Here is a 57,671-nt window from a genome sequence, read left to right on the forward strand (position 1 = left end):
AAAATTAAATGCTGACCATATACTGGCGTCCGTTGGAGAACAAATGGCTCGTACATAGAAAACATAGCCTGTTCCTGGGGTTAACCCATTTATATTATAGGGTATACTTGTAACTGGAATTCCTGGGCCTGTCGGAACTGGTGAACCCGCTGGCAATACTAAAACTTCCCATGCAGTTGCTGTTGATCCGTTAGGGTTTGGCGGTTGTACCCAATTGAGTACCGCCGATGTTTGTGTGACTGGAGCAGCGGTAATAGTAAGTGGTCTCGCACAAGTTGGTGCTGGTGAACAGGTAACATTAGCAACCCATCCCGGATTTTGTACTACTCCATCACTTCTAAAAACAAAGGTCAAACAACCATTAGCGGTTGTAGAAGTAAATGGCCCTGGAATCGTATTGCCCCACCAACCACCAGCTAAACCTCCTGGAACGTTGGCGGCTGGATTAGCACTAGGAATTAAAGCACCCGGTGTAACTGTGTTTCCATCATATACATATAATGCATCAAAATTTGCTTCAGTATTAAATGCTGTAAATGTTACAGTAACTATCTCTCCTGGATTGGTTGGACAAATAATAGTTGTTACATTAGAGTTGGCGGCATAATTTGCTGCTGTTCCTCCCTCATCTACAAAGTTACCACCACAAACAGGCGGTGCAACAAGAGTTGTGATATTTGCAGCGCTTGCCCAAGTACTGCTGTCTGAAACACTACATATCGCTCTTATATATATAGTATAACATGTTGCAGGTGTTAAACCTGTAAGTGTAAATGGATTTGATGTAACATTATTAAAAATTACTCCTGTAGTTGGATTTCCAACTGGAGCTGGTGAACCACAGGGTAAAGCTACAACTTGCCATGCAGAAGCAACACTACTATCTGGATTTGTTGGTTGTGTCCAGTTCAATATAACTGAATTCGATGTAAGGGTGTTTGTTGTTATTGTTGTAGGGATTCTACAAGTAGGTGGCGGAGCACAGGTTATGTTGGCTACCCAACCTGCATTTTGAACTGATCCATCGCTTCTAAAAACAAAGGTTAAACAACCATCCGCTGCAGTTGAGGTAAATGGTCCAGGAATTGCAATTCCCCAATAAGAACCAGCAATACCTCCTGGCACAGCTCCGGCTGGATTAGCACTCGCAATAATGTTTGCTGGCACTACTGCATTACCGTTATAAACATAAAGACCATCGAAATTTGGTTCCGTGTTAAATGAAGTAAAAGTAACCGTTACTACATCTCCCGGTGTAGTAGGACAAATAATAGTTGTTACATTAGAATTAGCAGGATACGCTGCAGTTGTTCCTCCGGCATCTACAAAGTTACCCCCACATTCAGGTGGAGCTGCTAAAGTTGTGATATTTGCAGCGCTTGCCCAAGTACTGCTGTCTGTAACACTACATATCGCTCTTATATATATAGTATAACATGTTGCAGGTGTTAAACCAGTAAGTGTAAATGGATTTGATGTTACGTTATTAAAAATTACTCCTGTAGTTGGATTTCCAACTGGAGCAGGTGAACCACAGGGTAGAGCTACAACTTGCCATGCAGAAGCAACAGTACTATCTGGGTTTGTTGGTTGTGTCCAGTTTAAAACAACTGAATTCGATGTAAGGGTGTTTGTTGTTATTGTTGTAGGTCTTACACAAGTTGGTGGCGGTGCACAAGTTACATTCGCAACCCAACCTGCATTTTGAACTAATCCATCACTTCTAAAAACAAAGGTTAAACAACCATTGGCTGCAGAAGAGGTAAATGGCCCAGGAATTGCATTTCCCCAATAAGAACCAGCAATACCTCCTGGTACGTTTGCAGCGGGATTAGCACTCGCAACAATGTTTGCTGGCACTACTGCATTACCGTTATAAACATAAAGTCCATCCCATGTAGCTTCCGTGTCAAATGAGGTAAAGGTAACTGTTACTAAATCTCCTGGGGTAGTAGGACAAATAATGGTTGTTACATTAGAGTTAGCAGGATACGCTGCAGTTGTTCCTCCGGCATCTACAAAGTTACCACCACATAATGGTGGAGCAACCGGAGTATTTACTCTAACTGGTACTACTGACCACAAAGAAGTAGTAGCTCCGCAAATTGCTCTTACGTAAATATCGAAACATGAGTTAGGAGCTAATGGTGTAAGTAAAAAATTAGTATTCGTTGTTGTAGTTACTGCACCTGTGACGACAGCTCCCGGTGCAGCAGAATTACAAGGCAATGCTAAAACTTCCCATGAAGTAGCTACACTAGTATCAGGGTTTGCCGGTTGTACCCAACTTAATGTAGCTGAATTAAAGGTAAAAGATGGAGCTGATAAAGTTGTTGGTGTAGCGCATGAAGGTGGCGGTGCACAAGTCACATTGGCTATCCAACCAGCTGCGGTTGTTGCCGCATTCGAGGTAAACACACAGGTTAAATTTCCTGATGGATGCGAAGAAGTAAAAGCTGGTGGTATTGTCGTTCCTGACAAAGTTGCCAATAATGGGAAGCTTGCATTTGGACCATCATAAATATTTAAAAGATCTGATCCAGCTTGCGTATTGAATGCTGTAAAAGTCAACGTTACTGCATCTCCCAGTGTAACAGGTGCTATCACTGTTGTTTCGTTAGCATTATTATTATAATTTGCCCCAGTTCCTCCTGCATCCACAAAAGTACCACCACAAACCGGCGGAGCAACCAAAGTACAGACATTTACTGGAACTGTACTCCATGCACTGTTGGTTGCACACACTGCTCTAATGTATACATCATAACACGTAGCAGGTGTTAAACCAGTAAGAAGGTATGATGGGCCAGCTCCAGCAGTAATATCATTTGCTGTTGGAACAGTTGCAGCATTTGGAGCTGGTGAACCTACTGGCAATGCAACAATATCCCAAACTGAAGCAACACTCAAATCAGGATTTGCTGGTTGTGTCCAGTTTAATGAAACAGAGTTTGTGGTAACGGATGCAATGCTATATCCAACCGCTGTTGGAATTCTACAAGGAGGGGCTGCTGCACAAGTTATATTTGCCGCATAACCTGCAGCTACCGTAGTTGCGTTTGAGGTAAATACAAATGTTAAAGCTCCTGAAACTGCCGAAGAGGTATAGGATGGAGGTAAAGTTGTCCCTGACAATGTGGCCAATAAAGGAAATGTCGCGTCTGGGCCATCATAAATTCTTAGGATGTCTGAACCAGCTTGTGTGTTAAAAGCTGTAAAAGTAACCGTCACTAAATCTCCGGGAGTTATCGGATTTACTGTCGTAGTAACATTTTCATTATTTAAATAATCTCCTCCAATTCCTCCTGAATCAACTAAATTTCCACCACAAACAGGTGGCGCAATTAGTGTTGTAAAATTGGTCGAAGCTACAGACCACGGACTAGAAAAGCCTGTAGAACAAATAGCCCTAACATAATATTTATAGGCTGTGTTTGGCAACAAGCCTGTTGCTATAAAAGGTAAAGCTCCACTGTAAGCTGGATAGGTTGGAATTCCTGTTGGAGTTCCAGCAGCAGGAACAATTTCTACTTCCCATGTAGTTGCGCCACTTGGGTTTGTCCATGTTAAACTTGCTGTGGTTGATGTTATTGCTGTTGCAGCAGCAGGCACTGGTGTTGTACATTGTGTGTTTACAGAAACCTTGTCGATTAACCAACGATCGCCATCTTGAGCTCCTGTTGGTTGCGTATATACTCTTACAAAAGCAATATACACATCAAACCCTGCATAGGCAGATACATCCACAACTTTTTCTGTCCAAACATTAAAATTTGAAGTTGGTACAATTAAATCTAACTCAGACCATTGTTGTAAGTCAGTATAAGAATCAGGATCTGTTTGAGGTGCAACTGTAGGAGCTATCATTACTTTAAATATAGTCCCTTGATTACCACTGGTGAAATTTCTAGTCCAAAACCTTAATTCAGTTGTGCCAAGAGGTATACTAATGACAGAAGTTGCCAAGAAATCTTCTGAAGTATTTCCGGCTTGAATTTGCTCTCTACTTACAGAGGCACAATTCGTTCCTTGATACTGAAGACCAGTTGCAAAAGGATTAATTCCCCAGCTTTCATCTGTTCCTTCAGCCGGATTAGAATTTCTTTCAAAAACGGCCCAGTCACCAGTTCCTAATGTCCAAGTTGCTGGAAGTGGCCCAGTAATACCTGTAGTGTTTTCAAAACCTTCTGTATTTCCAAACAGCTGAGAGTACCCGCTAATAGAAATGAAAAGGAAAAATAGTAGTAATGTAAATTTTTTCATGAAATGAAAATTTTGAGTTATTGTATATAAGTTTTAAAGAATTTTGACGTCCAAATTTAGTAAAATTTATGAAAAAATTAGAAAAAATAAATTTTTTAGCAAAAATCCATACATTTTATATGGTAATCATTCCAAATTAATGTGATGTTTTAAAATTCAAATAACTAATTTTGCTTTAGAATATAAGCAAATGTTAGAAAAAGAAGTAATAAATTTTGAACGTACGGTAATTGTTGGAATAATTACACAAAATCAAAATGAGGAAAAATTAACGGAATATCTTGACGAATTAGCGTTTTTAACTTTTACAGCAGGCGGAGAAGTAATTAAAAGATTTTCTCAAAAGTTGGAACGACCAAACCCTAAAACTTTTTTAGGAACTGGTAAAATGGAGGAAATCAGTTCCTTTATCAAAGAAAAAAATATTTCTACAATAATATTTGATGATGAGTTATCGCCTTCTCAACAAAAAAATATTTCTAAAATACTTGACTGCAAAGTTCTCGATAGAACCAATTTAATTCTTGACATTTTTGCTCAAAGAGCGGAAACTTCTTACGCAAAAACTCAAGTTGAATTGGCTCAATGTCAATACTTACTCCCAAGACTTTCCGGAATGTGGACGCATTTAGAACGTCAAAAAGGAGGTATTGGTCTCCGTGGCCCGGGGGAAACCGAAATTGAAACGGATAGAAGAATTGTGCGTGACCGAATTGCTTTACTAAAAGATAAAATTAAAACCATCGATAAACAGATGTCTGTTCAAAGAGGAAATCGAGGTGCTATGGTGCGTGTTGCTTTGGTCGGATATACAAATGTTGGCAAGTCAACATTAATGAATGTCATAAGCAAAAGTGACGTTTTTGTAGAAAATAAGTTATTTGCAACGCTCGACACTACAGTTCGAAAAGTGGTTATTAAGAATTTGCCTTTTTTATTGTCAGATACGGTTGGGTTTATTAGAAAATTACCTACTCAATTAATCGAATCTTTTAAAAGTACGCTTGATGAAGTTCGCGAAGCCGATTTATTATTACATGTTGTTGATATATCTCATACTGATTTTGAAGAACACATTAGTTCTGTCAATCAAATTTTACAAGACATAAAAAGCCAAAATAAACCAACAATAATGGTTTTCAATAAAATTGATGCTTATAAAAATCAAGTTATTGATGAGGATGATTTAATTACCGAGAAAACAACTAAGCACTATACTTTGGAAGAATGGAAATCAACTTGGATGAATAATGTTGGAGAAAAAAATACGTTATTTATTTCTGCAACCAACAAAGAAAACTTTGAAGAATTTCGCGAAAAAGTATATGAAGCAGTACGACAAATTCACATCACAAGATTCCCCTATAATAAATTCTTATACCCTGATTACAAAGACGCTGTTGAAAAAGAATAATAGTGACTGTTAATTAAGATAATAGATATAACCAAAATTAAACCAAACATTCCAATCGTTTGCTTTGTTTTCTGGGTATATTGTTGGATCTGGATTCAAACCATCAACCCAATTTGAAAAGTAATATTGCAATCTCATATCAACCATCAAATCTGATAGTTCAGTCAGTTTGTATCTACAACCAACACTTGAAACAATAGACCATACTGTTCCTCCTTGACTTGTTGTTGCGTTATAATATTTTATAGGTGTTGATATTGGTGTATTTAGTGGACCTAATTCTGACCATGCTCTTGGATCATAAAAACTAAATTGTCCACCTAAACTGACAAATGGCGCCAATGAACCTATAGTAGCTGTAAACTCTCTAATACTTAACGGAAAAAATTCTAATTGCATTCCAACATTAGTTACAGAAGTACTCCCTCTCATGGCTTTTAATTGCTGTGCTCCTGTTGAGTTCCCTTCAATCCATTTACCAAAATGCTGTAACTCTGTTTTGTTATAGGATAACTCACTTCTTAATTTGAAGTGGTCATTAAAATAAGTTTCAGGAGTGTAACAGTTACATTCTGCTCTGTAGGAAAAGTTTAAGTAATGAATAAGGCCTATACCATATCCAGTGTTTCCTGTATTGGTAGATAAATCTCCACGCTCTCCATAATCCGATTGAAAAGCAACAGGTCCTAGGATTGCTCCTATTTCATGAGAAAAACCAAACTGAGCGTTAACGCTATTTGACAAGGCAAATAGCATTAAAAGGGATACTATAATTTTTTTGGGCGTTTGCATACAAAATAGTTCAAATCTCGACAAATATATAAAAACATCAATCAGTTAAAAAATAAAATAAAAAATAGTTGATTTAAATTCAAAATAAATTATTAGAAAGTTTTATCTACTGAATTTAAACCCATACCTACTTGTTTTCTTAACATAAACTCAAAACCCAATGAAATTGAAAAAAATACATGCCTTTATTTGAATAAAATGTATATTTGTGCGATTTTACGAAATCGATTTCTTAAAAACAATAATAGTATAATTTTATGTCACAAAGTATTCACTCATTTATGGAATTGGTTGCAAAAAGAAATGGTCACGAACCAGAATTTATGCAAGCAGTTATGGAAGTTGCTGAAACAGTAATTCCGTTTATTGAACAAAATAAAAAATACCAAAACAAAATGCTTTTGGAAAGAATGGTGGAACCAGAAAGAGTAATCATGTTCCGAGTAACTTGGATAGACGATACGGGTAATACTCAAGTAAATCGTGGTTATAGAATTCAGATGAACTCTGCCATCGGACCCTATAAAGGAGGAATCCGTTTTCATCCTTCCGTTAACTTAAGCATTTTGAAGTTTTTAGCTTTCGAGCAAACTTTTAAAAACAGTTTAACAACATTACCTATGGGTGGCGGAAAAGGAGGAGCTGATTTTGATCCAAAAGGAAAATCTGATATCGAAATCATGAAATTCTGTCAAGCTTTTATGACGGAATTATCAAAACATATTGGCGCTGATACTGATGTTCCGGCCGGAGACATTGGAGTTGGAGGTAGAGAAGTAGGTTATATGTTTGGTCAATACAAAAGAATACGAAATGAATTTACAGGGGTGTTAACTGGGAAAGGAATTACTTTCGGAGGCTCTTTAATTCGACCAGAAGCTACAGGTTATGGAGATGTATATTTTGCTCAAAACATGTTGGCTACAAAAGGTCAAAGCTTTGAAGGAAAAACGGTAGTGGTTTCAGGTTCAGGAAATGTAGCACAATATGCTATTGAAAAAGCAACTCAATTAGGAGGTAAAGTAGTTACTGCTTCAGACTCTTCTGGATATATTTATGATGCTGATGGCATCACGCCTGAGAAATTAGCCTACATCATGGAAATCAAAAACGTAAACTATGGAAGAATTGGCGATTATGTTGCCAAATATCCTTCTGCACAATTCGTTTCTGGAAAACGTCCATGGGAAGTTAAATGTGATATTGCATTGCCATGTGCAACTCAAAATGAATTAAATGGCGACGAAGCAAAAGCGCTTATTGCTAACGGATGTACTTGTGTTGCCGAAGGGGCAAACATGCCTTCAACCCCAGAGGCAGTTACCGAATTCTTAAAAGCCAAAATACTTTTCGCTCCAGGTAAAGCATCAAATGCAGGCGGTGTTGCTACATCAGGACTTGAAATGTCACAAAACTCTTTACGTTTAAGCTGGACATCGGAAGAAGTAGATCAACGATTGAAAAACATCATGGCTAACATTCATGAAGCCTGTGTAAAATATGGTACCGATGCAAACGGATATACTGATTACGTTAAAGGTGCAAATATCGCAGGTTTCGTAAAAGTTGCCGATGCTATGCTGGCTCAAGGAATTGTATAAAAAATTAAACCAACCAACCAAAAGCGCTGCCGACCTATATAGAACGCCACGACTAGAGCGAATGCGACAGCCGAAGGAAATAAAGCCCTTAAAATGCCATCAGAAATGACGGCATTTTTTGTTTTCAGTATAACAAATTGATACTTTTTGCGTTTATACTATATTTGTATGCTAATTCTTCTATGATGAAACAGTGTTTTTTGTGCTATTTTATTCTTCTGCCACTACTAGTTTTTTCTCAACCAAATAGAAATTGGAAAGGGTATTTCTCCTATAACACTATAAAAGATGTGTCCGAATCGAGTACCCGCCTTTTTGCAGCTGCTGAAAATACTTTATTCACCAAAAATTTGAATACCAATGAACTTAAAACCATAAATAGTATTGATGGGCTATCTGGACAAACAATTTCTGCTATGTATCATAGCGAGACTTTTAATAAAACAATAGTAGGTTATGAAAATGGGTTGTTAATTGTAATTAATGATGTGGATGGAAGCATGTTAAATGTGGTAGACATTATCAATAAAAACATCCCAGCAAATATTAAAAAAATAAATCATTTTATGGAATATAATAGTGTACTATATATTTCATGTGATTTTGGAATTGTTCAATACAAATTAGCAACCTTAGAATTTGGCGACACCTATTTTATTGGCCCAGCCGGACAAGAAGTAAAGGTATATCAAACCACAATTTTTAATAATGATATTTATGCAGTTACACAATTTTTTGGCATCCGAAAAGCTGCTATTGCCAACCCAAATCTAAATGATTTTGCCCAATGGCAAGTTTTTGATTCTGGTTTTTGGAATGGTATTGTTACATTCAACAACCAATTGATAGGAATGAACACTAATAATATAATTTATCGTTACAACGGTTCCTTTTTTTCTCAGTTGGCAGTCCTTGGGCAACCTGGTCAAGACATCAGAGTTTCCTCGAATTACTTAATAGCTGCGTGCTCAAACAAAGTTTTAATTTTTAATCAAACATTAAATCCAATTGTAACCATACTAAATTCTCAAATTACATCTACACCCGCAACATTTAGTTGTGCCACAGTTATTGATTCTAGCATATATATAGGAACGAATGAAAACGGAATAGTTTCCTCAACAATTAGTAGCCCAACAAATTTTGAATTCATCATGCCTAGTGGCCCTAAAATGAACAATATGTTTTCTATTAATAGCACTTCTTCCAACTTATGGGCGGTATATGGTGGCTATGATATTACCTATAATCCTTACACTTATATTGGTTTTAGTCTAAGTGAATTTGGAATTAGCAAATACAACGAAACAGACGGCTGGCTCAACATTCCGTACAATGATGTATTAAACGCAAAAGCTTTGGTTAGAATTGCTGTAAATCCTAATGATGAAAATCAAGTATGTGTTGCCTCTTATAATGGTGGATTGTTAAAACTAGAAAGTGACATACCAACTACCTTATATGACGATTCGAATAGTACTTTGCAAGGAATAGTTCCCGGTTCAGATTTTAGAATTAATAGTACAACATTCGATAAATCGGGGAATTTATGGATGACAAATAGCAGGGTTAAAAACGGGCTTCAAGTATTAAAAACGGGAGGCCAATGGCAATCTTATAATATGGAAACTATTTTAGCTAATTATACCAACAATGATTTTTGCAAGATTGCTATCGATAAAAGCGGGACAAAATGGATAGCTTCCTATAAAAACGGTGTTATTGCCTTTAATGAAAATGCTAATGTTTTTAAAAAGTTATCCGAAGGTCTTGATACTGGAAACTTGCCTTCTATTGATGTTCGGGCTATAGCCGTTGACAATCGCAGTCAGGTATGGATTGGAACGAACAAAGGGTTACGAGTGTTGTCTAGCTCCGGAAGCTATAATAGCGAAGACCAAATGAAAGCAAATCCAATTATCTTTTTAGAAGAAGGTGTTGCAAAAGAACTTTTGCGAGAACAATTTATTACTGATATTGCGGTTAACGGTTCCAATCAAAAGTGGATTAGTACTGCCGATTCTGGAGTATTTCTTTTTTCTCCTAATGGTCAAGAAACTATATACCACTTTACCACTGAAAATTCCCCTTTACCAAGTAATGTGGTTAATGACATCGAGATTAATGCAACAACCGGAGAAGTGTTTTTTGCAACAAACAAAGGATTGGTTTCGTATCTAGGAACCTCAACCAAACCTACCGACAATTTAAATGCTGTTTATGTATATCCAAATCCAGTTCGCCCCGAATTTGTGGGAACCGTCAAAGTTGCAGGATTAATTTCGAAAGCCAATATTAAAATTACCGATATCGAAGGAAATTTAGTTTACGAAACCACATCTGAAGGCGGAACAATTGAATGGGACACTACGGCATTTGGCAAATACAAAGTAGCTTCAGGGGTTTATATGATTTTTATTGCTGCCGATGACGCTACTGAAACCGCTGTTAAAAAAGTGATGATTATCCGATAAAATTCCAATTTGAAAATCCCAAATCCCAATGTTGGTAAAAACCAAAGCGATTGTTCTTTCCTCCTTAAGATACCAAGAAAAAAGCTTGATTGTAAAATGCTTTACCCTTTCGGATGGGCTAAATAGTTATTTCGTTCCGAGTGCCTATTCTGGAAAAAAATCCAATCAAAAAATCGCTTATTTTCAGCCACTAACTATTCTAGAAATTGAAGCCAATCATAAGAATAAAGTAACATTAGAACATTTTAAAGAAATAAAGTTAGCCCATGCCTTTCAAACAATTTCAACGGATATTGTCAAAAGCACTATCGCAATGTTTCTCTCCGAAATCATTCATCAAAGTATACACGAAGAAGAGAAAAACGAAAACCTGTTCAACTTTCTTGAATCGGCTTTGCTTTGGCTTGATGCGCATGACCAAATGGCTAACTTTCATTTAATACTAATGCTCGAAATGACCAAATTCCTGGGCTTTTATCCTGATACTTCTGAAATGGAATTTAAATTTTTCGATACCAAAGAAGGAGTGTTTTCCCCTATTCAGGGAACAACTTGCCTGTCGGAACACGAAACCTTTTTGTTTAAAAAACTAATTGATTTAAAATTCGACAGCGGCCAAAAAGTCTTTGCGGGCGTCGAGCGTCAAATCCTGTTAAAAATTCTCCTCGACTATTATACCATTCATCTCGATGGTTTCAAAAAACCAAAATCACTCGATGTTTTAAAAGAAGTTTTTGCTTAAAATTACTTTGGGCGTGCCCTTTCAGGTCGTGCTATACGCTTCAATCTTTTATTCCGTAAACTTCATAAAAGGATTTTCACTTCTATCACTCACGCAAAAACTTATCACTCATAACTCATAACTCATAACTATTTATTACTTTCGCAAACTGATTTAAGAAAACGACAAAAATGAGTACTAAGTTTACTGAATACAAAGGACTTGACTTGCCCACTGTGGCATCAGAAGTGCTGGAGTTCTGGAAAGAAAATAATGTCTTTGAGCAAAGCGTAACTTCTCGAGAAGGCGCAACACCTTATGTGTTTTTTGAAGGGCCGCCATCTGCAAATGGTTTGCCTGGAATTCACCACGTAATGGCGCGTGCTATTAAAGATATTTTTTGTCGTTATAAAACTCAAAAAGGGTTTCAAGTGAAGCGAAAAGCGGGCTGGGACACGCACGGTCTGCCAGTTGAATTAGGAACCGAGGCAGCATTAGGCATCACCAAAGAAGATATCGGAAAAACCATTTCCATCGAAGAATACAACGAAGCGTGCAAACGAACGGTGATGCGCTATACTGATGTATGGAATGACTTAACCGAAAAAATGGGTTATTGGGTTGATATGGAAGATCCGTATGTTACCTACAAATCCAAATACATGGAGTCAGTTTGGTGGTTATTGAAACAAATCTATGATAAAGGTTTGTTATACAAAGGATATACTATCCAACCATATTCTCCAAAAGCTGGAACGGGATTATCTTCGCACGAAGTAAACCAACCAGGAAGTTATAGAGATGTAACGGATACAACCGTTGTGGCACAATTTAAAACGTTGTCAGAAACGTTGCCAAGCTTTTTGCAAGGTTTTGGAGAAGTTCACATTTTGGCTTGGACGACAACACCTTGGACGTTGCCAAGTAACACAGCATTAACGGTTGGACCAAAAATCGATTATGTTTTGGTCGAAACGTTTAATCAATATACTTTCCTTCCAGTAAAAGTTATTTTGGCTAAAAACTTAGTCGGAAAACAGTTCGGGAAAGGGTTTTTTGTAAGTGAAGAACGTTCTGATTTTGAAAACTTCAAAGCTGGAGATAACCTGCATGCCGGCAAGGCAGGAAATATTCCATTTAAAGTTTTAACAGAATTCAAAGGGGCAGCTTTAGTCGGAATTCGTTATGAACAACTAATGCCATTGACTTTACCATATCAATATCCAGAAAATGCCTTTAGAGTTATTTCAGGTGATTTTGTTACCACAGAAGATGGAACCGGAATTGTACATACGGCACCAACATTTGGAGCTGATGATGCCAAAGTTGCCAAAGAAGCTAAACCAGAAGTGCCGCCAATGTTGGTTTTAGATGCTAGTGGAAATCCAGTGCCTTTGGTTGACCTGCAGGGCAGGTTTATTCAAGGTTTAGGAAATTTATCTGGAAAATATGTAAAGAACGAATATTATGATGCCAATAAAGTTCCTGAACGTTCTGCAGATGTTGAAATCGCAATTCAGCTAAAAGAAGAAAACAAAGCGTTCAAAGTTGAAAAATACGTTCACAGTTACCCTCACAGTTGGAGAACCGATGAGCCTTTATTGTATTATCCGTTAGATTCTTGGTTCATCAAAGTAACCGAAGTTAAAGACAGAATGTTCGACTTAAACGAAACCATCAACTGGAAGCCAAAAGCAACAGGTGAAGGACGTTTTGGAAATTGGTTAAAAAATGCTAACGATTGGAACTTATCCCGTTCCCGTTATTGGGGAATTCCATTGCCAATCTGGAGAACTGAAGACGGAACAGAAGAAGTTTTGATTGGTTCTGTTGAAGAATTATACAATGCCATCGAAAAATCAATTGCTGTTGGTTTTCAAGCCGAAAATCCTTTTAAAGGTTTTGAAATCGGAAACATGAGTGAAGCCAATTATGATTTAGTCGACTTACATAAAAATGTTGTCGATGGCATTACGTTAGTTTCAGCTTCTGGTAAACCTATGAAACGCGAAAGCGATTTGATTGACGTTTGGTTTGATAGTGGCGCGATGCCCTATGCGCAATGGCATTACCCATTCGAAAACAAAGATAAAATCGATCAAAATAAAGATTTTCCAGCCGATTTTATAGCCGAAGGTGTAGATCAAACGCGTGGTTGGTTTTATACTTTACACGCTATCGGAACGTTGGTTTTTGACAAGATTGCCTATAAAAATGTAGTTTCAAACGGTTTGGTGCTTGATAAAAACGGACAAAAAATGTCCAAACGTCTTGGAAATGCCGTTGACCCTTTTACGACATTAACAGAATACGGTCCCGATGCGACACGTTGGTATATGATATCCAATGCGAATCCTTGGGATAACCTAAAATTTGATATCGAAGGTGTTGCTGAAGTAAGACGTAAATTCTTCGGAACATTATACAACACCTATTCGTTTTTCTCGTTATACGCCAACATTGACGGTTTTAAATATGCCGAAGCAGAAATTCCGCTAAATGAAAGACCGGAAATTGACCGTTGGATTTTATCTGAATTGCATACCTTAATAAAGGTGGTTGATGAAGCATACGCTGATTATGAACCCACAAAAGCAGCTCGAGCTATTTCTGATTTCGTTCAGGAGAATTTGAGTAACTGGTATGTGCGTCTGTGCCGAAGAAGATTTTGGAAAGGGGAATACGAAAAAGATAAAATTGCAGCTTATCAAACTTTATACACGTGTTTGATAAACATAGCCAAACTATCGGCCCCTATAGCTCCATTCTTTATGGATAAACTTTACAGAGACTTAACACAAGCAACACATATAGAGGAATTTGAGTCAGTACATTTGGCGAAATTTCCAAATTCGGTTGAAAACTTTGTTGATAAATCACTCGAAAGTAAAATGATGAAAGCACAAACCGTTTCATCTCTCGTTTTATCGCTTCGAAAAAAAGAAATGATAAAGGTACGTCAACCGTTGCAAAAGGTTATGATTCCTGTACTTGACAACAATCAGCGTGCTGAAATTAAGGCAGTTTCCGACCTCATAAAAGCCGAAGTAAACGTTAAAGAAATTGAACTTTTGGATGATGCATCAGGAGTTTTGGTAAAGCAAATTAAACCTAATTTTAAAGCACTCGGTCCTCGTTTTGGCAAGGACATGGGATTGATAGCCAAAGAGATACAAAGTTTTTCTGCAGAACAAATCAACGAATTAGACACAAAAGGCGAGTTGTCACTTGTTATATCAGGAAAAAGTATAATTTTATCATCCGATGATGTTGAGATTTCTTCACAAGATATCCCAGGTTGGTTAGTTGCTAATGCAAATGGAATAACGGTTGCTTTAGACATCACTTTAACCGAAGAATTAATAGACGAAGGAATCGCAAGAGAATTGGTTAACCGAATTCAAAACATTAGAAAAGACAGTGGTTTTGAAGTAACTGATAAAATTAAAGTTCATTTACAGCAAAATGACGCGTTAGAAAAAGCAGTTAACGCCAATAAAAAGTATATCAAATCGGAAACATTAACAGAAACATTAGATTTTGTAACTGATTTAAACAACGGAATAGAAATAGAATTTGACAGTATAAAAACAAAAATATTAATCTCAAAATAGCAAAAAGATGGTAGAAGAAAAAATGAGATACTCAGATGCAGATTTAGCAGAGTTCAAAGAAATAATAATAAATAAAATGGATAAGGCAAAAGCCGACTTAGAGTTGATAAAGAGTGCCTATATGAATGACTTAAACAACGGAACAGATGATACATCCCCAACGTTTAAAGCGTTTGAAGAAGGCAGTGAAACCATGTCTAAAGAAGCCAACTCACAATTAGCCATTCGTCAAGAAAAGTTTATTCGTGATTTAAAGAATGCACTGTTCCGTGTAGAAAATAAAACATATGGAGTTTGTAAAGTTACAGGCAAGCTTATAGGCAAAGAAAGATTAAAAATCGTTCCTCACGCTACAATGAGTATTGAAGCTAAAAATTTACAGCGATAATAACACTACTTTTATAAAGTAACGCTCCTAAACGGAGCGTTACTTTTTTAGAAAAAAAACACTATTTTTGCGCCATAAAAATCCAAAAAATGTCATTACGGAATTCTATTTTAATCATTGCTATAGTTTTATTAGTTGACCAATTTGTCAAAATTTATATCAAAACAAATTTTGTTTATGGTGAAGCGGGTCAAATTGATGTTGCCAATTGGTTTAAAATATTGCTGATTGAAAACGAAGGAATGGCATGGGGAACAAAGATTCCTGGTATTCACGGCAAATTAATTTTGACTTTTTTTAGAATCTTAGCTGTTTTTGGTATTGGGTATTGGTTATATGATGCCAGTACAAAACACAGCTCTAATTACTTAATGGTTGCCATTGCGTTAATTTTTGCTGGTGCTGTTGGAAATATTATTGATTCTGTTTTTTATGGCGTTATTTTCGATGATAGTTATGGTCATTTAGCCACCTTGTTTTCGGACAACCCTTCTGGAACTTGGTTTCACGGAAGAGTGGTTGACATGTTGTACTTTCCTATTTACGAAGGAACTTTTCCACAATGGCTTCCCCTTTACGGTGGTCAACCGTTCAAATTTTTTAATGCTATTTTCAACATTGCCGATATGGCCATTTCTACTGGAGTTGGAATCTTAATTGTATTTAATAAAAAAGCTTTTGCTAAAAAAACGACTATTGAAATGTATAAACCTTAGAAGGTGTAACACAATAATCTAATCGAATATCCGTTTCAAAAACATCATCAATAATTTCTTCGGGTTCAAAGAATGATAAGCCAACTTTGATAATCTCTTTATTGCATTTGGATAAAAAGTTGTCATAAAATCCTTTTCCATATCCTACTCTATTTCCTAATTTATCATACGCTAAAAGCGGAACAAAAACCACATCAATTTTAGTATCCGGAACCTCAATTCCGTTAATAGGCTCATAAATATTGTATTCGTTTTTTTGAAATTTAGTATTATCGGTCAGGAGATAATTAGTAATTCCAAAGCTCTCAAAATCACATTTGGCAACCACAATTTCCTTGTCTTTTCCGGCTAAAATCTGAAGAACGAATTCTGTTTCAACTTCTTTTTGTTCCTCAATAGACAGAAACAAATGAAAATACGTTTTCTCCCAGATGTCGAGTTGCAGCATTTTATTAGCAATAGCCAGACTTTTGTCTTCAATTTCGTCAAGCGATAATTGCTGACGTAACTGCTTGTATTTAGCTCTGAGTTCTTTTTTGTTCATCCTTCAAAAGTACTTTAATTTTTATAACTTTGAAATCAATGAATCCTAAATCCTCATTCCTAAATCCCAAATGAATATTCCTTCAATCGAACTTCAGATACAAACATTGCCCGACAATCCAGGCGTGTACCAGTATTATGATAAAGAAGGCAAAATTCTCTATGTTGGCAAAGCCAAAAATCTTAAAAAAAGAGTTGCTTCCTACTTCAATAAACTTCATGAAAATGCCAAAACTAATGTGTTGGTCAGGAAGATTGTCACCATAAAGCACATAGTAGTTGCGTCGGAACAAGATGCCCTTTTGTTGGAAAATAATCTAATAAAAAAACTACAGCCACGCTATAATGTTTTGCTGCGCGATGATAAAACCTATCCGTGGATTTGCATCAAAAAAGAACCATTTTCCCGAATATTCCCCACGCGGAGAATGATCAAAGACGGCTCGGAATATTTTGGTCCGTATACCAATTTCAAAACTGTAAATACTATTTTAGGTTTAATCAAAGAACTGTATACGTTGCGAACTTGCAACTACGATTTGAGTGAAAGCAATATCAAATCAAGTAAATACAAAGTGTGTTTAGAATATCATATCGGTAATTGCAAAGGCCCATGTGAAGGTTTTGAAAAACTGGAAAATTATCAAAAACAAGTGGATGCCATTCGTGAAATTCTGAAAGGAAATTTCAAAGATAGTTTACGCGATTTCAAAAAAATGATGCAAGATTTGGCATCTGAAATGAAATTTGAAGCGGCGCAAAAAATAAAAGAAAAAATTGAAGTCTTAGAAAATTATCAATCTAGATCAACAATCTTAAACCCAAAAATATCCAATATAGATGTGTTTTCTATAGTTTCAGATGAAACTATGGCGTATGTCAACTTTTTGCAAATATCATACGGTGCTATTATTCGATCTTTTACGTTAGAACTTAAAAAGAAATTGGATGAAACCGATGAAGAACTTTTAGAACTCGCTGTTGTTGAACTTCGTGATCGTTTTCATTTGACATCTAAAGAAATTATTTTGCCTTTTGAACTGGATTTTGGTTCAACATTAAAAGTAACCGTCCCACAAGTTGGCGATAAAAAACAAATTTTAGAATTGTCTCAACGCAATGCCAAATACCAACGCCTAGAACAACTGAAACAAATTCAAATCGTAGACCCAGAAAGACATACCAACCGTATTATGGCGCAAATGCAAAAGGATTTACGTCTTTCAAGCGAGCCCCGCCATATTGAATGTTTTGACAATTCGAACATTCAAGGAACCAATCCTGTTTCGGCCTGTGTTGTTTTTAAAGATGGAAAACCAAGTAAAAAAGACTATCGTCATTTTAATATCACAACGGTTGAAGGGCCAAATGACTTTGCCTCTATGGAAGAAGTTGTGTATCGAAGATACAAAAGGCTTTTGGATGAAAGTCAACCGTTACCACAACTAATAATTATTGATGGGGGAAAAGGGCAATTATCTTCTGCTTTGAAAAGTATTGATGATTTAGGTTTACGAGGGAAAATTGCAATTATTGGAATTGCCAAACGCCTTGAAGAATTGTTTTATCCAGGCGATTCAGTACCATTATATTTGGACAAAAAATCAGAAACGCTTAAAATTATTCAACAATTGCGAAACGAAGCGCATCGTTTTGGAATAACACATCATCGAGATAAACGAAGTAAATCGGCTTTGAATTCGACCATAGAACTAATTCCGGGCATCGGTGAAAAAACAATGTTAACGCTTTTAAAACATTTCAAAAGTGTTAAAAGATTGAAATTAGCCACAGAAAAAGAAATTTCTGAGGTTGTTGGAGTATCAAAAGCAAAAAAAATTTCCGACTTTTACCAAAAAGATATCTAAATGCGTAGCAAACCACTAGCCTTTAGCAATAAACCTTTAGCCAAAATTAGTTTTGTTGCTAAAGCGCTTTCTACTATTTCCTTTTACTTATTACCCCTTGCCTTTCTATTGCTTCCTATTACTTCTTTTTCTCAAGAAACAACAAAACGCCCCAAAGTAGGCCTAGTTCTAAGCGGAGGTGGTGCCAAAGGATTTGCTCATATCGGTGTATTAAAAGTGCTAGAAAAAGCAGGGGTGAAAATTGATTATATAGCCGGAACAAGTATGGGAGCTGTTGTAGGCGGATTATATGCTTCGGGTTATAGCGCAACTCAAATTGATTCTATTTTTTACAACACGGATTTCGACGAATTATTGCAAGATTATATTCCTCGCTCTTCTAAAAGTTTTTACGAAAAGCGAAATGATCAAATGTATGCACTGACATTGCCTTTTGACAAACTAAAAATAGGGATCCCAATTGCACTTTCTAAAGGAATGTATAACTATAATCTTTTATCAAAACTTACGCATAAAGTGAGATATGTTAGAGATTTTAATAAACTTCCAATTCCTTTTTTGTGTATTGCTACTGATATTGAAAAAGGAGAACAAGTGATTTTAAACAATGGCTATTTAGCACAAGCTATGTTGGCAAGCTCTGCATTTCCTTCTTTGTTTTCCCCTGTAGAAATAGACGGTAAACTATTGATTGACGGAGGCGTAGTAAATAATTATCCTGTTGAAGAAATTCGAAAAATGGGCGCTGATATTGTTATCGGAGTTGATGTTCAAGACGACTTAAAAGACCGAAAAGCGTTGAAAGACGCAACTAGAATCTTAGTTCAAATTACGAATCTTGATATGATTAGGGTAATGAAAGACAAACAAAAGTTAACCGATATTTATATCAAACCTGATGTAAAAGACTTTGGAGTAATTTCTTTTGACGAAGGGCCAAATATTATTAAAAAAGGAGAAGAAGCATCAATTGAAGTCTATGACCAAATTAAAAAACTTGTAGATTCTATTAAAATTTATAAAACAACTCTTTTAAACATAAGCAAAGACACTCTAAATATTAAAAACATTTCAATTAATAAATTAGAAAATTATACTAGAGCTTATATATTGGGGAAACTTCAATTTAAAAATGGCAAAAAAATAACCTATGAAGATTTAAAAACAGGTATTAACAACATCAATGCTACTCAAAATTTTAGCAGAATTAGTTACACTCTTGAAGGTAAGGAACAGGAAGATGAATTAAAATTAAGCTTGACTGAAAACCCAACCAAAACTTTTTTGAAGTTCGGACTTCATTATGATGGATTATATAAAAGTGCTGTTTTGGCGAACATTACCCAAAAAAAATCGTTTTTTAAAAATGATGTGATATCCCTTGATCTTGGACTTGGAGACAACATTAGATATAATTTAGATTACTATATTGACAATGGTTTTTATTGGAGTTTTGGAATAAAATCCCGATTTAATACATTTAATAAAAATGTAACTACCGATTTTAGAAATGGAGAATTGTTGTCACAACTTGGCTTGAATAGTATTAATATTGATTTTTCTGATCTTACCAATCAAGTGTATTTGCAAACTGTTTTTATTCAGAAATTCTTGATTGCAAGCGGAATAGAGCATAAAATACTACAAATTAAATCAGACAACTTGGGTAATATCAGTCCAACTTTCGAAAAAAGTAGTTATTTAAGTGTTTTTGGATATATGACTTATGATTCGTTTGACAATAAACTATTTCCAAAAAAAGGATGGTTGTTTACCGGAGATATACACTCTTTTCTTTATTCATCTGATTATACAAATGAATTCAATCGATTTACAATTGCAAAAGGTGAAATAGGAGTGGTTAAATCTATAAATAAAAAACTAACTTTTAAACTTCAATCAGAAGCTGGATTTGCTTTTGGAGAAGACAGTGTACATTTTTTCGATTTTGTTTTAGGGGGTTATGGATTTAATACTGTAAATAATTTCAAGCCTTTTTATGGTTATGATTTTTTAAGTATTGCAGGTAATAGTTATGTTAAATCTTGTTTTACTTTAGATTATGAGTTTTACAAAAAAAACCACTTCAATTTCGCTGCTAATTTTGCCAACGTTCAAGACGGATTGTTTGAAAACGGAAACTGGCTTTCAAAACCTACCTACAATGGTTATGCTGTTGGTTATGCCTTGGAATCAATTATTGGCCCAGTTGAAATCAAATACTCTTGGTCTCCTGAGTTGAACAGAGGATATGCGTATTTTGCTGTTGGGTTTTCATTTTAAAACCAAAGTGATTCTATATTATCTGTTTTAAAATAAAAAACTATATTTGAAACTATTAACTTTTAACTAAAACCACATTACTATGTCTATTTGGAAAAGAAAACCATTGGCGCTCTTACTTGCCGAAGCGTCAGACTCTGAAAAAGGATTAAAGAAAACATTAACTGCTTCGGGATTAGTAGCTTTGGGAATAGGAGCAATTATAGGAGCTGGTTTGTTTTCAATTACAGGCTTAGCAGCATCCATGAATGCTGGTCCAGCAATTACGATTTCATTTCTTGTAGCGGCATTTGGATGCATTTTTGCTGGATTATGTTATGCCGAATTTTCATCTATGATTCCAGTTGCTGGTAGTGCCTACACCTATTCATTTGCTACAATGGGCGAATTTATCGCTTGGATAATTGGTTGGGATTTAGTTTTAGAATATGCCGTTGGTGCGGCAACTGTTTCCATAAGTTGGTCGAGATATTTTGGAAAATTTTTAGGAAATTATGGCATTCATTTGCCTAATTCTTTTATGTTGTCACCATTTGAAGGAGGCGTAATTAATGTTCCAGCAGTAATTATTGTTATGCTAATGTCATTAGTTTTGATACGCGGAACAAAAGAATCGGCATTCGTAAATGGAATTATCGTTTTATTAAAAGTAACCGTCGTATTAGTCTTTATTGCTGTGGGTTGGCAATACATTAGACCTGAAAACTACACACCATACATTCCTGAAAACACAGGAAAATTTGGCGAGTTTGGATTTTCTGGAATCATTAGAGCGGCGGCAATTGTGTTTTTTGCCTATATCGGTTTTGATGCTGTTTCCACTGCTGCACAAGAAGCTAAAAACCCGAAACGAGATATGCCAATTGGTATTTTGTTATCATTAGGAATTTGTACGATTCTCTATATTCTATTTGCTCACGTGATGACAGGAGTCGTAAATTATCAAGCATTTGCTGGTAAAGACGGAATTGCTCCTGTTGCTATTGCGGTAGAAGCTATGGGAACAACGGGCGCAGATGGAATGATAACTCCTGCCTATCCATGGTTGAACACTGCAATTTTATTAGCTATTTTAGGAGGGTATGCCTCCGTGATTCTAGTGATGTTAATGGGCCAAAGTAGGGTGTTTTTCTCTATGAGTAAAGATGGTTTGATGCCAAAGGTGTTTTCTGAAGTACATCCAAAATTCAGAACGCCAGCAAAAAATAATTTATTATTCATGTTAATTGTAAGCTTATTTGCTGCTTTTGTTCCGGCAAGAGTTGTTGGTGAAATGACCAGTATAGGTACTTTGTTTGCGTTTATTTTAGTTTGTATAGGAGTATTAATTATGCGTAAGAAAATGCCTGATGCACCTAGAGCATTTAGAACACCGCTCGTTCCTTTTGTCCCTATTGCAGGTGTCTTGGTGTGTTTGTTTATGATGGTATTTTTACCATTAGATACTTGGATCAGACTTATTGTTTGGATGATGATAGGCTTCGATTTCTATTTATTTTACGGAATGAAAAATAGCATATTAAACAAAGGAAACTTTAGTTTAAACAATTATAAGACTGTTGCTGGTTCTGGATTAGGAATGGTTTTGGGATTAATCGTTATTGCTTATATTCATCATTCTGATCCTGCTATTGATGATAGTTTCTTATTTTATTTTTCATTAGTATTTGCAGCTATACATGCGTTTATTTATGCATACAGCTTTAAAAAAGCAAGATAAATTAAAAGGCTTAAAGTAAAGGGTGTTGAACGATTGATTTCTCAATTTTTCAACACCTTTCTCTTTGATAAATATTTCACAATAAAGAAGTCCTAAAATTAAATTTTTCCGATATTTGTTAGATGAAAAAATGGGATAACTTATTAGCACATTTAAAATTCCTCATCAAGAGAAATCCTGAATGAAGTGATTTTGACTACCTAAAATCTTATATTTAATATCATAAATCTAAAATTTAAATCATGCCATTATATCATAAACTAGGAAATATTCCGCCTAAACGTCATACACAATTTCGCAAACCTAACGGAAATTTATACTACGAACAATTGTTTGGAACCGTAGGGTTTGACGGAATGTATACCAACTCTTATCACGAACACAGACCAACACAAGTAAAAGAAATTAGAAAACATTATAGTGTTGCACCAAAAATTTCAAAAGCCAATAATATTCAGTCCTATCGCCTTCGCGGATTTCAAGTTACTCCTGAAAATGATTTTCTAGAAAGTCGAAAAATTGTTTTGACAAATTCTGATTGCCATATTGCATTAGCAGCACCAAAACATTCCACCAAAGACTATTTTTATAAAAATACCGACTCTGATGAATTGCTTTTCATTCATAAAGGTGCTGGAAAATTAAGAACCATGTTGGGTAATATCGATTTTAAATACGGTGATTATTTAATCATTCCACGCGGAATTATTTATAAAATTGATTTCGATACCGAAGACAATCGTTTGTTTATAGTAGAGTCACATCGGCCTATTTATACCCCAAAACGCTACCGAAACTGGTTTGGTCAATTGTTAGAACATTCGCCTTTTTGTGAACGTGATATTCGACGACCATACGAATTGGAAACGAATAACGAAAAAGGAGAATTTATAATCAAAGTAAAAAAGAAAGACGAAATTTTTGACATGGTATATGCGACACATCCTTTTGATGTCATCGGATATGACGGCTATAATTATCCGTATGCTTTCTCCATTCATGACTTTGAACCTATCACCGGAAGAATCCACCAACCGCCACCTGTACATCAAACTTTTGAAACCGATGCTTTTGTAGTGTGCTCTTTCGTACCGCGTTTATACGATTACCATCCTGAATCAATTCCGGCACCATATAATCACAGCAACATCGATTCTGACGAAGTTTTATATTATGTAGATGGCGATTTTATGAGTCGTAACGATGTTGAAGCCGGACACATATCCTTACACCCTGCTGGAATTCCACACGGCCCGCACCCAGGAGCAGTAGAAAGAAGTATCGGGAAAAAAGATACGCAGGAATTGGCCGTTATGGTTGATACTTTTAAACCTTTGATGGTCACTGAAGAGGCGATGAAAATTGCTGATGAAAAATATTTTCAATCTTGGTTAGAGTAATTTGGATTTTTATACTGCATTTATTTCAGTAGCCATTCCGGCTTTTGCCTTTATCTCGCTACGCGAGGATATCGGCGCAATCCGGGCTAAAAAATAATAAACACAACTTTATCAAAAAATAAAATTATGTCAAATGAAATAAAATCCGTTGAATACGGACTCGAAAAAATATTCGAAGGAGCACAAGATTTCCTTCCTCTTTTAGGAACTGATTATGTCGAATTTTATGTAGGCAACGCCAAACAAGCAGCTCACTTTTATAAATCGGCTTTTGGATTTCAATCGCACGCCTACGCAGGACTAGAAACCGGGATGAAAGACAGAGCATCCTATGTTTTGAAACAAGATAAAATACGTTTGGTATTAACAACAGCTTTGAACAGTAACTCCCCAATCGGTGAACATGTAAAAAAACATGGTGATGGCGTAAAAATAATAGCCCTTTGGGTTGAAGATGCCCGTTCGGCATTTGAGGAAACTACCAAGCGCGGTGCCAAAGTTTTTATGGAACCAACCCTAGAAAAAGACGAACACGGCGAAGTAGTTCGTGCCGGAATTTACACTTATGGTGAAACGGTTCATATGTTTGTAGAACGTAAAAATTACAACGGCGCTTTTTTACCCGGTTATAAAGAATGGAAATCCGATTACAATCCTGCTCCAGTTGGTTTAAAATTTGTTGACCACATGGTAGGAAATGTGGGTTGGAACGAAATGAATACTTGGGTAAAATGGTACGAAGACGTGATGGGTTTTGTAAATTTCCTTTCCTTTGATGACAAGCAAATCACAACCGAATATTCGGCATTAATGAGTAAAGTAATGAGCAATGGTAACGGAAGAATCAAATTCCCAATCAACGAGCCTGCTGAAGGAAAGAAAAAATCACAAATTGAAGAATACCTAGATTTTTATGAAGGTTCAGGGGTACAACACATTGCGGTAGCAACGGATGATATCATTAAAACAATTGCCGATATGCGTTCTAGAGGAATTGAGTTCTTAAGCACGCCTCCACAGGCCTATTATGATGCCATTCCAGAACGATTGAAAGATCACATGCATAAGTTTAAAGAAGACATTAATGAGCTCCAGAAATTAGGTATTATGATTGATGCGGATGAAGAAGGGTACTTATTGCAAATCTTTACCAAACCAATTGAAGACAGACCGACATTATTTTTCGAAATCATTCAAAGAATGGGCGCCAAAGGTTTTGGTGCCGGAAACTTTAAAGCCTTATTTGAATCTATTGAGAGAGAACAAATGTTGCGAGGTACTTTGTAAGTCTTTTTTAAGCACTTTTAAGCATAAAAAAAGAGTCCCGAATATTTTGGGGACTCTTTTTTTTTAATAAACACTAATTTCTAGTTAATTACAACGTCATCAATTTGCATAGTCGTTGTTGGTCCCGAAGAACCATTGCCAATATATTCAAAGACGAAGAAACCATTCCCTATTAAACCAGCAGGTATAGCATAATTACCACTATTTGTAAAATTGGTTGGGTAACCTGATGGTGAGCCCGGAGAATAGGTAAAACTTGACGAAATATCTACTAAAGTTGCCGTTGTTGCATTTGAACCTGGAACATAATTAGTAGAGTAGTATACTTTTAAAACACTACTGTCTCCAAAGCCCGCTTTAGTTTTGAATGAAAAAGTGTTAGCTGCAGTCAAATTAACCGGCACAAAAAACAAAACTCTATTGGCTTCAGGCGTTCCACCAAAAGAAGACATTTGAATGTATTTATTTCCTCCAAATGTTTTTACTTGCCAATATCTGGTGCCTGTAACTGCATCGTTAATGTATTTTGGAAATACTGAAGCATTTGTTGCATACGATGTAAATGGTTCATTTAATGCACTGTCGTAGGTAATCGCTGTTCCTCCTACCGGTGGACTAACATCAAAACGAGGTAATGTTAATTGAATATCGCTTTCATACCTAACTATAAATTGAAAATCGGTATCATATTTTGACAATACTCCTCTAATTTTTCCGCTACCTCTAGGTACTTGTTTCCCTGTAAAAGGACAAAAACTACTGAATCGGATGATTTGTGATGAACCTCCTGCTGACGAAATAAGTTCATGGTTGGTTGCACCTCCTCCAGAGTCAATATCATAATAGGTTCTATTAATTGATGCTTCTGCAAATTGAACATTGTCTAATTCAACTAAGGTGTTTTGGTTGGCATCAGTATAAGCACTAGCCAACGATAAAGTTCTAAGCATTGCACTTTCTGGTTCTATGGTTGCCGAAGGGAATAAATGATCTTTCCATTCAAACTCAGAAATTCTACCTATTGTTCCTTCATATAATGCGCCAATTTGTAAAGAGCCATAAACAATTGCAGAATACAACCCATTAAGTTTGATGTACACTTTTCTTCCCGGTGTAAATCCTTTTCCGTATAACGTTGTAACATTCAGAGGCACGCTAAATCCAATAGGGTTTGAGCCATCTGTTGGGATGGTTTGAAATGAAATAGACTTGTAAAAAGTACCTTGTGCATCACTTGAAGTAACATAAGCCTCAATAATATCATCAGTAGTAAATTGAACTGGAGCTGCAGTTGCTGCTGAATTAACAGAGGCTACCGTTCTAGTAGTTGTTAATTCATAGGTAACTAAAGTTTCTTTTGGTGTTTGATAATTATCATCATTTGCACAGCTAGTAAAAAACCCTAATGCAATAGAAAATAGTAACCCTGTTTTTAAAATTATATTTTTCATAGTTTCTTTAAAATTTATTTTTTATCGAAAATTCTAATGTTATCCAATTCATAGGTCCCGTCTAGAGAAAAGTTTGTTCCTGATCCTTTGCATCTAAAAGCTAGGTAAATAGAACCCGTGTAGCTAGACAAATCAACTAACCCAGAACTAAAAAAATCAAAATTAGTATCGAAATCTAAAGGTGGTTTCGTAAAACTTAATGGTTGCCAATTTGCTGCTAAAACATTGGTTCCGTCATAATTTGTTGACACTAATAAATCTATTGAATTTGATGATGAAGAAACATATGCCTGAGCTACGTCAAAAGCTAATGTTTCATTATCCATGATATCCATATTAATTGCTGGCGAGACTAACCACGCAATATTAGTTGCTTGACCTGATTGGTACGATGTAAATTCAGCATATTTTGTTCCGTTATAGTATCCTTCTTCCCATTTCACTGTTCCAACTTCGGCAAAATTTGTCCAACCAGATAAGGCTATACTATTTCCTTCCGTTTGCTCCGTAAAACTATTAAACTGTTCGTAGAAAGCGAAAGTTGTTGATTCGGGAATTTTAATGTCGTTCTCAGGGGAACATCCCATTAATGGCATAAATGCCAAAAGACCGATAATTATTTTTTCATAATTTTTCATAAGGCTATTTTTTTAAAAATTAATGTACAAATTTACAAAATATGTTCTGCCGTAACCATAAAAATATCTTGGAGCAAAAGCTGGAGTGCCACTTGACACATCTTGATTAACCTCTCTAAAGTTAGCATTTCTTGTTTGTTCAAAACCGCCTGTTTTGTAAAAAGTATCTAAAACATTATTCACAGTAGCAAAGAAACCGAATGTTTGATTTCCAACTTTCCATGATTTCCCGCCAGTTAAATTTAACAACATGAAATTATCGAACTTTTCTTGTCTTAATAATTCTCTTGCTCTTTCTTGCGTAGCCTCAGGAAAAGACAATCCTTCTGAATCTTGTGGGTTTTTGAAGAAGTTATCTGTTCTTAATAAAGAGGATATATCTAAAAAGTTATTGGCAAGATAGTTTGCATTCGCACCAACCCACCAGAATTTTGGATCTCTATATTCCATTCCAAAAGACGCAGCAGTTTGTGGACCACCGGATAAACGATATCCTTTTAATTTTGCCTCACCAAAATTAATAGTAGGATTAGTATTAGTTGGGCTGGCTAAATCATCATTATTTAAAGAAACGGTCGGATTGTTATTATAAGTATTCTCTCCATAGGCTCCAGAAAGTAGCAACTTAATTGTTGAAGTTACTTGATATTCCATACCCAGTTCAAAACCAATATTTTGTTTTTCTATATTAGTAACGGTTTCTGCCACAAAAGCATCTCCTCCATCATCATTATTATCATCAAATATACCTTCTCCAAAGAAAAACGAAGTTTCTGTTGCATTTTTAATATTGGTATAATAGGCAGTTAATCTCGTTTTAAATTTAGGTGCTTTAATGATGTAACTTACATCTCCGCTTGTTACATTTTCTGGCCCAAGTCCTTCTGGTGTGTTGTCATTAAGACGTCCGTTAGGGAATACATTTCTTAAAGCTGGAGCTTTAGTCATATATAAAGCATTAAAATTAAAAAATTGTTTTCCCGTTATTTTATACGTTAAACCGCCTTTAAAACCAAAGTTCTCATAAATATATTTATCGCTTTTACCAAATGAATTTGTTGGATACAATCCATTTCTGTATAAACCCTCTCGTTGATATTGAGTTCTTGTATAGGATTGAGCTAAATAAAAATCAATTTTTTTATAGGTAAATTTAAATTGTGTAAAAGCATCAACTGTATTCGCTAATAAATTATAATTATAACTAAATTTCGTATCGCTACCATCATCAAGTCGAATGTTTCTGTAAGGGTTGTTCAAATCAGAAACCTGCTCATCTCCCGCTTGAAAATTGTCATAATCTTGATAGTAATCCCCACCAAGTAAATCCAAAAGATTTGCAAAATTATGAGATTTTAATTTTCTAAATGTTACACCAGCATTCATGTTGATATTATCCGCTAGTTGTGAACTTAAAATTGAATTGGCAGTCCATACCTTATCGTCGGTTCTGTCTTCATATAATACGTAAGCACTTCCCAATCCAACTCTTGCGTTCGCTTTGTTGGTTTCGTATAAAGCATCCCAGTTTATTTGTCTGTTTGCCAAAAAATTTGTCGCTGCTAATTGACCATTGGCAACATTTATAGGATCATCTCCTTGGAAATCGGTATAATCATCAGGATTATAGGCAGATGTGTAATAACTTGGTAAGTTTCTGTAATATATTGGATCTGGATTTTCTGCTCCTTGATTTTCAATTCGACTATTTCCAATCTTACCAAACTGATAAGAAGCGTTGGTGTTCAAATTCGTTTTATCCGATATTTTCCAATAATGTGACAACATTAATATTGGTTCGTTAACTTCTTTATCTCTTGAATTTCTTTTCTTTCCATCTTGCCAACCCCAGTAAGAATTATATCTATTCCCAGCAAGTCTTCTTACTTCTTCAGAGTTTGGCGAGCTCTTACCACGACTATTCTCAGAATAAATTGAAGTAAAGTTTATAGAATGATGATCATTAAATTTCTTTTCAACACTGGCAAATAATGCTTTAGCATCATAATCTGTTCCTTCAAAATATCCTTCGTTAGCCCAACGCCCAGAAGCTGAAACAACATAAGCCCATCCGCTTGTGTTCATTCCTGATGCATGCGTAGCCATTGTTCTCCAACTGTAATTAGTATTTGTACTCGAAAACGAAATTCTAGATCCTTTTCTATATATCGAAGCCCTTGTATTTATTTCTTGTGTGCCCAGAATTCCACCAAAAGTATAGTCTGAAGGCGCAGAACCCATAGTAAACTCTTGGTTTCTTGTAGCATCATTTAACCCGCCCCAATTGGCCCATTGCGGTCTTCCATCATATATTTTGTTCATCGTAACTCCATTAATCATGGTAGTTCCGTATTCATTATCCAAACCTCTTATTCTAAAACGCGCTTGTCCCCAATTGAATGCGGCAGCTTGTTGGAATGCATCCCTTGATGCTTGTAATAATCCCGAAGTACTTTCAGAACCACTGTTATCGTCACCTAAATCATTTTCGGTAATGGTGATCAAACTTAATTGTTGCTCAGAAGTAATGTCTTCTTCAAGAACTACAATTCCTAAATCTAAAACTTTTCCCTCTTCAACATCTACTGCCAACAATTGGTCCTTATACCCTGCGCTTTTAATTTGAAGTAATTGACTCCCTTTAGGAACCTCTTTAAAAGTAAAAACACCCATAGCATCTGTTAGAGCAGTTATAGTAGTGTTTTGAATAGACGCAACAACGTTCTGTAATGGCTTTTGAGTTTTAGAATCTACCACTTTTCCGGTAACCCCAGTTGTAGTTTGTGCAAAACAAAAAAGTACTTGCATTACGAATAATGTACTAATAACAAGTTTTTTCATAAATAAAATTAATTAATTTTTTTTCTATTTAAGTCTTAATAAAAACTTAAAGCGGGCAAATGTACATCTTTTAATAATATTATCTACTTTTGGCTCGCGGTTTGTAAAAAAACTTGACATTAAATTAATATTGATATTATGAGAATTAAAAATCTAATTCCTCTTTTTGTTGTTTTATTCGCAATTTTTGGCGCAAATGCACAGGCAAAAAAATACATTGTGCATACTGTTGCCTTCTATAACTTAGAAAATCTATTCGATACCATTAATGGTGCTAATAATGATGAGGAATGGCTTCCAAATGGCGCTCAAAACTGGACTTCTCCTAAATACAAACAAAAACTACACAATTTAGCTAAAGTATTGTCTGAAATTGGAACTACCGACAACCCGAATAATGGGCCAACATTAATTGGTGGTTGCGAAATTGAAAATCGAGTTGTTCTTGAAGACCTAGTTAAAGAACCTTTGTTAATTAACAAAGATTACGGAATCGTTCACTTCGATTCCCCAGATAAAAGAGGAATAGATGTAGCCTTATTGTATCAAAAAAAGCACTTCAAACCTACAAGTTACAAAAATATTCCTTTATTAATTTATAAAAATCAATTGAATGCTTCTGCAAAAGAAAAAAATGATAAAGACGATGCCTCAGATGACAAATCAGAAATTGATAAAAACTTAGATCGAGTCTATACGCGTGACCAACTTTTAGTGACCGGATTTCTTGATGGTGAAGAAATTAATATTATAGTTAATCACTGGCCTTCACGTTCTGGCGGCGAGAAAAAAAGTTCTCCTTTCCGTGAAGCAGCAGGTAGATTAAACCGAAAAATAATGGACTCTATCTTTAAAATCAATCCCAATGCAAAAATAATGACCATGGGCGATTTAAATGATGGCTCTTATAATAAGAGTGTAAAAGAAGGTATTGGTGCTAAAAGAAAAAAAGAAGAGGTAAAAGAATTTGGGATTTATAATCCCTTTGAAGAAATGTTCTACAAAGGTAATGCAACGCTGTTCTATCGCGATGCTGGAGATATTTTTGACCAAATAATGGTCTCTGAAGCGTTTATCCGAAAAGACACTTCCTCTTTTCGGTATTGGAAATCGGGAATTTATAACAAACCCTATATGATTACAACCGTTGGGCAATATAAAGGATATCCCTTAAGGCATGGTGCTAATGAAATAGGCTATAGTGACCACTTTCCAGTTTATATTTATCTAATTAAAGAAAGTAAATAAGTAAAAGTCCCGATTTGTCGGGATTTTTTATTTTGTAACTTTAACAAAAAAAACTATGGCCATTCCAAAACCATTCAATCTAAACAAATGGATAGACGAAAATCGTCACTTGCTAAAACCGCCCGTTGGCAACAAAAACATATATGTTGATTCCGAGGATTACATCGTAATGATTGTGGCTGGTCCTAATGCCCGAAAAGATTATCATTACAACGAAACGGAAGAGTTATTCTACCAACTTGAAGGCGACATTACCGTCTATGTTCAAGATAATGGTGAGCGAAAAGCCATGAAACTCTCGGCTGGCGACATGTACTTGCATCCGGCAAAAACTCCACATTCTCCCAATAGGAGTAGCGGTTCAATAGGTTTGGTTATCGAAAGAAAGCGCGTAAGTTCTAATGCTAAAGACGGGCTACTTTGGTTCTGCGACAATTGCAATAACAAACTCTATGAAGTTTATTTTCCGCTTACCGACATCGAAAAAGATTTTATGCGTCATTTTGAACATTTCTATGATTCGAAGGATTTGCGAACGTGTAATAAATGCGGAACCATAATGGAAAGTGACCCAAGATTTACAGTAAAATAAAGTTCACAGTCGCAGTCACAGTTTTCAGTTATTGCTAAGACTGTAAACTGAGACTGAGACTTTTGTGAGGAGCCATTCCAGCTGTCCACTATATCTTTTTATCTCGTTTTAAGAACGAGATAAAAAGGATGCCGTTTCCATCTGGGCTAAATTCAAAATAATCATTTACTTTTGCAGTCATAATTTTTACAAACAAATAAACTCACGATACAATGTCAACAATTGCGCAACAATTCGGCATGACCGAAGCTCTTCAAATTCTTGGAGTAAATGCTATTAACGAAGGTACTTCAACCGGAAACGTTTGGTTTTCGAACGGAGATGTTTTCGAATCACACTCTCCGGTAGATGGACAATTAATCGGCAAAGTAAAAGCATCAACTGCCGCCGATTATGAAAAAGTAATGCAATCAGCCACCGAAGCTTTTAAAACATTCCGATTGATGCCAGCACCACAACGCGGTGAAATTGTGCGTCAGTTTGGACAAAAATTGCGGGAGAAAAAAGAACCTCTCGGAAAACTGGTTTCTTATGAAATGGGAAAATCATTGCAAGAAGGTTATGGCGAAGTTCAGGAAATGATTGATATCTGCGATTTTGCCGTTGGCCTTTCGCGCCAATTACACGGATTAACGATGCATTCAGAACGCCCAGGACACCGTATGTACGAACAGTATCATCCGCTTGGAATTGTTGGAATTATCTCGGCCTTCAATTTTCCAGTGGCAGTTTGGGCTTGGAATACTGCTCTAGCTTGGATTTGTGGTGATGTTTGCGTTTGGAAGCCATCCGAAAAAACACCTTTATGCGGCATCGCTTGTCAAAACATTATTGCCGAAGTATTGAAAGAAAACAATCTTCCCGAAGGCATTTCGTGTTTAATCAACGGCGATTATAAAGTGGGCGAATTAATGACGCACGACAAAAGAATTCCTTTAGTTTCGGCTACTGGCTCAACTCGTATGGGTAAAATTGTAGCACAAGCTTGTGCGGCACGTTTAGGAAACTCTTTATTAGAGCTAGGCGGCAACAATGCTATCATTGTAACTCCTGATGCTGATATTAAAATGACCGTTATCGGAGCTGTCTTTGGAGCCGTTGGAACCGCAGGACAACGTTGTACCTCAACGCGTAGATTGATCATTCACGAAATTATTTATGATAAAGTTCGTGATGCAATCGTTAGCGCTTATGGTCAATTACGCATCGGAAATCCATTAGACCAAAATAATCATGTTGGTCCACTTATCGATAAACATGCCGTTGAAATGTATAACAATGCCTTATCAAAAGTGGTTGCCGAAGGCGGGAAAATACTAGTTGAAGGTGGCGTTCTTACTGGTGCAGGTTACGAAAGTGGTTGCTATGTAAAACCAGCAATTGCTGAAGCAGATAATTCATTTGAAATCGTGCAACACGAAACCTTTGCACCTGTTTTATACTTACTAAAATATTCGGGCGATGTGCATGATGCTATTGCCATTCAAAATGGAGTAGCTCAAGGGTTATCATCAGCTATCATGACAAATAATCTTCGGGAAGCTGAAGCGTTTTTATCTGTTGCTGGTTCCGATTGTGGCATTGCCAACGTAAATATTGGAACTTCTGGTGCCGAAATTGGCGGTGCTTTTGGTGGCGAAAAAGAAACCGGTGGAGGTCGGGAATCAGGTTCTGATTCGTGGAAAGTTTATATGAGAAGACAAACCAATACCATCAATTATACGACCAGTTTGCCATTGGCACAGGGAATAAAATTTGATTTGTAATATTAGCAGATTATCATTTTACAAACTTAGCATTTTCAGGTTTAGCGCAACCTTTTTTAATATAAATCATCAAAAGAAAAACAAAACTAATTATTTATGAAAAAATTTATTTTACTTTTTATGTTGACACCTCTATTAATGGCTACTACTTGTGATAGTGATGACAATCAAATTGTTTGTACACAAGAAGTAAAAGCTGGTTTAGCTGTTACTGTTAGTTTAGGTTCTTATAGCTCTATAGTTTCTGAAGGAGTTACTGTAACCGCCAATGATGGAGATTATTCGGAAACCTTAAGCGTTATTGATAGTGCTGACCGAATGTTTTTTGGCGCGTGGGAAAGACCGGGAACTTATATTTTAACAGTTTCTAAAGAAGGTTATCAAACGTATACTTCAGCACCTATAACCGTAGACGCTGATCAATGTCATGTAATTACCGAGCTAATTCATATTCCTTTAGTTTCTAATTAATTTTTACTTATAAAAAAAGCGTCCCGAAAAATTCGGGACGCTTTTTTTTGCACTTCGTCTAAATGACAATGTTTAAATATTTTACTTTGTCTTTTTCACATACTGCGTCAATATAACAATATGTTGTCCTTCGACTCTTCCTTCTATTTGGTTTACATTGTCCCAAACTAATTTGATGTTGTGAACAGCGGCACCTCGTTTTGCTGTGAAATTCGCTCCTTTTACATCCAAATCTTTAATTAATACCACCGAATCTCCATCTTTCAGAACGTTTCCGTTGCCATCTTTATGCACAATTTTCCCCTCTTCATCTTCTCCTTCGCCAGTGGCACCTGCCCAAACTAAGGTTTCTTCGTCAAGATACATCATGTCCAACAAATCTTGTGGCCAACCTTCTGCACGTAATCGGTTAAGCATTCGCCAAGCTACAACTTGTACAGGTTTATTTTCATTCCACATACTATCACTAAGACATCTCCAATGATTGGGATCTGTTGGTGTCGTATTTTCTATTTGGTTTTTGCAAATTGAACAAACCAAGACAGAATTGTCTACCGATATGGATTCTTCTTTTGTTAGATGTATTCTTAAATCGTGTGTCGAGCCACACAATTCACATATAGAACCGCTTCTTTCGCTTAGTTTTTGGTCAATGACACTCATCATTAAAGGTTGAAAGAAGCGCCTATTTGAAACACAAATTGATTGTTATATTCGTCAAATCCTTGAATGTTTCTGTCGTATCTTGCTATTGGAATTCCTGCTTCAGTGTATACACCAAATCCTTCTGAAAAGAAATACCTAACGCCCAAATGTGCCCCAAAATTTCTTAACCCCAAATTCAATCCTGGATAAATATCCATGGCTTTGTCCAATTTAAAAACACTACCCAAGTTGGCGTTAAACCGAACTTTTGCATCTGCTCTGTCTCCAAATTTAGCACTCGTTCCATCTGGCTCTTTTACAGAAAGCATGTAGGATGCAACAAATCCGTATGACATGTTTTCCCCCAAACCAAAATCGGCAGAAAAATTAATTCCTGTTCCGCCATCTTGCATATTTACTCCTACTTGTGCTTTAATGTCGCCTTTTCCTTTGAAAGCTTGCGCATTAACCAAACTTACCATAATAATAGCTACTAACGTAATTGTTTTTTTCATTTTAATTTAAATTTTAATTTGTTCTTCACAAAAGTAAGTAATATTTTTAATTTCTTCCTTTTTCATTAAAATACAACTCATTTAATGGCTCGCTTTGCCAAAATTCTTTAGTGTCAACATCCAGTATTGTTAATGGTCCATTAAAAGCTGCGCCAGTATCAATATTCCATACGCATGCTTTTTGAATTGGAATGGTTTGTTCCATTTTGGTAACTGGAGTGTGACCAATGTAAATTTCTTTATATAATTTCAATCGTTTAGGATACAAAAAACTTTCTTTAGAAATAGCAGCATCTAAAGCCAACGCAGTTTCCCAAAGCGTTCTGTCCCAATAAAATAGTCTCGGAAAATATTCGTATTTAATTCCATTCATATTGGTAAATCCGGCATGAATAAATAATCGGTTTTGTTCATCTAGGTAATAATCTTGCAACGATAGTAGAAATTCGATATGTCGTTTCTTTTTTGTTTCGGAAACAGTATCATAAGCAAGAACAGTTGCTTCGCCTCCATGTTTAAACCACATACTTTCATCAATGTTTTCATTATTAGAAGACAACCAATAAAAAAGTAGCTCATCGTGATTGCCGCGAATAAAAATACAGTTTTGTTTTTTACTATAATCGATTAGAAAATCGATTACTTCAGGCGATTGACTCCATCCATCTACATAATCCCCAAGAAAAATCAATGTATCATCTGTTCTTACTTTGGCTCTATCCATGATTTGATGTAAAGCGCGTAATCCGCCGTGAATGTCGCCAATGACTAATGTTCTATTCATTATTTTTATTGTATTTCATTTTCCTTAAAATTCGCATCGCTTCCTTAAAACTAAGATAAACTGTGGTGTTTTTTTGAGCTTTTAAAAGCGGTTTGGCTTCAATTAATTTGTGTTTGGCTTCCTCAAACCCATTCAAATAACAAATCATCAGAGTAGAAGGAAGATTCTCTAAATCCTTAACTTCTCTTTCAGAAATCGAAACCTCTTTATTTAACTTATCTAGCAATGCAAGATTCGAATTATAAATGTGATGTAGCATTTTTTTATTAAATGATGGTGGTTCAAAAAGCATTTGATTTTCTATTTTGTAATAACCATTATCAAAAAAAGAAATCTTCTGCTGTTCTAATGGATAGTAACTCGTTTTGTCGTTTAAACCCAAAGGAACATGTTCCGTAATGGTGAAACTTTTCTCATCATATTCAATAGAAACCACATCTAGCGCAGAGTAAAATAGTTTTACTTGTTCGTTAATTAGTTCAATGTCTACTCGTGAAAGGTAGGTAGTGTCTCTAATTTTTTTGGGATTTCCTGCCCAACAAATGACAAACAATTCTTTAAAAACTTTATACTTTGAAGGCATGTCTTTATGGCGATTATTTGTAAAATCTAAAACGCCGTCAAGCGTATAGGCAATGCTGTTTCTTGAACTGTTTTCAATGCTGATTACCGTTTCAATATTCTGTTTCGAATAGGGTATTTTATCTTGTGTTGGCATTGAATTACTTCCTACTCTAACAAAAACGGAATTTGCTAAAATGGTATGAATGTTCTTCTTGAAGCTTGACGTTTTGTGTTTTGGCTTAATCGATACTAGACCAACAACCCTATCTTTGGGCAAATTGGGGAATGGCACATTCTCATATTGAATTTTAGGTGGGTTTTCCAAATAGGCATTCACTAAATTCTGAATTCGGCTATCGTCAAAAAAATCATCGCCTACAATTTCGTTATCATGATCTTCAACACCCACAACGATATAAGAATTATTTGAAGGATTAGAATTTGACAAAGCACAAATATGTTTTAAAAACTTGGCTTTCCCTTCTTTAGTATGCAAATTTAACTGTCGCTTCTTGTCATAAAAACTACACTCATCATTGTGAGCTAAAAGGTTTTTAATCAAAAGGCGTTTGTTTATCATATAGTGATCAGTAGTCAGTTTTATTGCGCTACGCTCCATAAATTCGGCTGCGCCTCGGGTTTAGTGTTCAGTTACTGCTAACTAATTGCTGAACACTGAATACTATTTTTAGGGTACTTTATTTCCCATACTCTCCGTCCAAATGGCAAACCAATCTTCTTGTTCTAAATCCAATTCAACAGCTTTCATTAAGGCCTGAATTCGAGCAATATTTACGGTGCCGGCAACAGGAATAATCCCAGCTGGATGTTTTAAAATCCAAGCTAATAAAATAGTGTCAGAACCTAAATGGTATTTTTCTACCAATTGCACCAACACTTTTTTTAAGCGTCTGGTTTGCTCAATGTCTTCTCTAAAAACGGTTCCAAGAGGATTCCATGACATGGGACGAATGTTGTGCAATTGCATATAATCTAAACTTCCGTCCAACATGGCTTCAAAATGGGTTGCCGAAAACTGAATTTGGTTATAGTTAATTTCTGTTTTTTGGCGCAATAATTCTGTTTGCAAGGAAGTAAAGTTTGACACTCCAAAATCAATAATTTTACCTTCTTTTTTTAATTGAGCAACCGCTTCCGCAATTTCATCTGCCACCATTAATGGGCTCGGACGGTGCAGCAATAAAACATCCAAATAATCCGTTTGCAGATTTTTAAGTGAGTTTTCTACTGACCAAATGATATACGCTTTTGAATAATCATAATGTTTAATCTTGTTAGCTCTACCATTCACATGTTGGATACCGCATTTTGAAACCAATTGAATAGTATTTCGATCAACCAAACTTTGCTTAAATGCTTTCCCAAAATCGGCTTCGGTGGTATAATTCCCATAAATATCCGCATGGTCAAAAGTGGTTATTTTATTTTCAGCACAAACTTTGATAATGTGAGCCATTTCGATTGTATTCAATTTTTTATCCCATATTCCCCAATTCATGGTACCGGCAATTATAGGCGAAAGTTTAGTTTGCATTTCGTTATTTTTTAGAGTTGTATTAATAATATTTGGGTTTTTGGGTTTTTAAAAGAAATAGGTTTTTTTGCAAAAAAAATTCAAAACCCTAATAGGTTTTAAAATTATAAAAAGAAAATCATAAATCATCCTTAAAATTGGGATGTTTTATAAAGTTTTAACGGATTATTAACATCTCATAAGGGATTAAATTTTGATTTTTGAAATGTTAAAATTTTGAACTTAATTGTACATCGAAAAAATAAAATTATGGAAGAGAATAGTACTGCTATAGACATAAGAGCAATCAATGAAAAAATTGAAAGAGAAAGCGCTTTTATTGATTTATTGACTATGGAAATGAATAAGGTTATTGTTGGTCAGAAGCACATGGTAGAACGATTGTTAATTGGTCTTTTGGGTCAAGGACATATTCTTTTAGAGGGAGTTCCTGGTTTGGCAAAAACTTTGGCTATCAATACACTTTCACAAGCGGTTCATGGAAGTTTTAGCCGTATTCAGTTTACACCCGATTTATTGCCAGCCGATGTTGTAGGAACCATGATTTACAACATTAAAGCCAATGAATTTTCGATAAAAAAAGGACCCATTTTTGCCAATTTCGTTCTAGCCGATGAAATTAATCGTGCGCCAGCCAAAGTACAATCGGCGCTTTTAGAGGCTATGCAAGAGAAACAAGTTACCATTGGTGACACTACTTTCAAATTGGAAAGACCGTTTTTGGTTTTAGCGACTCAAAACCCAATTGAGCAAGAAGGAACCTATTCGTTGCCCGAAGCTCAAGTAGATCGTTTTATGCTAAAAACAGTGATTGACTATCCAAAAATGGATGAAGAACGTATGGTAATTCGTCAAAATTTGAAAGGGGCAAATGAAAAAGTAAACCAAGTTGTTTCTGTAGAGCAGATATTGCGCGCACAAGAAGCGGTTCGTGAAGTGTATATGGACGAAAAAATTGAAAAATACATCTTAGATATTGTATTTGCCACACGTTATCCTGAAAAATATAAATTAGAAAGTTTGAAACCGCTAATTGGGTTTGGTGCTTCTCCTCGTGGAAGTATCAATTTAGCTAGTGCGGCCAAATGTTATGCCTTCATCAAACGTCGTGGTTATGTAATTCCGGAAGATGTTCGTGCCGTAGTTCACGATGTATTGCGTCACAGAATTGGAGTTACTTATGAAGCCGAAGCCGAAAACATCACTTCGGTTGACATCATCAATAAAATTGTGAATGAAATCGAAGTGCCTTAATCCTCCTAAATCCTCCAAAGGAGGACTTTTAATAACCTTATTTTAATAACATTTCCTTCCCTTTGGGAAGGTTAGGATGGGAAAATGGAAACCAAAGACTTACTCAAAAAAGTACGTAAAATAGAAATCAAAACCCGAAGATTGAGCGATCACATCTTCTCGGGTGAATACCATACGTCGTTTAAAGGACGTGGAATGACTTTTTCCGAAGTGCGTCAATACCAATATGGAGATGATATTCGCACTATTGATTGGAATGTTACGGCGCGATACAATGAAGCGCATGTAAAAGTTTTTGAAGAAGAACGCGAATTGACCATGATGTTAATGGTGGATATATCCGGTTCAGAAAGTTTTGGCACCAAAAACCAATTGAAAAGTGAAATTGTAACCGAAATTGCTGCAACCATGGCGTTTTCGGCAACACAAAATAATGATAAAATCGGATTGGTATTATTCTCCGACCAAATCGAGTTATACATTCCGCCAAAAAAGGGAAAATCACATGTATTGCGTATCATCCGTGAACTAATAGAATTTCAGCCCAAAAGCAAAAAAACAGATTTATCTCAGGCGTTAAAGTTTTTATCGGGAACGCAAAAAAAGAAAGCGATTGTATTTGTGATTTCGGATTTTATGGTCGATGATGATTATGAAAAAACACTGAAAATTGCTTCCAAAAAACATGATTTAACAGGAATTCGAGTGTATGACATTCGAGAAGAAAAAATGCCAAACATCGGCATGGTGGAAATGGAAGATGCCGAAACTGGAGAAATTTTGGTGGTCAATACGAGTTCTAAAAAAGCGCGATTGAGCTACGAAAAAGAATATCACGACAAAGTAAATTACTTTAAAGACATCTTTTCAAAATGCGGTTCGGGAACTGTGAATACGCGAGTGGACGAAAGTTATGTAACAAAATTGTTGAGTTATTTTAAATCGAGATAAAAATGTTTTACCACAAAGAACACGATGAAGGCGCAATGGTCACAAAGATTTTCCTTCGTGCGCATAGTGCTGACCTAGCGAACTTAGTGGTTAAATAACAATAAAATGAAAATTAAATTATACATATTATTTCTTCTAATTTCAACTTCGCTTTTTGCCCAAAAAGTAACGACTTCTATTGATTCTACCAAGAAAAAAATCGGTGCCGAATTCAAGCTTACCTTGAAAACGAATGTCGATACATTGTCGAAAGTAAAATTTCCAAATGCCAAATTTTTTGGTGCTTTGGAAGTAATTCAGTCCTATAAAATAGATACTGTTAAAAACGGTGCTCGCTACGAACTGATAAAAAAATATGGCTTAACCCAATTTGACAGTGGAAAATATACCATTCCAAGAATTCCTGTTTTGATTAATGGTAAACCCTCTTTTTCTGATAGCATCAAAGTGGAAGTAAATGACGTAAAAGTCGATACACTGAAACAAAAAATGTTCGACATCAAAGACATTGCTAAAGTAGAAAGTCCGTTAGGTTCATGGTGGATTTATCTATTGATTTTGTTAGCAATTGGCGTAATTGGTTATTTCGTTTACAAATACATCAAAAAAAGACAAAGCGAACCCAAAGTTGAAGCAATTATTTTTAAATCGCCAATTGAAAAAGCAACCTCTTTATTGCAACAATTAGAAAAAAAAGAACTTTGGCAAAAAGGCGAAATCAAAAATTACTATTCGGAATTAACCGATATTGCCCGAAATTACATAGAAGAAGAAATACACATTCCGGCTATGGAAAGTACCACTTCGGAGCTGATTGAAGCATTACGAAAAGCGGCTAAACAAAAGAAATTAAAGCTATCTAACGAAACAGTAGAGAATTTAGAAAAGGTTTTAAAACAAGCCGATTTGGTAAAATTTGCCAAAGTAAAACCGCTTGATTTTGAAATTGAAGAAGACAAAAAACGCATCTCCAGTTCTATAGTAACCATTCATAAATCAATTCCTGAAGTTGTGGAAGATAATGATGAATTGGCACTTTGGAACGAACAACAAAAAGAACTAGCACGTTTGCAAAAATTGAAAAAACAAAAACGCGTTAGAATTATCACCACTATTGGAATTGTTCTTGGAATGTTGATGCTTTTTGTTTTGAGCTTAATTTATTTCAAAGGATTTGATTATGTGAAAGATAATTTCCTTGGTCACCCAACAAAAGATTTAGTTGAAGGGGAATGGATTTATAGCGAATATGGTAATCCGGCTATAAAAATAGAAACTCCGAAAGTGTTGAAACGAATGGATGCTTCCAAAACACTTCCAAAAGATGCAGCCGCTCTAATCAAAGACATGCAACTTTTTGAATATGGAAGTATTTTAGAAGATTTCAATATCGGTGTTTCAACACTTAGTTATAAGCAACAAGTTCAGTTGGACTTGGATAAAGCAGCCGAAGCATTTTTAAAATCTTTGGAAAGTCAAGGCGCACAAAACATTATTGTCAAAACCGAAGACTTTGACACGCAACAAGGCATCAAAGGGAAAAAAGCATACGGAACAATGACAGTTCTCAATAAAATTAAAGGCAAATCGACTAAAATGTATTATGAATTATTACTTTTTGGACAAAATAACGGCTTACAACAAATCTTGATTTTACATCGAGAAGATGACAAATACGGGCAACAAATTGGGGAAAGAATATTAAATTCGGTTGAATTAAAAGTAACGCAATAATGCTAAAAGAAGTGAGTTTTTTAAATCCTGAATTTTTCTGGTTGTTTTTATTGCTTCCAGCAGCTATTTTATGGCATATTTGGAAAAGAAAACAGCTATCGGCCACATTGAAAATAAGTTCTGTAAAAGGTTTTAAAGCACAAAAATCATTAGTTGCAAAATTAAAACCATTCCTGTTTGTGTTGCGATTATTAGCTTTAAGCTCGTTAATCATCGCATTGGCAAGACCCCGGAAAGTTGATATTAGCAGCCAAACCAAATCTACCAAGGGAATAGATATAGTGATGGCTATGGACGTTTCAGGAAGTATGCTGGCCAAAGATTTAAAACCTAACCGAATGGAAGCCCTAAAAAAAGTAGCCACTCGTTTTGTGGAAGGAAGACCAAATGATAGAATAGGAATTGTGGTTTACGCTGCCGAGGCATATACAAAAACCCCCGTTACGAGTGATAAAGCAGTGGTACAAGAAGCATTACGAGGAATAAAATACGACAATGTTATTCAGGATGGAACGGGAATAGGAATGGGATTGACCACCGCTGTGAATCGGTTAAAAGACAGCAAAGCAAAAAGTAAAGTCATCATTCTTTTAACGGATGGTGTAAATAATGCCGGATTTATTGAGCCCGAAACCGCTTCGCAAATTGCAAAAGAATACGGAATTAAAGTATACACTATCGGAATTGGAACCAATGGAAACGCTATGTTTCCTTATGCTTATGCGCCAAACGGTGGTTTTCTTTTCAAAATGATGCCTGTTGAAATAGATGTTAATTTGCTTCAAGCCATTGCCCGAAATACAGGCGGTAAATATTACCGAGCCAATAGTAACGATAAATTAGAATCGATATACAACGAAATCAATAAACTGGAAACAACCGAAATTCAAGAGTTAAAGTTCTATGATTATGAAGAAAAATACAGGTTGTTTGTTTGGATTGCATTAGGATTAGTTTTGATAGAATTTGGTTTAAGAAATACGATTTATAGAAGTATGGTATAAAAATTCCAAAAAACAAATCCCAAATTCCAATTATCTGGTTTAGGGCAAGTTTTGGATTTTAGTGTTTTTAATATGATAAAAAAATTCAAAAAAACAAATCCCAAATTCCAAGTAAGGGATTTTAGGAACAATATTTGGAATTTGGAATTTTAAAAATTGAAATTTTAGAAAATATGTACGAGTTAGAAGAAAAAGGGTATTTATATTTCTTGATTGTCATTCCAGTAATGACGATGCTTTTCTTGTATATTCAATTCTGGAAAAGAAAAAAACAAAAAGAATTTGGCGATTTAGAATTATTGAAAAAACTTAGTCCAGAAAAATCTGTTTTGAAACCAGTTTTGAAATTGGTCTTGGCACTATTGGGAATAACTTGTTTAATAATTGGCTTGGTGAACCCAAAAATAGGAACCAAATTAGAAACCGTAAAAAGAGAAGGAATAGATATCATTTTTGCAGTGGATGTTTCCAAAAGTATGTTAGCTGAAGACGTTGCACCAAGTAGATTGGAAAAAAGCAAACAATTAGTTTCACAAATCATCAATCAATTGGGCAGCGATAGAATTGGAATTATTGCCTATTCTGGAAGTGCTTTCCCGGTATTACCAATAACAACTGATTATGGTGTGGCCAAAATGTTTTTACAAAGTATGAATCCCGGAATGATTTCGGCGCAAGGAACATCAATTGATCAAGCAATAAATTTAGCCACAACCTACATTGACAAAAAGGATAAAACCAACAAGTTGCTCATCATCATTACAGATGGTGAAGATCATTCTGACTCGGCTCAAGAGGCAGCGGAAGAAGCCAAAAAAGTGGGTTTAAAAATTCTAACCATTGGAGTTGGTACAGAAAATGGAGGAACCATTCCATTAAAAAGAAATGGCGTAGTAGAGAGTTTTCAACGCGACCAAAATAATGATGTCGTAATTACCAAAAGAAATGCCGAAGTTTTAAAAACAATTGCCAAAAGTGCCAATGGTGGTTATGTAGATGGAAATTCAACCAAAGCAGTTTTGGATTATGTTAAAAATGCTTTGGATAATATTCAAAAAACCGAGTTTGAGAGCACACAAATGACCGATTTCAAATCGCAGTTTCAATGGTTTTTGGGCTTTGGCTTTTTTCTGTTATTTTTGGATATTTTCCTTTTGGAAAGAAAAACAAAATGGGTAAAAAAAATGAATTTATTTAACGAAAAAGAATAAGCCCCACCTAACCTCTACAAAGGGTAGGAACTAAAATAAAAAAGATGATTAAAAAATATTTCATATTCATTTTACTTTTCTCGCTGTGTGGGTTGGGAGAATTGTATGCTCAAGAAAAGGACAAAAATTTGCCAAAAGGAAACGATTCGTTTTCAGATAAAAAATATGATGATGCTGAAGCTGAATATAGAATTTCGGAATCTAAAAACCCTAAAAAATCAATAGCATCCTATAATTTAGGAAATTCCATTTACAAACAAGATCAAGCTGCAGAAGCCAAACTTCATTATGCAAAAGCATTGAAAACGGCCAAAAAACGTGAAGAAAAACACAATGCCTTTCATAACATTGGGAACACTTTTATGAAAGACAAAGATTATTCGAATGCTGTTGAAGCATACAAAAATGCATTGCGAAATAATCCTACCGATGAAGAAACGCGGTATAATTTTGCTTTGGCTAAAAAAATGCTAAAAGACAATCCGCCTAAAAAAGATGGCAACAAAAATAAGGATAAGAAAGACAAAAAAGACGAAAATAAAGATAAAAAAGACGACAAGAAGGAAGACGGAAAAGACAAGGACAAGGATAAAAAAGAAGGCAATAAAGATAAAGACAATAAAGATAATAAAAATCAAAACGACGGAAAACCAAACCCACAACCTGGCGGAATGGCAAAACAACGTGTTGAGAATTTATTGGATGCGGTTAACAACGAAGAGAAAAAAATTCAAGATAAAGTAAATAAACAAAAAATACAGGCCAATCCAAAAAAAGCAGAAAAGGATTGGTAACAATGAGATCAAACAATTTGAAAAAGAATTTATGAAATGAGCATAAACTAAAATTGGTCGTAAAAACCAATTATGATATGCGAATTACATATGACCGATGAAAAACAATAATACAACATATGAAAAAAGTAATTGTTTTACTGCTGCTAATAATTGGAAGTCCTATCATGGCTCAAGTACAGTTTGAAGCCAAAGTAAGTAAAAATTCTTTGGGACTAAATGAAAGACTCCGAATAGAATTTACCATGAATGCTGATGGGGATAATTTTGTTCCACCAAATTTTGAACAAAGCGGATTTAAAGTAGTTGGCGGACCTAGCCAGTCTGTAAGTCAATCATGGATAAACGGAAAAAGTTCGTTTAACAAATCCTATATTTATATTTTATTGCCAACCCAAAAAGGCGCACTTACCATAAAACAAGCATCCATTGAAATCAACGGTCAGATTTATAAAACTACACCCGTTAAGATTACTGTAACCAACGCGGTTGAAATTCCAAAAGACCCTAATGAAGCTCCAGCCATTAGTGCCGATGACAATATTTATTTGGTGGCTGACATTTCAAAATCCAATCCTTATGTGAACGAACCCATCACTGTGGTTTATAAACTGTATTTCAGTTTTAATATCGGAATTTCGAATTGGCGCGAATTAAACAAACCAAAATACAATGATTTTTGGAGCCAAAATATTGATATCAAGCAACTCGTTGCGCAGGAAGGCATGTTCAAAGGCGAACGTTATCGTTATGTAGTATTGCGAAAAACGGTTTTGTATCCACAAAAATCGGGTAAACTAGAAATCGAACCGCTTTCGTTGGATATTGATTGTCAAGTACCAACAAACAGGAGAAATTTTTGGGGACAAGCAGTAATGACCGAAGACAGCAAGCGTGTTTCGGCAGGTAGCAAAGTGATTTCTGTAAAAGCGTTACCAGAGTCTGGGAAACCAGAAGATTTTACTGGTGCTGTTGGGCGTTTTGACTTTAAAGTAAAACCATCAAAAACGGTGTTAAAAAACGGAGAATCACTTGATTTAGATGTAAGTGTAGCTGGTACTGGAAATCTAAAATTGTTTACCTTACCAAAACCTGTTTTACCTGCTGCATTAGAAATGTATGATCCCATTCATGATGAAAATGTATCAACTCCATTAACGGGAATGACCGGAAAAATTTCGGATAAATACACGATAATTCCACAATACAAAGGCAATTACCAAATTAAACCTTTGCGTTTCACCTATTTTGATTTGAGTTCAAATAGTTATAAATCGTTTAGTTCACAACCCATCACTATTACTGTTATGGATGGACCAAGTATGGCAAGTTCCGAAAAAGCAGCTCCAAATAGTACAATAAAAACCGAAGTCGCCATCACCAAAACATTTGCCTATATCAAACAAAAAACCACTTTAAAACCAATGAAAAAAGAAGATTTCTTAGGTTCTGGATTTTTTTATTCTTTGGTGTTTTTACCCTTTCTAGCCATTCCGTTTTTGATTGTTGGCAAACGAAGAAAAGAAGCATCTGACAATGATGTTGCTGGCAATAAAATTAAACGCTCAAATGCTTTGGCAAAGAAATATTTGGGCGATGCTAAGAAACATTTAGGCAACAAAGAACCATTTTATATCGCGCTTGAAAAAGCCATGCACAATTTCCTAAAAGCCAAGTTACATATTGAAACTTCGGAAATGAGCAAGGAAAAAATATCAGAACTATTGCTTTCGCGAAAAGCCAATACGGAAACCGTTTCAGACTTTATTCAATTGACCGAAAACTGCGAATTGGCGCGTTATGCTCAATCATCTGAATCAGCAATTCAAAACGATTATGATAAAGCTGTCGTGATTATTTCTGAATTAGAAAAGCAAATTAAATAAATTTTTAACCACTAAGAGCACAAGGAAGGCACGGTGTTCACAATGAAATGTTTTAAATAGTGTTTTTTGTGCCTACTTCGTGAACTTCGTGGTTAAATAAAACAGAATTATTAGATAAAAAATATGATTACCGAGGAACAAATATCAAAAATTGTATTTGGGTCTGCGCTGAAGGTTCACAAAGCTCTCGGACCAGGATTACTCGAGAGTGCTTATGAAGAATGTTTATTTTATGAACTTAAAAAGACAGGTCTTAGAGTTGAAAAACAAAAACCACTTCCATTGATATATGAAGAAGTTAATTTGGAAATAGGTTATAGAATAGATATTATTATTGAAAATAAATTTATAGTAGAAGTAAAATCGGTTGAGGTATTAAATGAAGTTCATTTGGCACAACTTTTAACATATTTAAAACTATCAGATTGTAAACTAGGATTACTAATAAATTTTAATGTGAAACTATTAAAAGATGGAGTTCGTAGAATCATCAATGGTACATTGTAATTCTTTGTGCTCATTGTGCCTTCTTTGTGAACTTCGTGGTTAAAAATATATGAAAAAGACACTACTTATAATGCTATTTGTTTCTCAGGCCTTTTGGGCACAAACTGCTTTTGAACAAGGCAATCAACAGTATCAAAAAGAAAATTACCAAGCAGCCATTTCCAGTTTTGAAAGTATCATAAACTCAAGCAAACAATCGGCTGAATTGTATTTTAATTTAGGAAATTGCTATTACAAATTACACAAAGTAGCTCCAGCCATTTACAATTATGAAAAAGCATTATTACTAAGTCCGAATGATACTGAAATCAAAACCAATTTAGATTTTGCCCGAAAAATGGCAATTGATGACATCAAAGTTATTCCAAAAGTAGGTTTCAACAAACTGCTCTCTGACTTTACTTCGAAATATCATTATGACACTTGGGCTTGGATTGCAGTCGTTTTTGCGTTCTTGTTTTTAGGGTTTTTTGCAGGTTATTATTTTTCAGAAAAGACAAGTTTAAAAAGAGTTTTTTTTATCGGAATGTTCGTTTGGTTGTTTGGAATTGTACTAAGTGCTGCTTCTGGATTTTATGAAAAAAGTCGTAATGATAACGAAAGACCCGCCATCGTTTTTGCTGAATCAACACCATTAAAAAGCGAACCAAAAACGGGAAGTCAGGATGCAACCGTTTTACACGAAGGAACAAAAGTTTACATTTTAGAAAGCATTGCCAACTGGAAAAAAGTTGCACTCACCGATGAAACCATAGGTTGGATTGAGGAAAGCGCGATTAAAGAGATTAAGAATTAGTGGTCAGTATTCAGTAATTAGTGGTCAGTATGTCTATCTTTGCAAACTAATTTTGATATCGACTTAATCCTTCAAAAATCTTAAATCGTTAATCAACAATCATAATTCACGTGTCAAGAGACGAACTATTAAAAAACCGCTGGAACAACGTTGTTCAAATCCTTTCCAATCAGTTTGCTGAAGGAGATGTATTGGACTTAGACGCTATTATATATTTAATCGGAGTGCAAGAACTCGGGAAAGTGCACCAAACTTTCAAAAAAGACGAAAAACTCAATCTGATGCACATTGCCATTTGTCGTTTGCTTGAACCTTATGGTTTCTACGAATTTGATTTTGTAGACAAAGACGGTTGGCCACATTACAGCGTTAAGGAAGAATTACCGCCACTAAAAGCGGGTGAACAATCGGTTTTGATGAAAGAAGCCATTGTGAATTATTTTCTGGAAAAAGAAGTCATTGACTAAAAACTTCCAACTTCCAACTTCCAACTTCCAACTTTTCCCTAAATTTGCACTTTAACAATGACTATGATAGACAAGATAAAAGAACATATAGAAGAAGCTAAAGCATTCAATACGAAAAACAAAGAAGCTTTAGAAAATTTCCGCATCAAATACTTGGGAAGTAAAGGTTTGTTAAAAGAACTTTTCACCGAGTTTAAAAATATTCCAAACGACCAGAAAAAAGACTTTGGACAAGTTATCAATACCTTAAAAACAGTTGCCGAAGAGAAGGTAAAATCCATTCAAGAAGCATTAGAAAGCAAAGAGGAAGTAAAAGGAGTTTATGGCGATTTGACACGCCCCGCTGAGCCCATAACAATAGGTTCTCGTCATCCAATTTCATTAGTAAAAAATCAAATTATCGATATCTTTTCCACCATAGGATTTAACGTTTCCGAAGGTCCAGAAATTGAAGACGATTGGCATAATTTCACTGCCTTGAACTTGCCCGAATATCATCCGGCAAGAGACATGCAAGACACATTTTTCATCCAAACCAATCCAGATGTTTTGCTCAGAACACATACCTCATCGGTACAAGTGCGTTATATGGAAAATAACAAACCGCCTATTAGAACGATTTCCCCTGGAAGAGTTTTTCGTAACGAAGCAATTTCATCACGTTCTCATTGTATTTTTCATCAAGTTGAAGGGTTGTATATTGATAAAGAGGTTTCGTTTGCCGACTTAAAACAAACGCTTTTATATTTTACCAAAGAAATGTTTGGCAAATCTAAAATACGGTTAAGACCTAGCTATTTCCCCTTTACAGAACCAAGTGCTGAGGTTGATATTTATTGGGGTTTAAAAACCGAAACCGATTATCGAATTACCAAAGGAACAGGTTGGTTAGAAATTATGGGTTGCGGTATGGTCGATCCAAATGTGCTGAAAAACTGTGGCATCAATCCCGAAGAATACAACGGTTTCGCCTTCGGAATGGGAATTGAGCGTATCGCGATGTTATTGTATCAAATTGGTGATATTAGACTGTTTTATGAAAACGATGTGCGTTTCTTAGAGCAATTTAAGGCGAGTATATAAATTAACTTTTAACCCTGACAGAGTTTGAAACTCTTTCAGGGTTTTTGTCAATAAATGAAATCAGACATCATCATTCCAAAAGTTGAAAACGTGTTCCTAGCTGCCGTTCATGAATGGAGCGATGACTTTATGGAAAAGGTTTGGTATGTTTACTTGGTGAACGATTCTGACTTCGATTTAGAGAACGTAATGGTTGTTTCCAATGCGTTTGGCACCATTAATGGGGGAATGAAAAAAACATCACTCTTGCGTCATGCTTTACTTCAAATCCGACTGGTTTCAATGGTTAAAATAAAAATAAGGCCTTTCAAGGAAAAAAGTAAAAGAGTTTAGCAGTAACTTAGGACTGTAAATTTAGTACAATGACAGAGCTTATTAAAGTTAATAATATTGAAGATATTCAAATTCTAACCATGGTTGGTCAAAAACAATCTTTCCCAAATCATTTTCACAATACATTCTGTATCTCTCTAATCACAGAAGGAATAGAATGTATTGAAATGGATAAAAAGCTCATTTATAGCAAAAAAAATTTTACTTCAATTAGCAATCCTTATGAGATACATTCTAATCCGTTAATGTACAAAAATCAAAAACTTTCTTTCCACACCATTTATTTTCCTCAAATTGTTATAGATGACATTGCCGGTAGAAAGAATGTTTTCTTTGAAAAACGCTCATTCAAGGATCTAAAATTAAATACATATCTCATAGATGTAATAAAATCAACAAAAAAAAATCAAAATGAATTGAACCCTTTATTGCTCAAAAAATTTATTGAAAGATTAATTATTCATAGTTCTGAGAATATTAAAAAGGATGATTTAATGTTCAAAAATAACTGGGATAAAGCTATAAAATTTATAGATGAAAATTTAAAGAACAATGTTAATCTAGAAACTTTGGCATCAAGCTGCAAGATGGATAAATTCAAATTTGCTAAATCTTTTAAATATTTTTGTGGAATTTCACCGATGAATTATATGTTGATTAAACGAGTATTTGAAGCGAAGGAAACTATTTCAAAAGAGACTAACCTTACTGCTTTGGCTTATGAGTTTAACTTTACTGATATGTCTCATTTTTCTAGGCAATTCAATCGATATATTGGGCTTTCACCAAAAAAGTATCAGCAAAGCTTGTCTGAATAGTTATTGCAAGATTATACAAGTGACTTTATTTTAGATAAAATAGCTTTGTAAAAACTTTCAAAATGAAAAAAGCCATCTCATTACTTTTCTTATGTTTTTTTATAACAACTATCTACAGCCAGATCCCTAGAGAAAAACTACTAAATGATTATGATATTTTAGTTACTGAACTAAAAACATATCATCAAGGATTGTATCAATATGTTGAAAAAAGCGTCATTGACCAAAAAATAGACAGTATCCGAAAAACCATAGAATCTTCCAATAAAATAGAGTTTTTCAAAAAAGTAAATGCACTAATTGCACTTACTAACGAAGGACATACCGAAGCAGAATTGCCATTTTGGACACAAATTAAGTTTGGTTTATCAAAATCGTTCATTCCTATAAAAATTAAATTCTCAGATAAAAAGGCCATAATAACTAAATATTTTGCAAAGGATAATCCTGGTTTAAATTTTGGTGACCAATTATTATCAATTAATGGAAGGACTATTGAACAAATCATGCAAAAACTGAGGCCATATATTGTTACAGACGGTTTTAACGAAACTTCTTTTTACGAATGGATAAGCTGGAATTTTCCGCTTTATTATACAATGGCTTACGGTAAAGAAAAAAAATTTAAAATTGAAGTTAAAGAATTTAATTCTGAAAAGGTAAAAACCCTTACTTTAAAAGGAAGAAATATCCTAAAACAAAAAGATAAAAAAAACACATTAAATACCATTATCATAAAAAACGAATTTGACTATTATTCTATTTCTGACAGTGTTTTTTATCTATCTATTCCAAATTTTTACAGTCTTGATGATTTTGAAACATTTTATGAAAAGGTTTTTAAAATAATAAAAGAAAAAAACACCAAGCATCTCATCATAGATGTTCAAAACAATATAGGAGGTGAGGAAGGAAATGAAAATCTACTAGCAAGTTACTTATTCAAAGAAGCATTTCAGAAATACGAGAGTGTTATAATCCCTATAGCTGCATATGATAATTTTAAAAAAAGTAAATCAGCTATTGCAGATGCTTGGGCGCTTTCTAATAACATTCCACATAGAGGTAAGTTTACATTAATGAGTGATTACTTTTCTGAATTCGGTTATAAAAAGCCAAAACAAGAGTTAGTTTATACAGGCAAAGTGTATGTGCTTACGAGTGGTGTTACATTTTCTGGTGGAGCCGAATTTGCAAGTATGCTTAAAATGACAAATAGAGCGGTATTTATAGGAGAAGAAACGGGTGGCGCTTATGAAGGAAATGTGAGCGGTGAAAGTGGGGATATAAAATTACCAAAAACAAAGATTAAAGTGAGTATTCCGATTGTACATTTTAAAATGGATGTTCACCCAGAAATTAGAGGGCGAGGTGTAATGCCCGATTATAATGTTTCACAAGATTGGGAAGATATCATAAAAGGGAAAAACAGTAAGCTAGAGTTTGCATTAAAATTAATAGAGAAGAACACCCGCTAAAACCTACACTATAAATCACAAATAATTCTTAAAAATGAAAAACAAATTCTTAAGAATAGGCATATTGTGCGTTCTATTAACAACCTTACAAATTAGTTTTAATAATGACGATAATTTTAAAGATTCTGATAGTATAGTTGCAATATCTAGAGATTTATCGGATTTTACAAGGGTTATTGTTAATGACGATATAAATGTAACACTTGTAAAAAGTACTTCCCAATCAGTTACTATTATGGTAAACGAGAATCTTGAAAGCTCAATCAATCCAAACTATGTAGAAGAAGTTCCGATTTTGTTTGTGGATGGGGTGATTGTAAGGTAACTATCTATTTCTGCTTATTGTATTCTAGCGTTTTTCGCTTTTCTCTCCAATTGTAATATCCAATTACAAATATTCCTAGAAAAAGAAAAACAAGAAGACTAATTAAAAATTTTAAAGTAAAAAAAGCTTCCGAAAAAGAAGTGCCATACCAGTCTAATAACCCTAAAACTATGGGTAATAATATCCCAAATGGTACACCCGATTTAATTTGATATTTCCATCTTTCGTTCATATTAATCTAATTTTTCCGTTAGTTTTTTAAAAACTGATTTAGCATCTTTTCCTTCATATAAAATTTGATAAACTGCATCAATGATGGGTGTTTTCGCTTTGTATTCTTGGTTTAATTTGTAGGCGCTTTTTACGGCATAATACCCTTCGGCAACCATACTCATTTCCATCATAGCTGATTTAACCGTGTAGCCTTTTCCAATCATGTTTCCAAACATCCTGTTTCGCGAAAAAACAGAATAACCGGTAACCAATAAATCGCCTAAGTAAGCCGAGTTATTGATGTTGCGCTTCATCCTATGTACTTTTCTGATGAATTTTTTCATCTCACGAATCGCATTGCTCATAATTACCGATTGAAAGTTATCACCATAACCCAAACCGTGCGCTATCCCAGCAGCTATAGCATAAATGTTTTTAAGCATGGCAGCATATTCTGTTCCGATAATATCGTCCGAAATTTTAGTTTTGATATAATTCCCTGCTAGAACTTTCGCCACAACTTTTGCTTTCGCTGAATCGCCACATGCAATTGTTAGATAAGAAAGTCGCTCTAATGCTACTTCTTCTGCATGACACGGACCCGTGATTACGCCGATATTTTCAAAAGGGATATCGTATTGTTTGTTAAAATGTTCGCCAACAATCAAGAAGGTTTCTGGAACAATTCCTTTGATGGCAGAAAAAATTACTTTGTCTTTTAAGCTAACCGTTAATTTTTCTAATTCTGTACTTAAAAAAGCTGATGGAATTGCAAAAATAATATAATCGGCATACGTTACCGCTTCATTAATATCCGAAGTTAGTCTAAGCTTTTTTATATCAAATTCGACTGAACTTAAATAATTGGGGTTGTGCTTCTGAGTTTTTAGATGGTCTATAGCCGATTCATTTCGCATGTACCAGGCAATTTCATTAAGATTGACACAAAGCATTTTTGCAATGGCTGTTGCCCAACTACCGCCACCAATCACTGCAAATTTTGGAGTTTCATTCATGAAGATAAACATTTAAATCATTCAAAAATACTGATTTTTATACGATATTTGAGCTATTATTATAATCCTATTTTCTATAAAAAGCACTACTGTCAATATATTCCCAAACCTTTTGAGGTAACATTGGTGTTACATTTATTTTATTTTTGATGCTCTCTCGAATGAATGTTGATGAGAGTTCAATAACCGGTGCGCTTATTCTATGAATCTTTGAATGATTAATTAATTGATTGTCTATTTCCCCAGAGTTTAACCTTGGATAAACGTAAATCGGATGATTTTCCAAAATCACTTCATAGTTTTTCCACTTATGCAACGAGTTCAAATTGTCTTCTCCCATAATTAAGGCAAACTCATGTTTTGGAAATTTCTCTTCCAAATATGCTAAAGTATTTACAGTAAAATTAGGTTGTGGCAACTTAAACTCAATATCAGAAGGTTTTATTTTAGTAAAATCTTCTGTTGCCAGAGTTACCATATGCAATCTTTGATAATCATCGAGCAACGTATTTTTTTGTTTGTGCGGATTATGTGGCGTTACGACAAGCCAAATTTGATCCAAGTCAGAATGTTCGGCCATATGATTGGCAATTATCATATGCCCAATGTGAATGGGGTTGAAGGTTCCGAAATAGAGGCCGATTTTCATTCTTTAGGAGCGCAGTTTTGATTGTAGTAATTTACTATTTCTCGAAAATCCTTTTTCTTGAATTCCCAATTATGGTATTTTTCCTGAATGACTTTGCAATCATTAAAATATTTATCAATCACTTTGGGAAGTTGAATTTTAGGTATATATCCATAGCAAATAAACCATTGTCCTAACTTTTCGCCTCTTTTTTTTAAATAATAGGTGCTCGAACTTTGGAAACCCATTCCTACCCCTGCTCCGGTGTAATAACTTGAACTATCTGAATAAAGTGTGAGATAGCCTTCCATTTCGACCTTAAGTAAAATAGGCTTTTTCTGAAAATCAAAATATACATATTCAAATCTTACTTGCTCACCATTTTTCGTGGTCATTGTTACCGATGTGGCGCCGGTATAATCATATGTATCTGGTTTTGCGTCTGGAGAAGCCCAATATTTGATATCACCAGAAGCAACTTTGACGGTTCCCGAAATCGATGTCCCATCCAGGAAATGAATGGTTCCCTGCAACTTTTGACATGTTGCAAACAAAGGAAGCAGCATAAGTATAAAAACTACTCTTTTCATTTTATTATTTTTTAATGAAATCTTTAACCAATTCATATGCTTCCCGCTTCGCAACCTCCAAATCATAATTTTTAATAATGGAGTCAAACTGTGGCGCAGTTGCTAGTTCGACGTGCGCTTTGGCAATGCGCATGTTGATTTTATCATCAGTTTCTGTAGAACGTTCTTTTAAACGGCGTTTTAGCTCGTCAACGCTTGGTGGTTTTACAAAAACGGCCAATGTTTCTTTAGGAAATTTAGACTTTATACGCAATCCGCCAGATACATCAATATCAAAAATAACGTTTTTCCCTTTGGCCCAAATGCGCTCGACTTCGCTTTTCAAAGTGCCATAAAAATTATCCCGATATACTTCTTCCCATTCGATAAAATCTTCGGCTTTGATGTGTTTCTTAAAGTCGGAAATCGACATAAAGTAATACTCTTTCCCATGCACTTCTTCACCTCTTGGCTCGCGTGTAGCTGCTGAAATGGAGAATTCCAAGTTCAAATCAGGTTGCGCTAATAAATGCCTGACAATCGTGGTTTTTCCTGAACCCGATGGTGCTGAGAAGACTAATAATTTTCCTTTTTGCATTTTTTAGAATTTATACTTGAATTATATCAATGCCTTCTTGCTCGGCTATTTTAACGATATTTTTTACATTATCTTTATTCCACTCCGTTGAAACAACAAATTTAATATTATCGGAACTCATTAAAATCTCATTTGAATTGAGGAAATGCCTTTTATTATTATGATTTGCATATTTTGACAATACATAATCAAGTTTGTTTATAACTCCTGTAGAACCTTGATATTCTCTTAAAAAAACATTGTTTAAAGTAGAAAAAGTTGATTTATGATTATTTAAATATATTTTAACAACTTCAAGTATAAATCGGTTTTTAGGCAGCTTTTTACCATCATTAACAATGTACTTTGTTTTATCTCTATTGTTCATTTTTAAAATCTTAATACTTAATACTCCTGTCTTAATACTTACAATACATTCAAAACCTGTTCTTTAATCTTTTCCAACTCATCTTTCATCATCACGACTAATTTCTGCATTTCAGAATGGTTAGATTTTGAACCCATAGTATTAATTTCTCTTCCCATTTCTTGTGTAATGAAACCTAGTTTTCTTCCGTTGGCTTCGGTTCCTGCAAGCGTTTCAATGAAATAATTTAAGTGATTTTCTAGTCGAACTTTCTCTTCGGTGATATCGTATTTTTCTAGATAAAATATCAATTCTTGTTCAAATCGATTTTCATCCACGTTTTCTTTGAGTTCGTCTAAAGCAGTTCGTAATCTTGTTTTAACGGTTTGCACTCTTTCGGCATCATACGAAACTGCGTTGTTCATCATCGTCATGATATTGGCAATGCGATGCAAAAATTCCTTTTCTAAAGAAACGCCTTCGTCTTTTCTGAACTGCGCAATATTCTCCAAAGCGTCATCAATTACCGTTTGGATTTGTTTCCATTCGTTTTCATCAATCTCGTCGCGCTCGGTTTTTAAAGCATCGGGCATTCTTACTGCCATTTTCATCAATTCGGTTTCATCGGCATTGGGCAAAATCGCTTTCATTTGACTAATGTATCCTTTTATTATGGGCACATTAAGTTTGGACGATGTGTCTTCGCCTGTAACTTCAACATATAATGAAAAGTCGATTTTTCCGCGCTCTAATCGCTGTGAAAGTTGGTTGCGCAAACCCAATTCCATTTCTCTGAAAACAGACGGCATACGCGTATTTAAATCTAATCCTTTAGAATTTAGTGATTTTATTTCTACTGAGATTTTTTTGGTGGGTAATTGCAAAGTGGCTTTCCCAAAACCCGTCATGGATTGTATCATTCTTGTGATTTATTGACATCAAATATATGAAAAAGTGTTCAGTGTTCAGTCGCAGTTTTCAGTTTCGAAGCTTTGGGACAGTTTTCAGTTTTTTACTTTTCTAAATTGCAACCAAATTTATCAGGATTGTTAATCATATAATTGATAAGTTTTCCAACTTCTACCGCTTTTTCGTTTAAATCTTTATGAATTTCACTACTAACATATTCACATTCTTAGGCAAAATCAAGCCAAGTACTTGTTTCTGAATTTTCACCGTCACAATCGGTTAATTTACTTATGAAATGATTTACATACCTTCTTTTTCTATAAGCTTCAGCCATATTTTAACATACACTTCTTGAAGAACGTCTTATTTGATCTGTTAATGAATAGGTTTCTTTTGGGAATGACTTCGAAACTTTAAAAACATCCATTGCTAAAGAAAATGCTTTTCTGTATGCTAATAACTCTTTATAATCCATATATTTTTTATTACTATTTAATACTGAGACTGCTTTCTTCGACTGAAAACTGAAAACTGCTTACTGACTACTTTTTTTCTGCGTTACTAAATAAACCCCAACAAAGATTAAAACCGCAGAGA

The 57,671-nt window shown here is 35.0% G+C and carries 49 protein-coding genes and 2 pseudogenes (2 of these 51 cut by a window edge); 31 read left to right on the forward strand and 20 right to left on the reverse strand.

All coding sequences use genetic code 11. The annotated features are described in order from the left end of the window. Positions 1-4,263 carry the beginning of a fibronectin type III domain-containing protein gene (locus ACIQ2L_RS02355; RefSeq protein WP_396156063.1) on the reverse strand. The gene continues 5,016 nt to the left of window position 1, outside the view, so only the first 4,263 of its 9,279 coding nucleotides appear in the window; its start codon is at positions 4,261-4,263; the stop codon falls past the left edge of the window. A gap of 190 nt (positions 4,264-4,453) precedes the next feature. Here ACIQ2L_RS02355 and hflX point away from each other — a divergent pair, with 190 nt between their 5' ends. Continuing rightward, the gene (gene hflX / locus ACIQ2L_RS02360; RefSeq protein ID WP_396156065.1) at positions 4,454-5,677 is read left to right on the forward strand and encodes a GTPase HflX; all 1,224 of its coding nucleotides are present in this window, start codon (positions 4,454-4,456) and stop codon (positions 5,675-5,677) included. Positions 5,678-5,686: 9 nt separating this feature from the next. Here the strand turns inward: hflX and ACIQ2L_RS02365 are convergent, their stop codons facing one another. Continuing rightward, positions 5,687-6,469, reverse strand: a complete 783-nt coding sequence (locus tag ACIQ2L_RS02365; RefSeq protein ID WP_396156067.1) for a THC0290_0291 family protein — start codon at positions 6,467-6,469, stop codon at positions 5,687-5,689. A gap of 257 nt (positions 6,470-6,726) precedes the next feature. Between ACIQ2L_RS02365 and gdhA the strand changes: the two genes are divergently transcribed. The 6 genes from gdhA (at position 6,727) to ACIQ2L_RS02395 (ending at position 15,983) form a co-directional block, all read left to right on the forward strand. Further along, positions 6,727-8,070: an NADP-specific glutamate dehydrogenase gene (gdhA, locus tag ACIQ2L_RS02370; protein ID WP_396156069.1), complete on the forward strand. Its 1,344-nt coding sequence runs from the start codon at positions 6,727-6,729 to the stop codon at positions 8,068-8,070. A gap of 200 nt (positions 8,071-8,270) precedes the next feature. Then, on the forward strand, positions 8,271-10,544 hold the full coding sequence (locus ACIQ2L_RS02375; RefSeq protein ID WP_396156071.1) for a T9SS type A sorting domain-containing protein: 2,274 nt from the start codon (positions 8,271-8,273) through the stop codon (positions 10,542-10,544). A 28-nt stretch (positions 10,545-10,572) separates the two neighbouring features. Next, positions 10,573-11,286: a DNA repair protein RecO gene (gene recO / locus ACIQ2L_RS02380; protein WP_396156073.1), complete on the forward strand. Its 714-nt coding sequence runs from the start codon at positions 10,573-10,575 to the stop codon at positions 11,284-11,286. 170 nt (positions 11,287-11,456) lie between these two features. Continuing rightward, on the forward strand, positions 11,457-14,879 hold the full coding sequence (ileS, locus tag ACIQ2L_RS02385) for an isoleucine--tRNA ligase (protein ID WP_396156075.1): 3,423 nt from the start codon (positions 11,457-11,459) through the stop codon (positions 14,877-14,879). Positions 14,880-14,886: 7 nt separating this feature from the next. Next, positions 14,887-15,267, forward strand: a complete 381-nt coding sequence (locus ACIQ2L_RS02390; RefSeq protein ID WP_396156077.1) for a TraR/DksA family transcriptional regulator — start codon at positions 14,887-14,889, stop codon at positions 15,265-15,267. Between the two features lie 89 nt (positions 15,268-15,356). After that, positions 15,357-15,983 carry a lipoprotein signal peptidase gene (locus tag ACIQ2L_RS02395; protein ID WP_396156079.1) on the forward strand — a complete coding sequence of 209 codons (627 nt, stop codon included), beginning with the start codon at positions 15,357-15,359 and terminating at the stop codon, positions 15,981-15,983. Here the strand turns inward: ACIQ2L_RS02395 and ACIQ2L_RS02400 are convergent. Beyond that, the gene (locus ACIQ2L_RS02400) at positions 15,961-16,527 is read right to left on the reverse strand and encodes a 5-formyltetrahydrofolate cyclo-ligase (RefSeq protein ID WP_396156081.1); all 567 of its coding nucleotides are present in this window, start codon (positions 16,525-16,527) and stop codon (positions 15,961-15,963) included. The genes ACIQ2L_RS02395 and ACIQ2L_RS02400 overlap by 23 nt on opposite strands. A 70-nt stretch (positions 16,528-16,597) precedes the next feature. Between ACIQ2L_RS02400 and uvrC the strand changes: the two genes are divergently transcribed. The 5 genes from uvrC (at position 16,598) to hppD (ending at position 25,084) form a co-directional block, all read left to right on the forward strand. After that, a complete protein-coding gene (gene uvrC, locus ACIQ2L_RS02405; RefSeq protein ID WP_396156083.1) occupies positions 16,598-18,394 on the forward strand; it encodes an excinuclease ABC subunit UvrC in 1,797 nt (598 codons plus the stop codon). Further along, positions 18,395-20,677: a patatin-like phospholipase family protein gene (locus tag ACIQ2L_RS02410; protein WP_396156085.1), complete on the forward strand. Its 2,283-nt coding sequence runs from the start codon at positions 18,395-18,397 to the stop codon at positions 20,675-20,677. Positions 20,678-20,759: 82 nt separating this feature from the next. Continuing rightward, positions 20,760-22,397, forward strand: a complete 1,638-nt coding sequence (locus ACIQ2L_RS02415) for an amino acid permease (RefSeq protein ID WP_396156087.1) — start codon at positions 20,760-20,762, stop codon at positions 22,395-22,397. Positions 22,398-22,639: 242 nt separating this feature from the next. Then, positions 22,640-23,797 carry a homogentisate 1,2-dioxygenase gene (locus tag ACIQ2L_RS02420; RefSeq protein WP_396156089.1) on the forward strand — a complete coding sequence of 386 codons (1,158 nt, stop codon included), beginning with the start codon at positions 22,640-22,642 and terminating at the stop codon, positions 23,795-23,797. Positions 23,798-23,923: 126 nt separating this feature from the next. Beyond that, positions 23,924-25,084, forward strand: a complete 1,161-nt coding sequence (gene hppD / locus ACIQ2L_RS02425; RefSeq protein ID WP_396156090.1) for a 4-hydroxyphenylpyruvate dioxygenase — start codon at positions 23,924-23,926, stop codon at positions 25,082-25,084. 80 nt (positions 25,085-25,164) lie between these two features. On the opposite strand, the gene ACIQ2L_RS02430 is transcribed toward hppD, so the two are convergent. The 3 genes from ACIQ2L_RS02430 to ACIQ2L_RS02440 are packed head-to-tail and all read right to left on the reverse strand — an operon-like array spanning position 25,165 to position 30,014. Next, positions 25,165-26,535 (reverse strand): DUF5689 domain-containing protein, encoded by a 1,371-nt coding sequence (locus tag ACIQ2L_RS02430; RefSeq protein WP_396156092.1) that lies wholly within the window; start codon positions 26,533-26,535, stop codon positions 25,165-25,167. Positions 26,536-26,549: 14 nt separating this feature from the next. Next, complete coding sequence (locus ACIQ2L_RS02435) at positions 26,550-27,173, reverse strand: hypothetical protein (protein ID WP_396156094.1); 624 nt, start codon at positions 27,171-27,173, stop codon at positions 26,550-26,552. Positions 27,174-27,185: 12 nt separating this feature from the next. Beyond that, positions 27,186-30,014 (reverse strand): carboxypeptidase-like regulatory domain-containing protein, encoded by a 2,829-nt coding sequence (locus ACIQ2L_RS02440; RefSeq protein WP_396156096.1) that lies wholly within the window; start codon positions 30,012-30,014, stop codon positions 27,186-27,188. Between the two features lie 138 nt (positions 30,015-30,152). Between ACIQ2L_RS02440 and ACIQ2L_RS02445 the strand changes: the two genes are divergently transcribed. From ACIQ2L_RS02445 to ACIQ2L_RS02460, 4 genes are all read left to right on the forward strand, one after another. Beyond that, on the forward strand, positions 30,153-31,262 hold the full coding sequence (locus ACIQ2L_RS02445; RefSeq protein ID WP_396156098.1) for an endonuclease/exonuclease/phosphatase family protein: 1,110 nt from the start codon (positions 30,153-30,155) through the stop codon (positions 31,260-31,262). Between the two features lie 55 nt (positions 31,263-31,317). Continuing rightward, a complete protein-coding gene (locus ACIQ2L_RS02450) occupies positions 31,318-31,854 on the forward strand; it encodes a 3-hydroxyanthranilate 3,4-dioxygenase (protein ID WP_396156099.1) in 537 nt (178 codons plus the stop codon). A gap of 212 nt (positions 31,855-32,066) precedes the next feature. Then, complete coding sequence (locus ACIQ2L_RS02455; RefSeq protein WP_396156101.1) at positions 32,067-33,620, forward strand: aldehyde dehydrogenase family protein; 1,554 nt, start codon at positions 32,067-32,069, stop codon at positions 33,618-33,620. A 96-nt stretch (positions 33,621-33,716) separates the two neighbouring features. Beyond that, positions 33,717-34,091, forward strand: coding sequence for a carboxypeptidase-like regulatory domain-containing protein (locus ACIQ2L_RS02460; protein ID WP_396156103.1), 375 nt, complete (start codon positions 33,717-33,719; stop codon positions 34,089-34,091). 81 nt (positions 34,092-34,172) lie between these two features. Here the strand turns inward: ACIQ2L_RS02460 and ACIQ2L_RS02465 are convergent, their stop codons facing one another. The 5 genes from ACIQ2L_RS02465 to ACIQ2L_RS02485 all read right to left on the reverse strand — a co-directional run bounded on the left by ACIQ2L_RS02465 (position 34,173) and on the right by ACIQ2L_RS02485 (position 38,154). Beyond that, positions 34,173-34,754: a PhnA domain-containing protein gene (locus ACIQ2L_RS02465; RefSeq protein ID WP_396156611.1), complete on the reverse strand. Its 582-nt coding sequence runs from the start codon at positions 34,752-34,754 to the stop codon at positions 34,173-34,175. Positions 34,755-34,756: 2 nt separating this feature from the next. Then, the gene (locus tag ACIQ2L_RS02470) at positions 34,757-35,251 is read right to left on the reverse strand and encodes a DUF6646 family protein (protein ID WP_396156105.1); all 495 of its coding nucleotides are present in this window, start codon (positions 35,249-35,251) and stop codon (positions 34,757-34,759) included. 46 nt (positions 35,252-35,297) lie between these two features. Beyond that, on the reverse strand, positions 35,298-36,035 hold the full coding sequence (locus tag ACIQ2L_RS02475; protein WP_396156107.1) for a metallophosphoesterase family protein: 738 nt from the start codon (positions 36,033-36,035) through the stop codon (positions 35,298-35,300). Further along, positions 36,028-37,179, reverse strand: a complete 1,152-nt coding sequence (locus tag ACIQ2L_RS02480; protein ID WP_396156109.1) for an ATP-binding protein — start codon at positions 37,177-37,179, stop codon at positions 36,028-36,030. The genes ACIQ2L_RS02475 and ACIQ2L_RS02480 overlap by 8 nt, the downstream gene beginning before the upstream one ends. Positions 37,180-37,287: 108 nt before the next feature. Further along, complete coding sequence (locus ACIQ2L_RS02485; protein ID WP_396156111.1) at positions 37,288-38,154, reverse strand: aldo/keto reductase family oxidoreductase; 867 nt, start codon at positions 38,152-38,154, stop codon at positions 37,288-37,290. A gap of 249 nt (positions 38,155-38,403) precedes the next feature. On the opposite strand from ACIQ2L_RS02485, the gene ACIQ2L_RS02490 reads away from it, so the two are divergent. From ACIQ2L_RS02490 to ACIQ2L_RS02560, 15 genes and pseudogenes are all read left to right on the forward strand, one after another. Next, positions 38,404-39,408 carry an AAA family ATPase gene (locus ACIQ2L_RS02490; RefSeq protein WP_396156113.1) on the forward strand — a complete coding sequence of 335 codons (1,005 nt, stop codon included), beginning with the start codon at positions 38,404-38,406 and terminating at the stop codon, positions 39,406-39,408. An 84-nt stretch (positions 39,409-39,492) separates the two neighbouring features. After that, positions 39,493-40,359, forward strand: a complete 867-nt coding sequence (locus ACIQ2L_RS02495; RefSeq protein ID WP_396156115.1) for a DUF58 domain-containing protein — start codon at positions 39,493-39,495, stop codon at positions 40,357-40,359. Positions 40,360-40,464: 105 nt separating this feature from the next. After that, positions 40,465-42,093: a hypothetical protein gene (locus ACIQ2L_RS02500; protein WP_396156117.1), complete on the forward strand. Its 1,629-nt coding sequence runs from the start codon at positions 40,465-40,467 to the stop codon at positions 42,091-42,093. Further along, complete coding sequence (locus ACIQ2L_RS02505; protein ID WP_396156119.1) at positions 42,093-43,097, forward strand: VWA domain-containing protein; 1,005 nt, start codon at positions 42,093-42,095, stop codon at positions 43,095-43,097. Before ACIQ2L_RS02500 ends, ACIQ2L_RS02505 begins: the two co-directional genes overlap by 1 nt. 173 nt (positions 43,098-43,270) lie before the next feature. After that, positions 43,271-44,308: a VWA domain-containing protein gene (locus tag ACIQ2L_RS02510; protein ID WP_396156121.1), complete on the forward strand. Its 1,038-nt coding sequence runs from the start codon at positions 43,271-43,273 to the stop codon at positions 44,306-44,308. Positions 44,309-44,352: 44 nt separating this feature from the next. Beyond that, the gene (locus ACIQ2L_RS02515; protein ID WP_396156123.1) at positions 44,353-45,102 is read left to right on the forward strand and encodes a tetratricopeptide repeat protein; all 750 of its coding nucleotides are present in this window, start codon (positions 44,353-44,355) and stop codon (positions 45,100-45,102) included. A gap of 119 nt (positions 45,103-45,221) precedes the next feature. Continuing rightward, a complete protein-coding gene (locus tag ACIQ2L_RS02520; RefSeq protein WP_396156125.1) occupies positions 45,222-46,988 on the forward strand; it encodes a BatD family protein in 1,767 nt (588 codons plus the stop codon). Between the two features lie 123 nt (positions 46,989-47,111). Then, positions 47,112-47,495, forward strand: coding sequence for a GxxExxY protein (locus ACIQ2L_RS02525; RefSeq protein ID WP_396156127.1), 384 nt, complete (start codon positions 47,112-47,114; stop codon positions 47,493-47,495). 49 nt (positions 47,496-47,544) lie between these two features. Beyond that, positions 47,545-48,291 (forward strand): tetratricopeptide repeat protein, encoded by a 747-nt coding sequence (locus ACIQ2L_RS02530; protein ID WP_396156129.1) that lies wholly within the window; start codon positions 47,545-47,547, stop codon positions 48,289-48,291. 110 nt (positions 48,292-48,401) lie between these two features. Then, entirely contained in the window at positions 48,402-48,758 is a 357-nt protein-coding gene (locus tag ACIQ2L_RS02535) for a hypothetical protein (RefSeq protein ID WP_396156131.1), read from the forward strand. Between the two features lie 63 nt (positions 48,759-48,821). Next, positions 48,822-49,841, forward strand: a complete 1,020-nt coding sequence (locus tag ACIQ2L_RS02540) for a phenylalanine--tRNA ligase subunit alpha (protein WP_396156133.1) — start codon at positions 48,822-48,824, stop codon at positions 49,839-49,841. Positions 49,842-49,895: 54 nt separating this feature from the next. Further along, positions 49,896-50,141 (forward strand): annotated as a pseudogene (locus ACIQ2L_RS02545) (hypothetical protein); the annotation flags it as partial. 62 nt (positions 50,142-50,203) lie between these two features. Then, a complete protein-coding gene (locus ACIQ2L_RS02550; RefSeq protein WP_396156135.1) occupies positions 50,204-50,992 on the forward strand; it encodes a helix-turn-helix domain-containing protein in 789 nt (262 codons plus the stop codon). Positions 50,993-51,183: 191 nt separating this feature from the next. Continuing rightward, positions 51,184-52,470: a S41 family peptidase gene (locus ACIQ2L_RS02555; RefSeq protein ID WP_396156137.1), complete on the forward strand. Its 1,287-nt coding sequence runs from the start codon at positions 51,184-51,186 to the stop codon at positions 52,468-52,470. Between the two features lie 34 nt (positions 52,471-52,504). Then, the gene (locus ACIQ2L_RS02560; RefSeq protein ID WP_396156139.1) at positions 52,505-52,795 is read left to right on the forward strand and encodes a hypothetical protein; all 291 of its coding nucleotides are present in this window, start codon (positions 52,505-52,507) and stop codon (positions 52,793-52,795) included. A gap of 4 nt (positions 52,796-52,799) precedes the next feature. Here ACIQ2L_RS02560 and ACIQ2L_RS02565 read toward each other — a convergent pair whose 3' ends face one another. From ACIQ2L_RS02565 to ACIQ2L_RS02605, 9 genes and pseudogenes are all read right to left on the reverse strand, one after another. Beyond that, positions 52,800-53,027: a hypothetical protein gene (locus ACIQ2L_RS02565; RefSeq protein ID WP_396156141.1), complete on the reverse strand. Its 228-nt coding sequence runs from the start codon at positions 53,025-53,027 to the stop codon at positions 52,800-52,802. Position 53,028: 1 nt separating this feature from the next. Next, positions 53,029-54,024, reverse strand: a complete 996-nt coding sequence (locus tag ACIQ2L_RS02570; RefSeq protein ID WP_396156143.1) for an NAD(P)H-dependent glycerol-3-phosphate dehydrogenase — start codon at positions 54,022-54,024, stop codon at positions 53,029-53,031. 67 nt (positions 54,025-54,091) lie between these two features. Then, positions 54,092-54,673 (reverse strand): nicotinate (nicotinamide) nucleotide adenylyltransferase, encoded by a 582-nt coding sequence (gene nadD / locus ACIQ2L_RS02575; RefSeq protein ID WP_396156145.1) that lies wholly within the window; start codon positions 54,671-54,673, stop codon positions 54,092-54,094. After that, positions 54,670-55,242 carry a hypothetical protein gene (locus ACIQ2L_RS02580; RefSeq protein ID WP_396156147.1) on the reverse strand — a complete coding sequence of 191 codons (573 nt, stop codon included), beginning with the start codon at positions 55,240-55,242 and terminating at the stop codon, positions 54,670-54,672. The genes nadD and ACIQ2L_RS02580 overlap by 4 nt, the downstream gene beginning before the upstream one ends. 4 nt (positions 55,243-55,246) lie before the next feature. Then, the gene (gmk, locus tag ACIQ2L_RS02585; RefSeq protein ID WP_396156148.1) at positions 55,247-55,819 is read right to left on the reverse strand and encodes a guanylate kinase; all 573 of its coding nucleotides are present in this window, start codon (positions 55,817-55,819) and stop codon (positions 55,247-55,249) included. Between the two features lie 10 nt (positions 55,820-55,829). Next, a complete protein-coding gene (locus ACIQ2L_RS02590) occupies positions 55,830-56,186 on the reverse strand; it encodes a hypothetical protein (RefSeq protein ID WP_396156150.1) in 357 nt (118 codons plus the stop codon). 38 nt (positions 56,187-56,224) lie between these two features. Further along, positions 56,225-57,085 carry a YicC/YloC family endoribonuclease gene (locus ACIQ2L_RS02595; protein WP_396156152.1) on the reverse strand — a complete coding sequence of 287 codons (861 nt, stop codon included), beginning with the start codon at positions 57,083-57,085 and terminating at the stop codon, positions 56,225-56,227. A gap of 92 nt (positions 57,086-57,177) precedes the next feature. After that, positions 57,178-57,549 (reverse strand): annotated as a pseudogene (locus ACIQ2L_RS02600) (four helix bundle protein). Positions 57,550-57,609: 60 nt separating this feature from the next. Then, positions 57,610-57,671, reverse strand: the final stretch of a protein-coding gene (locus ACIQ2L_RS02605) for a DMT family transporter (RefSeq protein WP_396156154.1). The gene runs 826 nt beyond the window's last position; only the last 62 of its 888 coding nucleotides appear in the window; its start codon lies beyond the right edge, outside the window — the gene reads right to left on this strand; its stop codon occupies positions 57,610-57,612.

The organism is Flavobacterium sp. (assembly GCF_044369455.1).
Lineage (GTDB): Bacteria > Bacteroidota > Bacteroidia > Flavobacteriales > Flavobacteriaceae > Flavobacterium.

Bases quoted from the DNA above. Each gene is read 5' to 3' on its own strand.
- ACIQ2L_RS02490 (WP_396156113.1), top strand. From the start codon at position 38,404: ATGGAAGAGAATAGTACTGCTATAGACATAAGAGCAATCAATGAAAAA.
- ACIQ2L_RS02520 (WP_396156125.1), top strand. From the start codon at position 45,222: ATGAAAAAAGTAATTGTTTTACTGCTGCTAATAATTGGAAGTCCTATC.
- ACIQ2L_RS02500 (WP_396156117.1), top strand. From the start codon at position 40,465: ATGAAAATTAAATTATACATATTATTTCTTCTAATTTCAACTTCGCTT.
- ACIQ2L_RS02400 (WP_396156081.1), bottom strand. From the start codon at position 16,527: ATGAACAAAAAAGAACTCAGAGCTAAATACAAGCAGTTACGTCAGCAA.
- ACIQ2L_RS02590 (WP_396156150.1), bottom strand. From the start codon at position 56,186: ATGAACAATAGAGATAAAACAAAGTACATTGTTAATGATGGTAAAAAG.
- ACIQ2L_RS02515 (WP_396156123.1), top strand. From the start codon at position 44,353: ATGATTAAAAAATATTTCATATTCATTTTACTTTTCTCGCTGTGTGGG.
- gmk (WP_396156148.1), bottom strand. From the start codon at position 55,819: ATGCAAAAAGGAAAATTATTAGTCTTCTCAGCACCATCGGGTTCAGGA.
- ACIQ2L_RS02485 (WP_396156111.1), bottom strand. From the start codon at position 38,154: ATGCAAACTAAACTTTCGCCTATAATTGCCGGTACCATGAATTGGGGA.
- ACIQ2L_RS02480 (WP_396156109.1), bottom strand. From the start codon at position 37,179: ATGATAAACAAACGCCTTTTGATTAAAAACCTTTTAGCTCACAATGAT.
- ACIQ2L_RS02530 (WP_396156129.1), top strand. From the start codon at position 47,545: ATGAAAAAGACACTACTTATAATGCTATTTGTTTCTCAGGCCTTTTGG.
- ACIQ2L_RS02475 (WP_396156107.1), bottom strand. From the start codon at position 36,035: ATGAATAGAACATTAGTCATTGGCGACATTCACGGCGGATTACGCGCT.
- ACIQ2L_RS02505 (WP_396156119.1), top strand. From the start codon at position 42,093: ATGCTAAAAGAAGTGAGTTTTTTAAATCCTGAATTTTTCTGGTTGTTT.
- ACIQ2L_RS02580 (WP_396156147.1), bottom strand. From the start codon at position 55,242: ATGAAAAGAGTAGTTTTTATACTTATGCTGCTTCCTTTGTTTGCAACA.
- ACIQ2L_RS02470 (WP_396156105.1), bottom strand. From the start codon at position 35,251: ATGAAAAAAACAATTACGTTAGTAGCTATTATTATGGTAAGTTTGGTT.
- uvrC (WP_396156083.1), top strand. From the start codon at position 16,598: ATGAATATTCCTTCAATCGAACTTCAGATACAAACATTGCCCGACAAT.
- gdhA (WP_396156069.1), top strand. From the start codon at position 6,727: ATGTCACAAAGTATTCACTCATTTATGGAATTGGTTGCAAAAAGAAAT.
- ACIQ2L_RS02395 (WP_396156079.1), top strand. From the start codon at position 15,357: ATGTCATTACGGAATTCTATTTTAATCATTGCTATAGTTTTATTAGTT.
- ACIQ2L_RS02560 (WP_396156139.1), top strand. From the start codon at position 52,505: ATGAAAAACAAATTCTTAAGAATAGGCATATTGTGCGTTCTATTAACA.
- ACIQ2L_RS02510 (WP_396156121.1), top strand. From the start codon at position 43,271: ATGTACGAGTTAGAAGAAAAAGGGTATTTATATTTCTTGATTGTCATT.
- ACIQ2L_RS02495 (WP_396156115.1), top strand. From the start codon at position 39,493: ATGGAAACCAAAGACTTACTCAAAAAAGTACGTAAAATAGAAATCAAA.
- nadD (WP_396156145.1), bottom strand. From the start codon at position 54,673: ATGAAAATCGGCCTCTATTTCGGAACCTTCAACCCCATTCACATTGGG.
- ACIQ2L_RS02415 (WP_396156087.1), top strand. From the start codon at position 20,760: ATGTCTATTTGGAAAAGAAAACCATTGGCGCTCTTACTTGCCGAAGCG.
- ACIQ2L_RS02465 (WP_396156611.1), bottom strand. From the start codon at position 34,754: ATGAGTGTCATTGACCAAAAACTAAGCGAAAGAAGCGGTTCTATATGT.
- ACIQ2L_RS02440 (WP_396156096.1), bottom strand. From the start codon at position 30,014: ATGAAAAAACTTGTTATTAGTACATTATTCGTAATGCAAGTACTTTTT.
- ACIQ2L_RS02420 (WP_396156089.1), top strand. From the start codon at position 22,640: ATGCCATTATATCATAAACTAGGAAATATTCCGCCTAAACGTCATACA.
- hflX (WP_396156065.1), top strand. From the start codon at position 4,454: ATGTTAGAAAAAGAAGTAATAAATTTTGAACGTACGGTAATTGTTGGA.
- ACIQ2L_RS02435 (WP_396156094.1), bottom strand. From the start codon at position 27,173: ATGAAAAATTATGAAAAAATAATTATCGGTCTTTTGGCATTTATGCCA.
- ACIQ2L_RS02445 (WP_396156098.1), top strand. From the start codon at position 30,153: ATGAGAATTAAAAATCTAATTCCTCTTTTTGTTGTTTTATTCGCAATT.
- ACIQ2L_RS02365 (WP_396156067.1), bottom strand. From the start codon at position 6,469: ATGCAAACGCCCAAAAAAATTATAGTATCCCTTTTAATGCTATTTGCC.
- ACIQ2L_RS02565 (WP_396156141.1), bottom strand. From the start codon at position 53,027: ATGAACGAAAGATGGAAATATCAAATTAAATCGGGTGTACCATTTGGG.
- recO (WP_396156073.1), top strand. From the start codon at position 10,573: ATGTTGGTAAAAACCAAAGCGATTGTTCTTTCCTCCTTAAGATACCAA.
- ACIQ2L_RS02455 (WP_396156101.1), top strand. From the start codon at position 32,067: ATGTCAACAATTGCGCAACAATTCGGCATGACCGAAGCTCTTCAAATT.
- ACIQ2L_RS02450 (WP_396156099.1), top strand. From the start codon at position 31,318: ATGGCCATTCCAAAACCATTCAATCTAAACAAATGGATAGACGAAAAT.
- ACIQ2L_RS02570 (WP_396156143.1), bottom strand. From the start codon at position 54,024: ATGAATGAAACTCCAAAATTTGCAGTGATTGGTGGCGGTAGTTGGGCA.
- ACIQ2L_RS02460 (WP_396156103.1), top strand. From the start codon at position 33,717: ATGAAAAAATTTATTTTACTTTTTATGTTGACACCTCTATTAATGGCT.
- hppD (WP_396156090.1), top strand. From the start codon at position 23,924: ATGTCAAATGAAATAAAATCCGTTGAATACGGACTCGAAAAAATATTC.
- ACIQ2L_RS02540 (WP_396156133.1), top strand. From the start codon at position 48,822: ATGATAGACAAGATAAAAGAACATATAGAAGAAGCTAAAGCATTCAAT.
- ACIQ2L_RS02430 (WP_396156092.1), bottom strand. From the start codon at position 26,535: ATGAAAAATATAATTTTAAAAACAGGGTTACTATTTTCTATTGCATTA.
- ACIQ2L_RS02525 (WP_396156127.1), top strand. From the start codon at position 47,112: ATGATTACCGAGGAACAAATATCAAAAATTGTATTTGGGTCTGCGCTG.
- ACIQ2L_RS02550 (WP_396156135.1), top strand. From the start codon at position 50,204: ATGACAGAGCTTATTAAAGTTAATAATATTGAAGATATTCAAATTCTA.
- ACIQ2L_RS02390 (WP_396156077.1), top strand. From the start codon at position 14,887: ATGGTAGAAGAAAAAATGAGATACTCAGATGCAGATTTAGCAGAGTTC.
- ACIQ2L_RS02595 (WP_396156152.1), bottom strand. From the start codon at position 57,085: ATGATACAATCCATGACGGGTTTTGGGAAAGCCACTTTGCAATTACCC.
- ACIQ2L_RS02410 (WP_396156085.1), top strand. From the start codon at position 18,395: ATGCGTAGCAAACCACTAGCCTTTAGCAATAAACCTTTAGCCAAAATT.
- ileS (WP_396156075.1), top strand. From the start codon at position 11,457: ATGAGTACTAAGTTTACTGAATACAAAGGACTTGACTTGCCCACTGTG.